Origin of the sequence: Sphingomonas hankookensis (genome assembly GCF_001619955.1) — a bacterium.
GTDB classification, from domain to species: domain Bacteria; phylum Pseudomonadota; class Alphaproteobacteria; order Sphingomonadales; family Sphingomonadaceae; genus Sphingomonas; species Sphingomonas hankookensis_A.
Genome location: NZ_LQQO01000008.1, coordinates 55,778 through 111,904, shown reverse-complemented (window position 1 = coordinate 111,904; position 56,127 = coordinate 55,778). Strand labels below are relative to the sequence as shown.

Here is a 56,127-nt window from a genome sequence, read left to right as displayed (position 1 = left end):
TCGGCGATCGTCGACGACGTGCTGACCTTCTCCAAGCTGGAGGGCGGGCATGGCAGTCCGGAGGCGATCGCCTTCGAACCCCGTCAGCTGTTGCAGACCGTCGCCGAACTCTTCGCGGCCGAAGCGCGCCGACATGCCCTCTCGATCGAGCTGGACGCTGCCCCCGGCCGGGTGATCGGCGATCCGGCGCGATTGCAGCGGGTGTTGACCAATCTGGTCGGCAATGCCGTGAAGTTCACGCGCACCGGAACGATCGCCATTTCCGCCACGCGCGAGGGCGGGGACCGCTGGCGGTTCCAGGTCACCGATACCGGGGTCGGCATCCGCGGCGACCGCCTCGACGCGATCTTCGAACCGTTCGTACAGGCCGATGCGTCGACGACGCGCAGCTATGGCGGCACCGGGCTCGGCCTCAGCATCAGCCGGATGCTGGTCGAATCGATGCAGGGCGCGATTCAGGTCGCCAGCGCGCCGGGCGCCGGATCACGCTTCTGGTTCGACATTCCGCTGCCCCCGGCAACGGCGACGACGGACGATGCGGACCGCGCGTCGATCGACGGCGGCGCGTCGTCGGTGCCGGCGGCCACCAATGCGATGACGGTGCTGGTCGTCGAGGACAATGACATCAACCGCTATCTGCTGGCCGAAATCGTCCGGCGACTGGGGCACCATGTCGTCTCGGTCGAAAACGGCGCGCGCGCGGTCGAATATGTCACCGCGCCGGTCGGCAATCCGGTGGACCTGGTGCTGATGGACGTGCAGATGCCGGTAATGGACGGGCTGGCCGCGACGCGTGCGATCCGGGCATGGGGCGGGGCGGGGGCCACCGTCCCGATCCATGCGATCACCGCCGACCTGTCGACCGAACGCCGCGCCGACATTGCGCAGGCGGGCATGAACGGCGTGCTGACCAAGCCGGTCGACATGGCGCAGCTCAGCACCTTGCTCAATCACCGGGCCGCCGCGCCCGGCCGACCGTCGGCCGGGACACCCGATGCCCGCCCGATCGATCCGCAGCGTATCCGCGCGCTGACCGACGTGCTGGGCGCGGAACAGCGCAACACGTTGCTGTCGTTGCTGATCGAGGATGCCCGCCGCGTACCGGACCGGTTGCGCACGTTGCTCGCCCATGGCCGCAACAACCTTGCCCGGCGGGAGGCGCATGCCTTTCAGGGGGCAGCGGCCAGCATGGGGGCGGCGCCGCTGATCGCCGCGCTGGCGGAGATCGAGAAGATCGACGACGATGCTACGGTCGATCCGCGGCTGATGGAACGGATCGACGATTGCGCGCGCGACGTGATCAACGCCGCCCGCGCCGCCATGGAGGAGGCGGCCTGAACGGATCAGTTCTCCGCGTCGAACGCCTGTAGCGCCAGTACCGCCTGCGTCCGGTTGCTGACGCCCAGTTTGCGAAAGATCGCCGACAGGTGCGATTTCACCGTCGGTTCGGCCAGTTGCAGGTCATAGGCGATCTGCTTGTTCTGATGCCCGTTCACGATCGCGCGGAGCACGCGAAGCTGCGCGATCGAAAGGGTGCCGACACGTTCGGCCAGGTCGACGCGGTGGTCGCTGAGCGACGTCTCCGCAATGCCCTCCGGCAGCCAGCTCTGCCCGTCCAGCAACGCGCGGATCGCGCCGACCATCTGGTCGATCGACGAGGATTTCGGAATGAAACCCTTCGCACCCAGCGCCTGTGCCTGGGCGACGACGGCCGGCTCCTCGCGACCGGAAACGATGGCGATGGTCGCCGCCGGCCGGATCGCGCGCAACACCGCCAGACCGGCGAACCCCTGTACGTCGGGCAGCATCAGGTCGAGCAGGATCAGGTCGTAATCGGTCCGCCGAACCTGTTCCTCGGCTTCCGCCAGGGTCGTCACGCAGTCCTTGGTGATCCCCGGATCGACCGCCCGCGCCGCCATTCCCAACGCCGTCGCGCACATCGGATGATCGTCTGCGACCAGAATATGCGGCATTTACAATCCCTTGTCCGGGTGCTGGTCGACCAGCGATGGGCGTGACCCTACACTATTGCAACAGCCCCTAACAACGGCTTGCCGTAACGGCCGTACGCCGAATGCATTAGTTCGCAACCGGACGTCCTGCAAAATCTTCACGAAGTACCTGTTCGATCGGGCGATCGATGCCCCGCGTCAGTGCTGCCGGGACGGTCACCGCAAATCCCCGATCGACCAATCCGTCGATCGCCCAGCGCACGCAATAGTCCGCCGCAACGCCGACGACGATCGCCTGCCCGACGCCTTGGTCGCGCAGATCGGCGAAGAATGTGTCGCGCGGGACGGGAGGCAGTTCGTTCCTCGGATCGTGCAGCATCAGCCCGTCTTCGGCCCACATGTCGAACACGCCCTTTTCCAGCGTCCGGCAGGGGATCGTCGCCGGCACCGCCAGCGGGTCGAGCAGGTTGCGCCACCCCGGTGTGCCCTTGACGCAGTGGATCGGGAACAGCTTCGCTTCCGGACTGTCGGGATAGGTTTCCGCATAATGCGTGTCGAAGGTGAAGATGATCGCCGCCGTATCCGCTTCGGTTCGTTGCGCAAGCCATCGGGCCAGCGGTGCGACGATCGCCTCTGCGCCGGGGACGGGCAGGGCGCCATCGGGCAGCATGAAATCGGCCTGGGTATCGACCACGATGATCAGATCACGCATCGGAACGGTCCTCCTGCCGCTTTACATATTCGCTAATCGGATATATGTAAAGCGGATGGAAGACGCGGGGTTCCTCGATCGCTATGATCCGGCGGACTATGATCGGCCATCGGTAGCGGTCGACTGCGTTGCGCTCGGGATGATCGACGGCACGTTGGGCGTCCTGCTGGCCCGGCGGGATCGTCCGCCCTTCGCCGGCGACTGGGCGCTTCCCGGGGGTTTCGTCGGCATCGACGAATCGCTGGAGGCGGCGGCCGGGCGGGTGCTGCACGACAAGGCCGGCTTGTCCGGCGGTTCGCCCGAACAGGTCCATTGCTTCGGCGCGGTCGATCGCGATCCCCGGATGCGGATCATCAGCATCGCCTACCGTGTCCTGCTCGATCCCGCGCGGATGGCGGCAGTGCGGCTTCGCGACGATCAATGCTGGGCGCCGCTCGATCCGGCGGGGCGGCGGGACGTGCGGCTGGCGTTCGACCATGATCGCATCGTCGCGCTGACGCTGGATCGGTTGCGGGCCACGATCGACGACGCCGCCTTTGCCCTGCTGCCCGAACGCTTCACTCTGCGCGAGTTGCAGGCGGTCCACGAAGCGGTGCTCGGCCGCCCCCTCAACAAGCCCGCCTTCCGCCGCCGCATGCTGGAACGCGGCGTGCTCCACCCGACCGGAACGTTCGAAACGGGACGGGCCTTCCGCCCCGCCGAGTTGTATATCCACATCCCAAAAGGCCCCCCATGGTAATGACCGACATCGCGACCCGGGTATGGAACCATGGCTGGCGGCTCGACCCGGTCGTGCGCAGCCTGCTCGACACCGATTTCTACAAGCTGCTGATGGTGCAGATGATCCGCGAGGTGCATCCGGACGTCCGCGCGACCTTTGCCGTGATCAATCGCAGCAAGTCGGTGCGGTTGGCCGAGGTCATCGACGAAGGCGAACTCCGCGCGCAGCTGGACCATGCCCGTACGGTCGGTTTTTCCAAGCAGGAACTGATCTGGCTGGCGGGTAACAGCTTCTACGGCGTCGAGCGGATGTTCGCGCCGGGTTTCATCGACTGGCTCAGCCGGTTTCGGCTGCCCGACTATGAGCTGTCGGTGCGCGATGGCCAGTATGAACTGCATTTCGACGGTCCCTGGGCCGAAACGTCGCTGTGGGAGATTCCGGCGCTTGCCATCCTGAACGAACTCCGCGCGCGGGCGGCGCTGCGCGACCATGGCCGGTTCGCGCTGGACGTGACCTATGCCCGGGCGAAGGCGCGATTGTGGGACAAGGTCGAGCGGCTGCGCACGCTGCCCGATCTGGTCCTGTCGGACTTCGGCACCCGCCGGCGCCACGGCTTCCTGTGGCAGCGCTGGTGCGTCGAGGCGTTGCAGGAGGGGCTGGGCAGCCGGTTCGTCGGCACCTCCAACGTGCTGCTGGCGATGCAGGCGGGGGTCGAGGCGATCGGCACCAATGCGCACGAACTGCCGATGGTGGAGGCGGCGCTGTCCGACGACGATGCGGGGATCGCCGCCGCGCCCTACCGTGTGCTGGAGGAATGGCGACGGCATTATGGCGGCAACCTGCTGATCGCCTTGCCCGATGCGTTCGGGACGACCGCGTTCCTGCGCAACGCGCCACACTGGCTGGCGGACTGGACCGGCTTCCGCCCCGACAGCATGCCACCGATCGAGGGGGGCGAACAGATATTGCGCTGGTGGCAGGAACAGGGCGTCGATCCCCGGTCCAAGCTGCTGATCTTTTCCGACGGGATGGACGTCGACAGCATCCTGAAGACCTATCAACATTTTCACGGACGCGTGCGCATGAGCTTCGGCTGGGGCACCAACCTCACCAACGATTTCCGCGGCTGCGACCCGTTGGGGGGCGAGGGGCTGGAGCCGATCTCGCTGGTATGCAAGGTCATCAGCGCCAATGGGCGTCCGGCGGTCAAGCTGTCGGACAATCCGGCCAAGGCGACCGGCGATCCGTCAGATATCGCCCGTTACCTCCGCATCTTTGGCGAGGGCGGCCGGGTGGCGAGCCCCGTCGCGGTATAGCGGGGGGAACGTCCCGCGCGTCCCGGGCATTGAGGGAACGAGGAGAGCGACGATGCCCGATCCCAAGACCCCGACCGATGGCGATGCCAACCTGTCGGTCGATCACCAGCGCGACGGCGACGCCCGCCGCCCGAGCGACACGCTGGACCGCGAGCAACCGCACACGCCCGCCGAAGACGACCCGCCGCGCAAGTCGGCGCTGACCTGAGCGGCGTCAGACCCGGACGTAGCGGAAATACCAGACTTCGTGGCCCTGCCGCCGGGCTTTGCGTTCGTAGCGGGTTTCCGGCCAGTCGGCGGGGCGGGTCAGGAAGTCGGCGGCGGTTTGTGCCTGCCACACGAAGTCGCGGCGCTGGTCCATGATCATCATCGCCCAGCGGCAATAGGTCGGGTCGTCGGTGCCGAGGCGGAACTCGCCGCCCGGCCGCAGCTTGCGTGCGATCAGGTCCATGGGCCCATGGTTCATCATGCGGCGCTTGGCATGGCGCGCCTTGGGCCAGGGATCGGGGTGGAGCAGATAGACGCGCTCGAGGCTGCCATCCGGGAAGCGTTCGATCACCTCCAGCGCGTCGCCCATGTGCAGGCGGACATTGGCGAGTTCGTCGTCGCGGATATGGTTCAGCGCGCCGACCACTCCGTTCAGGAACGGTTCGCAGCCGACAAAGCCGTGATGCGGGCGGGCACCGGCCTGTCCGGCGAGATGTTCGCCCGCGCCGAAGCCGATCTCCACCTCGACCGGGCGGTCGTCGCCGAACAGCACATGCGAATCGAGCGGTCCGGTATCGGGGACGGAGACCTGCGGCAGCAGTTCCTCGACCAGCGCGGCCTGGCCCTGGCGCAGCTTGTGGCCCTGACGACGGCCATAGAGGCGGCGAATGGTGGTGGGATCGTTCATCGCGGCGCTCCTACCCGCCCGGGCGGCGTGTCGACAAGGAGCTTCCGCGCGGGCCGGGGGTTGGAGGGCCATGGGCAAGAAGAAGAAAGCCAAGCGCGGGGCGAAGCAACTGGTCGATGCCGATATCGACCTCGGCCATGGCGTGGCCGCCGAGCTGCGGCATCATCCGGTGGTCAAGGTCGCGGGCACGCTGAGCGAGGTGGCCGACCAGCCGCCGATGGTCGCGATCAACCTGTCCACCATCGCCGCCGGGCTGATCGCGCAGGACGCCCGGCTGACGCGGACGGGCATACGGATGCTGATGGCGCATGGGCTCGCGACGCTGGCCAAATCGGCGATCAAGCATAATGTCGACCGGGCGCGACCCAAGCTGTTCGCCAGTCGCGAGGCGCATCGGCCGAAGCCCGGCGACCATGACGAAGGCCCGCACAATTCCTTTCCGTCCGGCCATACCGCCGGGGCGGTCGCGGTGGCGCGGGCGGTGGCGCGGGAATATCCGCAGGCGGCGGTGCCGGTCCATGCCGCCGCTGCAACCATCGCCGCGATCCAGGTGCCGCGAGGCACGCATTTCCCGATCGACGTGGTGGCCGGGGCGGTCATCGGCTGGGCGGCGGAGGCGATCGTCGCAAGGGTGATGCCGGAGGCTGGAAGTTGACAAAGGTTGCGGGGCGTCGAATTTTTGTCAGCCTATATTTTGTTTTCTTACAGTGGGTTGGGCGTAACTTTCTGCGCCGAAGTTGACACTTCGCTCGCGGGGTGACGCGAGAAGCGGGACCCCGGATCAAGTCCGGGGTGACGTAGGGGAGCCGACGATGTCAAAGGGCATCGGCGAGCATGGCAGCGCCGTCCGGTGTAGGAAAGCGCTTCGCCCTATTTGAACACGTCGGGGTTCACCGCGACGTCGCGCTTCTTGCCCCAGGTCGTCGTCCTGGCGAGGACGGGCCGGTCGAGCACGCCGATCAGCGTTTCGGGCGAAGGCAGGCCGGTCATCGGCGTGTGGGTCGCAACCGATCCGGGTTCGTAGCCGGCGACCGACCATTGGCGGACCTGCTTGCCCTCCGCCTGTCCCAGTTCGCGCGCGATCACATCGGGTTGGACCGCGATGCCGCGTCCGCTGTCGCTGATCGCGAGCAGATAGCCCTCCGGTTCGGCATTTTCGCGATAGGCCGCGCCGAACGGGGCGGGGGCCGGATCGCGGCACCAGAGCGGCGCCGTGGCAGGCGGCGTGCCCTTGCCGTCCGCCGCCGCCGCGATCAGGCCGCCGGTGAGCGCGGCGGATTGAATCGCCTTGGGATCGGTCACCGTGGTTGCGGCGGCATCGAAGACGAGCGGGGTGGCGCACGCCGCGACGGGTGCGGCGGCGGGCGCGGCGGGGATCGTCCGCGGCCATGCGAGCGCGTCGAGGATCGCCGGGATGCGCGCCGCGACCGCCGCACCGTCCATCTTGCTGGAACTGTAGCGCACCTTCACCAGCCATTCGCCGACCGGCAGGATGGCAAGCGCGGTGCCGCGATAGGGCGGCTTGTTCAACGTCCAGCCGGCCATCAGGCCGCTGACGGTCGACTGTCCCGGCGGCGTGAAGGCGGTGGGCACGACCGGCGCGACGTTGCCGAACAATTCGCGGCGCTGTTCGACCGAGGCGCGGGCGCGGTCGAACCACACCGGCACGCTGCCGGTGAGCGAGCGATAGACATAGACGGTAATCATGTCCTCGCCATTTTCGTATTTGGCGAAGACGTCGAGTTCCTGATCGCCGAATTGCCGGACGCCGACGCGGGCGATGCCGTCCAGCTGGGCGGGGGTCGTGATGCCGCTATGCTTGAAGCGATAGGGCTTGCCCGGCTTCGCGTTGATCGCCGTGCCGCTTTGCTGCGCGGCGACCGGTGTCGCGACAATCATCCCCGCTGCCAGTGCAGCCATCCATATCCGCATGTCATCCCCCCCTGGGCGGCCGTTCGTCGGGCCGTCTGTCGTGGGCGAACCTTTCCTACTTTTGGGTGGGATGTCGAGGCGGTTGTGGCGCTGGGGCGGCTTTTGCGCGGGTGCGCGCGGTACGCCGGCCGGGGATGAAGAAGCGGGACCCCGGGTCAAGCCCGGGGTGACGGGTAGGTGGTTGCGAACTAGGCGGCGGGCTTCGGTGCTCATCTTGCTTTGGTGGCGGGTGAGGGGATGAGCACGGCCGGAGCGCCGGGCTTAAGCGCAAACATGCGATTACCGCTGAGCGGCGTGATGACGAACAGCCGCCGTTGATACGCCTCCACGACGAAGCTGTGCGCTTCGTTGGGGAGCGGCCCGGTGAGGGTGGATACGACGCCGCCGACGACGCGCTGCTTCGCGGAGGGCGGGGGCAGCGTCATGCAGCCCTTTGAGAAGGCATGGGGCGCGGTGGCACGGCCGTCGGGCGCGACATCGACGCGGTAATGGCCGCCGATCGGCATGTCGTCGGCCTTGGTCTGGGCGGACAGGAAATAGACTGCGGTCACGTCGCTGGCGGTGGCGGGTGGAACGACCACGGTGTTGAAGGCCGGGCCGCAGGGGCGCAGGGCGGCGGCGCCCATCGCCTTGGCCGCGCTGTCGCGGGCGGCGATCAGGCTGAGCTGCGACGGGGACAGGGCCGCCGCGTCGGCCGGGACGAGCTTCGCATCGGCGAGCTTTCCGCCGACCAGGCGCGCGGTGTAGAGCGCGCGGGGCGGTTGCGACCGGTCGTGGAAGGTCAGGATCGGTGCGGTCGCCGGCCCCTCGACGATCCAGCCGCCGAGCTTCTGCCGCCAGTCGGGCAGGCGCCGTTGCACATCGTCGGTGCCGAGCCATGCGACCCGATCATAGGCGGCGAGCAGGCGGCCGCGTTCGGTAGTGCGGTCCAGCGCCGCGCGTTCCTCCGCCGACAGGGTTTGGGCGGGCGCGGTCTGCGCCACGGCCGGCGCGGCCAGGATCATCGCCAAGAGTGCCGTCGCGGTTCGCATCCTGTCCTCCCATGCGGCGGTCATGAAAAAGGGAGGCCCGCCGTCGCCGGCGAACCTCCCCCTTTTTTCGAACGGTGTCGACCGGAAATCAGGCGGCGAGCGCGGCCTTCAGGTCGTCGACCAGATCGGTTTTTTCCCACGGGAACAGGTCGCCTTCGGGCTTGCGGCCGAAATGGCCGTAAGCGGCGGTCGGGCGATAGATCGGCTTGTTGAGGCCGAGATGCGTGCGGATGCCGCGCGGGGTCAGGCCGCCCAGCTTCTCGATGCCGGCGATCGCGGTTTCGATCGCGTCGTCGGCGACGGTGCCGGTGCCGTGCGTGTCGACATAGAGCGACAGCGGCTTCGACACGCCGATCGCATAGGCGAGCTGGATCGTGCAGCGCTTGGCGAGGCCGGCGGCGACGATGTTCTTCGCGAGGTAGCGGGTGATGTAGGCCGCCGAACGGTCGACCTTGGTCGGGTCCTTGCCGCTGAACGCGCCGCCGCCGTGCGGGGCGGCGCCGCCATAGGTGTCGACGATGATCTTGCGGCCGGTCAGGCCCGCATCACCGTCCGGGCCGCCGATTTCGAAGCTGCCGGTCGGGTTGATGTGGTATTCGGTCGCGTCCGACAGCAGGTCGGCGGGCAGCACGTCGGCGACGACCGACTTCACGTAATTGTGCAGCTCGGCTTCCTTGTCGCCATTGTCGTAGCCGGCGGCATGCTGGGTCGAGACGACGATCGCGGTCGCGGCGACCGGCTTGCCGTTTTCGAAGCGCAGCGTGACCTGGCTCTTGGCATCGGGTTCGAGGAACGGCGCGGCGCCCGAATGGCGGTCGGCGGCCATCTTGGCGAGGATCTTGTGGCTGTAGTCGAGCGTGGCCGGCATCAGGTCCGGCGTTTCGTCGCAGGCGAAGCCGAACATGATGCCCTGATCGCCGGCGCCTTCGTCCTTGTTCCCCGATGCGTCGACGCCCTGCGCGATATGCGCCGACTGCGCATGCAGGTTGTTTTCGAAGCGGAAGGTTTCCCAGTGGAAGCCCGACTGTTCATAGCCGATCTTCTTCACGGTTTCGCGCACGGTGCGTTCGATCTCGGCCTCGGCGCCCTCGGCCCACTGGTCGTTTTCGAACACGCCCTTGCAGCGGATTTCACCGGCGAGGACGACGAGCTGGGTCGTGGTCAGCGTTTCGCAGGCGATGCGCGCTTCGGGGTCCTTCGACAGGAACAGGTCGACGATCGAATCGGAAATCTGGTCCGCGACCTTGTCGGGATGGCCTTCGGAAACCGATTCCGAGGTGAAGAGATAATTGGAACGCATGGACTTCCTCTAGGCTAGAGGGAAAGCACGCGGCCGTTGCCATGCCGCATATAAAGCTTTCCTTATGTCGGTGCCCTAGCGCGCGCGGCGGCGGATGGCAATCGCAAGGCCGCACAGCAAAACTATCGCCAGCAGCGCCATCCAGTTGCCGACCCGCGCGAACAGTGTGGGGGCGTGGGGGGCAGGCAGCGGCACCTCGATCGCGTCGGCGCGGCCCGCCGGGATGGTCGCGACCAGCGCACCGCTGGCGTCGATCACCGCCGAGATGCCGGTGGGGGTGGCGCGCAGGATCGGCAGCCCTTCCTCGGTCGCGCGGAGACGGGCTTGGGCGAGGTGCTGCGGCGGCCCCCAGGTGCCGAACCAGGCGTCGTTCGACGGATTGAACAGGAAGGCGGGACGATGGGCGCGGTCGACGACTTGGCCTGAAAAGATGATCTCGTAGCAGATCTGCATGCCGACCTGGCCGAAGCCGGGCAGGGTGAGGGTGGCGGGGCCGGGGCCGGGGGCGAAGTCGATGTCGCCCATGACGAGGCGTGACAGGCCGAGCGGCTGGAGGATCGATCGCAGCGGGAGGTATTCGCCGCCGGGGACCAGATGCGCCTTGTCATAGCGGCCGGCGATGCGGGTGTCGGGGGTGAGGGCGAACACCGAATTGCCCGCGCCGGTCAGCTGGCTGCGCGGGTCGAAGTTCAGTGCGGTACCGCCGACCAGCGCGACGTCGCGGGGGCCGAGGATGCTGGCGATGCGCGCGCGCAGCAGCGCGGGCGGCGCGTCATACCATTCGGGCGGGTAGCCGTCCTCGAGATAATAGTTCACCGTGCCTTCGGGCCAGACGATCAGGCGCGGGGCGCGGCCGGGGGTGCCGGAGAGCTCGATCTGCCTTTCGAGCAGGCGCTGGTCGTAGCCGGGGCTGCGGACCGCTTCCTGCGGGAAGTTCGGCTGGACGACGCGGACGCGCGGGGCATCGGGGGTGGCGGCGATCCGGGCGGGGGTATCGCCCCGCCACAGGAACCAGCCCATCAGCAGCGCGAATACCGCCAGCACGCCGGTACGTCGGACGCGTGTCGGGGCGAGCAGGATCGTACCGCTGAGCAACACGGTCAGGCCCGACAGGGTGTAGGTACCGGTGATCGTCGCCAGCCCCCGCAGCGGGGTCGGGACCCAGATCACGCCGATCGGGTTCCACGCATAGCCGGTGAAGACGATGGCGCGCGCATATTCGGTCGCGATCCATGCCGCTGCGGCGATGGCGACATAGGCGAGGTCGGGGCGCCCGCTGCGCCGGCCCAGCTTCCACGCGATGCCACCCGCCAGCATCGGGTAGATGGCGAGGTAGAGCGCGAGGCCGACGACCGCGACATAGCCGAGGGCCGGCGGCATCCGGTCCTGGAAGTCGAAGGCGTGCTGGATCCAGTTGTTGCCGATGGTGAAATGGGCGACGCCGAACAGCCAGGAGCGCCACAGCGCCGCCTTCAGCGTCGGCGCCTGATGGACGACCCACAGCCACAGCGCCAGCGCGGCGAGCGTGACCGGCCACCATTGGAGCGGCGCGAAACCAAGGGCCGAGGTCAGGCCGGCGAGCAGGGCGAGGAGAGCGGGCACGCGGGTGCATATCCGGCTTGCGGGGGGTGGGTGCAAGGGGGCGGTTCCATCGTGTTCCGTTTGGTTCGAGCCTGTCGAGAATGGGGTGCCCGGAACGCGGTGTTCTCGACGGACGCTTCTCGACAGGCTCGAAGCTGCTCGAACCGAACGGGATCGGGGTGGGGGCGGCAGAACTCAGCCTCGTTCGGTTCGAGCCTGTTGGGACCGGACTGCCCCGAACGGGGCGTTCTCGACAGACGCTTCTCGACAGGCTCGAAGCTGCTCGAACCGAACGGGATCGGGATGGGGGGCGCCAGAACTCAGCCTCGTTCAGTTCGAGCCTGTTGGGACCGGACTTCCCCGAGCGCGGCGTTCTCGATGGACGCTTCTCGACAGGCTCGAAGCTGCTCGAACCGAACGGGATCGGGGTGGGGGGGCGCCAGAACTCAGCCCCGTTCGGTTCGAGCTTGTCGAGAACCACGCGCCATCGGCGGGCTTAGCTGCTATCCCGAGCCCATGACTGCCTATGCCTGGCTCGCCATCGCGATCGTCGCCGAAGTGATCGCCACCTCGACCATGCGTGCGACGCAGGGGTTTACCCGGATCGGGCCGTCGCTGGTGACGGTCGCGGGCTATGCGGTGGCGTTCTACTGCCTGTCGCTGGCGCTCCGGACCATGCCGACGGGGATCGCCTATGCGATCTGGTCGGGGGTCGGGATCGTGCTGGTCGCGGGCATCGCCTGGGGCTGGCAGGGGCAGCGGCTGGACGTCCCGGCGATGCTCGGCATGGCGCTCATCATCGCGGGCGTGATCGTGATGAACCTGTTTTCCAAGAGCGTCGCGCACTAAATAAGGCGCGAAGAGGAGTTTCCATGAACCAACCGGTCGAAGTCGATATCCCCCACAAACTGGGTCGTGCGGGCGTGCGGCAGCGGATCGATGGCGGCATCGACAAGCTGGCGAACATGATCCCCGGCGGCGTGATGCACGACAAGCGCTGGGACGGCGACACGCTGCACTTCACGGTCAGCGGGATGGGGCAGACGGTCAAGGCACGTTGCGAGATGCACGACGCCCATGTCCATGCGGTGCTCGACCTGCCGCCGATGCTGGCCATGTTCGCGAACAAGATCAAGGAGAAGCTGGGCCGCGACGGGCCGGCGTTGTTGAAGTAGGTCCCTAACGCCACCGACGTCACCCCAGCCTGCGCTGGGGTGACGCCTGGGGAGAAGGGCGGCGTGCGGATCAGCGCGTCGCCAGCGGCTGGCTGACCCGCCAGATCACGTTGCCGACATCGTCGGCGACCAGCATCGCGCCGGTGCGGTCGGCGATGACGCCCACCGGGCGGCCGAACGCCTGCTTGCCATCGGCCGAGAGGAAGCCGGTGAGCAGATCGACCGGCTTCGCATCCTTCGCGGGGAAACCGCCATCGGCGGCGAAGGGCACGTACACGACCTTGTAGCCCGAGGGAGGCACGCGGTTCCACGATCCGTGCAGGCCGATCGCCGCGCCATTGGCGAAACGGTCGCCCAATCGCATGTCACCGGTAAAGGCGAGGCCGAGCGGCGCGACATGGGCGCCGAGCGCATAGTCGGGGCGGGCGACATACTGGCGCAGGTCGGGGCGCTGCGGCTGGACGCGGTCGTCGATATAACCGCCCCAATAATGCCACGGCCAACCATAGTTGCCGCCGAACTCCACCTTGGTCAGGTAATCGGGCGGCATGTCGGAGCCGAGCATGTCGCGTTCGTTGACGACCGCCCACAAATCCTTCGTCCGCGGTTCGAACGCCATGCCGTTCGCGTTGCGCAAGCCGGTGGCGTAGATGCGAAAGCTCTTCTTTTCCGGATCGACCTGCCAGATGGCGGCGCGGTTCTTTTCGATCTCCAGCCCGTTTTCGGCGATGTTGGAGGCCGAGCCGACGCTGACGTACAGCGACTCGCCATCGGGATCGGCGACGACGTTGCGCGCCCAGTGATTGCCGCCGCCGGGCAGGTCGACGATTTTTTCCGCATCCGCGGTGATCCGGGTCTGCCCGACGCGGAAGGGATAGCGGACCAGCGCGTCGGTGTTGGCGACGTACAGCCAGTCGCCGACCACCGCCATGCCGAAGGGCGAGTTCAGCCCGCTGAGCAATGTCGAGCGCCCCTCCGCCACGCCGTCGCCATTCGCGTCACGCAGCAGGGTGATGCGGTTGGCGGACGGGGCGCCGGCGCCGGCCTGTTTCATGAACAGGCGCATGAAGAAGCCGGTGATGCCGCCGCCCTCGCGCGGGGGGCTGTTGGTTTCGGCGACCAGCACATCGCCATTGGCGAGGCGGTAGAGCCAGCGCGGATGGTCGAGGCCCTTGGCGAACGCCTGGACCTGCAGGCCCGCCGGGGCGGTCGGGGTCTGGCCGTCCTGCCACCCGGTCGGTTCGGCGACGCGGACGGTGGGGATCGTCTGCTTGCGGACCTGCGACAGCTGCGGCACGCGGCCGGCGACGGCGTTTTCGCTCAGCTGTGCCCGGTCGGGGCGGGTGAGATAGAAGACCAGCCCGGCGACAAGGACCAGCAGGACGATTCCGAAACGGACGGCATGTTTGCGCATGGAGCGTGGATACAAGCGCGCCCCCGCGCGGCAAAGCGAAAAGGGCCGCCGATGCCAAGGGAGCAGCATCGGCGGCCCGTCGGATGCAGTAGGGAGGGCGCGACCATCGTCAGCGCCGCGTCCCGCGGCTCCATCCGATTCGTTATGCGGGGGATGTCCCCGCCTTAGGCCATGGTTTCAGCTGTAACCAGTGGCTTGTTACGTCAGGAACCGTACCCAAAGAATACGACCGTATCATGGCACCGGAACGCGTAGTTTCGCGCGATGTGATCGATTGCGGCGATCAGGCCGAAAGCGCCCGCGTCGTTGGCCCCGACGGCGAAAAAGCGGACCCCGGGTCAAGCCCGGGGTGACGGAAGGGGGGAAGGTCGGCGCAGGATGCGCGGCGGGCTATTCCTCGACCGCCGGCAACGGGGGGTGGAGGCGCAGGCGCAGGACGCGGCGGGTGTCGGCGGCGATGATCTCGATCCGCCATCCCGAGGGATGGTCGAGGCAGGTGCCCTGTTTCGGCACTTCGCCGGCGAGCACGAAGGCGAGGCCGCCCAGCGTCTCGACATCTTCCTCGACCTCGCCCAGGCGCGGGTCGATCAGTTCGGCGGCGTCTTCCAGCTCCGCCCGCGCATCGGCCTCCCACGCACCGCCGTCCAGCGGCACGAACAGGTCGGTCGGCGCCTCGTCATGCTCGTCCTCGATCGCGCCGACGATCTCCTCGACCAGATCCTCGATCGTGATGAGGCCGTCCGTGCCCGAATATTCGTCGAGCACGATGGCGAGATGGGTGCGGCTGGCCTGCATCTGCGCCAGCAGGTCGAGCGTGCCCATCGACTGCGGCACATAGAGCGGCTGCCGCAGCAGGCTGATCGCGGTCGGGGGAGGCTCCTCGCCCTTGGCAAGGATCGCGAACACGTCCTTTACGTGCACCATGCCGACGATGGTATCGAGCTTTTCGCGATAGACTGGCAGGCGGCTGTGTCCCGCTTCGGCGAACAGCTTCACGACATCGGCGAAGGGCGTGTTCTCCTCCAGCGCGACGATATCGGCGCGCGGCACGCCCATGTCGCCGGCATCGCGTTCGCCGAAATGCAGGATGTTGCGCAGCATCTTGCGCTCGATCGGCGACAGGTCGCCCGCGACCGGTGCATCGTTTTCGTCCTCATGCGCCGCGATCACTTCCTCGATCCGTTCGCGCAGCGTCTCGCTGGCGTCGGTGCCGAAGATCAGCGAGCGCAGCCCCCGCCATATGCCCCCTTCGGAGCTGCTACTGTCGCCGGGCGCGGTGCTGGTCGAAACGTCGGCCATGATGGTCGTGTCAGTCCTCTGTAACGGGATAGGGGTCGTGCAGGCCGAGTTCGGCGAGCGTGGAACGCTCGATCGCCTCCATGGCTTCCGCCTCGGCATCATTTTGATGGTCATGGCCTAGCAAATGCAGGCAGCCATGGACAATCAGATGCGTGGCATGATCGGCGACGGAAATGCCGCGTTCCTCCGCTTCGCCCACGCAGACGCCGTGGGCGAGCACGATATCGCCCAGCAGCACCTCGCCATCGTCGCTGTTCTGCGTGACGGTCGACAGCAGGTCGGGCTGGATCATCGGAAAGGACAGGACGTTGGTCGGCTTGTCCTTTTGCCGGTACTGCCGGTTGAGCGTGTGGACCTCGTCATCCGACGTCAGGCGGACCGCGATCTCGATCAACGCGGGATCGGTCAGCCATGCACCCTGCGGCGTCCGGCCAATGGCGGCGGTGGCGGCGCGGGTGGCGAGTGCCTCCCAGGCGATGTCCTGCGGCCAGTCGGCCTCTGCCTGCACGGCAATGTCGATCATCTCAGGTCGGTCCTTGCGAAATCGTCGCCCTTGTAGAGCAATTCGGCGTTGTTGGTACGGGCGCAGGCATAGGCGAAGCAATCGCCCATGTTGAGCTTCGCTTCGTGGCGACCCTTGCCGTAGCGATCATACGCGTCTAGCGCGGCCTTTGACTCTTCGGTGCCGATGTCAACTCGCCGTAATGCCGCCGCCGCGGCCGTGTCGCGTACCTCCTGACGCGCGCGCTCGATGGGGTAGCGATAGGACCGGCAGAGCGCCAGAACGGTTTCCCATTCGGTCATTGCGGACCAAATCGGATCGGCGTCATGCATTACCCGATCCATCATCGATCCGCCCTCCGGTTCGCCAGCGATCATCGCCACTAGTGCTGACGCATCAACGAACAGGGTCAACGACGTCTTCCTCTCCGGACAGCCAGTCGTAAAACGCCTTGTCCGCTTTCAGTCCGGTCGGAGGCGGAAGAGGATTTTTCTTGCGATATTCCCGCATCCATTCGTGCAGGTTCTGGCGGCGTGTCGCCTTGTCGAGATCATCCTCGACCCGGCGGATGGCATCGCGCACGGCCTGCGTTTTACTAGTACCAAGACGCTTGGCCACGCGCGCTACGGCTGCCGCGGTTTCAGGGTCCTTGATATACAGCGACGCCATGGCATCCTCCGAACGGTATATCCCGCAACCTAATGCGGGATATACTCCGCATCAAGCATCCTTGCCCTCATAGGCTTCGACGATGCGCCCGACGATCGGGTGGCGGACGACGTCGCCGGCGCCGAAGCGGGCGAAGGCGATGCCCTCGATCCCTTCCAGCCGGCGGGTGGCGTCGGCGAGGCCCGATGCCTGGACGCCGCCGGGCAGGTCGGTCTGGTTGGGATCGCCGCATACCACCATGCGGCTGTTCTGGCCGAAGCGGGTCAGGAACATCTTCATCTGCGCGGGCGTCGTATTCTGCGCTTCGTCGAGAATGACGAAGGCGTCGGCCAGCGTCCGGCCGCGCATGAAGGCGATCGGCGCGATTTCGATCTCGCCCGACAGGATGCGGCGTTCGACCTGTTCGGCGGGCAGGCAGTCGTTCAGCGCGTCGTAGAGCGGGCGGAGATAGGGGTCGACCTTTTCCTTCATGTCGCCCGGCAGGAAGCCCAGTTTCTCGCCCGCCTCGACCGCCGGGCGCGACAGGATCAGGCGCTGGACGCTGCCGGTGATGAGCTGGGCCACGGCCTGCGCGACGGCGATATAGGTCTTGCCGGTGCCCGCCGGCCCGAGAGCAAAGATGATGTCGTTGGACAGCAGCTGGTGCATGTAGCTGGCCTGCGCGACGGTGCGCGGCACGATCGTCTTCTTGCGCGTGCGGATCATGATCGACGGTGCGCCCTGGCCGCTTTCGGCGCGGAAGATGCCGTCGAGCGCGGGCTGCGACGACATGGCGATCACCGCATCGATCAGGCCGGGATCGACCTCTTCGCCGCGCAGGATGCGGCGGTGGAGTTCGTTCAGTACCTCACGCGCATGGGCCACGGCCTCGGCCGATCCCTCGATCCCGACCCGATCGCCGCGCGCGGTGATATAGACGCCCAGCCGTTCCTCCAGCGCCAGCAAATTGGCGTCGAATTCGCCGAACAGGCGGGAGAGGAGCTGCGGCTTGTCGAAGCTGATTTCGGCGCGGGCGCGCTGACCGGCTTGGGCGGGGACGGGCTTGCGGCTCATGCGATCCTTTCGCGAAAAGGCCGGCACGCAGGATGCGCCCGGCCAGGGAGAGCAGGAAGGTGGCGGAACTCGCGCATCGAGCCATCAACGCGCGAAGGCGGATCATTGGCCCAGAGACGGCGCGGTGCGACTGCATCGGCGCCAATGTGGCAGAGCGCGCGGCGGCGGGACAGCGATAAATGACGGGGGGAGCGCGGTTCGCCGCACATCCCCCCGACGGGCGTCAACCCAGCGTCGCCATGTCGATGACGAAGCGATATTTGACGTCGCTCTTCGCCATGCGGTCGAAGCCGGTTTCGATCTCCGCCATGTCGATGATCTCGATATCGGCGGTCAGGCCATGCTTGTTGCAGAAATCGAGCATCTCCTGCGTCTCGGCGATGCCGCCGATCAGCGAACCGGCGAGCGAGCGACGACCGAAGACGAGGTTGCCGACCGAGGGCGAGGGGTGCGGCGTTTCCGGTACGCCGACCAGGGTCATCGTGCCGTCGCGCTTGAGCAGGGCGAGGAACTGGTCGAGGTCGTGGGATGCGGCGACGGTGTTCAGGATGAAGTCGAAGCTGCCGGCATGCGCGCCCATCGCATCGGCGTCCTTCGACACGATCAGGTCCTTGGCACCCAGTCGGATCGCATCGTCGCGCTTGTTGGGCGAGGTGGAGAAGACATAGACCTCGGCGCCCATCGCCGCCGCGATCTTGACGCCCATATGGCCGAGACCGCCCAGGCCGACGATGCCGACCTTCTGCCCCGGACCGACGCCCCAATGCTTGAGCGGCGAATAGGTGGTGATGCCGGCGCACAGCAGTGGCGCGACGGCGGCGAGGTCGGCCTCGTCATGACGGATCTTCAGCACGAAGTCCTGGTCGACGACGATATGGTCGGAATAGCCGCCGAAGGTGTGGCCGCCCATGACCGGATCGGGACCGTTATAGGTTCCGACGAAGCCGGTGCCGGTGCAATATTGCTCCTCGCCGTCATGGCAGGACGGGCATTCGCCGCAACTGTCGACCATGCAGCCGACGCCGACCGTGTCGCCGACGACGAACCTGGTCACGTCGCTGCCGACGGCGGTCACCGTGCCGACGATCTCATGCCCCGGAACGCAGGGGTAGAGCGTGCCGGGCCATTCGCTGCGCGCGGTATGGAGGTCGCTGTGGCAGACGCCGCAATAGCGGATGTCGATCGCGACGTCGTTCGGCTGCGGATCGCGGCGTTCGAACGAGAAGGGGGCGAGCTTGCTGTCGGCCGACTGGGCGGCATAGCCCTTGGCAGGGGTCGTCATGATGCTGGTGTTTCCGTGAATGAGAGCATTCCGCCGCGTGCAATGCCGGCCCGGCGAATTGGTTGCCGATATAGTATATCAAGTTGCTGATTTAAGTGGCGAAGCGTTCAGCCGACGCGACGTTCGCCATGTTCGAGCATCGCGGGGATCACCAGATCCTCTTCATCCGCCAGATGGCGCAGCAGCAGCCGGGTCAAGAGCGCGGCATGGTCGGCATGGGTGTCGACCACGCGAGCGTCGCGGTTCGGTTCGCTCAGGCTGGCGAGCAGGCCGCGCGCGCTGCCGAGCGTGGTTTCGAGCGCGTCGTGGATCGCGTGGTGATCGGCCTCCAGCAGGTCGAAACCGCGTTGCATGCGCGGGTCGAGCGCGCGGAACTTCGGGAAATAGACCGCATCCTCGATCCGGTGATGCCCGTCGAGGTGCCCCAGAAACTGGTTGAGCGCGGGCACGAAGCGGTGCGGAAACGCCTGGGCGTCGAGGCGGCCTTCGCGGAAATCGGCGATGATCCCCTCGACTGCGCCGCCTTCGGTCCGCAGCGACTGATGCACGTGCAGCCAGAAGTCGCACAGCTGCCCGAAATTGACGTGTTTCGCCCAGTCGCCGCGGGGATAGGCGGCGCGGAGATAGGCGATGTCGTCGGTGATGCCGTCGCGCGTCGCCAGCGCGTGGGCGTCGCTCACGCCGCCGCCCGCATCCGTTCGACGGCGGACAGCGACACCGGACCGGCGGCGACGATCTCCACCTCGACCATATCGCCGATGCGGGCGTCGGTGTCGAAATGGACCGATTGCAGCCAGGGCGACTTGCCGAGCATCTGTCCGGCGTGGCGGCCGGCGCGTTCGACCAGCACGGTGCAGGTGCGGCCGACCGCCGCGTCGTTGAACGCCTTCTGGTCGCGCAGCAGCGACGCCTGCAAGCGCTGCAGACGGTCGTCCATCACCTCCATCGGAACCTCGCCCGCCATGTCGGCGGCGGGGGTGCCGGGGCGGGGCGAGTATTTGAAACTGTACGCCTGCGCATAGCCGACCGCATCGACGAGGCGCAGCGTTTCCTGAAACTCCGCTTCGGTTTCGCCGGGGAAACCGACGATGAAGTCGCCCGATAGCGCGATGTCGGGCCGGGCGGCGCGGACACGGTCGAGCAGGCGCAGATAGCTGTCGGCGGTGTGGCTGCGGTTCATCGCCTTGAGCACCCGGTCGCTGCCCGCCTGTACCGGCAGGTGCAGGAACGGCATCAGTTTCTCGACGTCGCGGTGCGCGTCGATCAGGCCCTGCGTCATGTCGTTGGGATGGCTGGTGGTGTAGCGAATCCGCTCCAGCGCGGGCAGGCGGTCCAGCTCGCGGATCAGCGCGTCGAGGCCGCGACCATCGGTATCGGTCCAGGCGTTGACGTTCTGCCCCAGCAGCGTGATCTCGCGTGCGCCGCCATCGACCAGCGCCTTCGCCTCATCGATGATCCGGGCGAAGGAGCGGCTGATTTCTGCCCCCCGTGTGTAAGGCACGACGCAATAGGTGCAGAATTTGTCGCAGCCTTCCTGCACCGTCAGGAACGCCGACGGGCCGCTGCGGCGGCGGGCAGGCAAATGGCCGAATTTAGATTCGGCCGGCATGTCGGTGTCGAGCGCGGGCTTGCCCGCCGCCGCGTCCGCCACCAGCTTCGGCAGGTTGTGATAGGCCTGCGGGCCGACCACCACATCGACCTTCGCGCGGCGGACGATCTCCGCCCCTTCTGCCTGCGCGACGCAGCCGGCGATGGCGATCATCGGGTCGGACCCGTGTTTGCGCAGGCGACCAATGTCCGAATAGACCTTTTCGGTCGCCTTTTCGCGGATGTGGCAGGTGTTGAGCACGACCAGATCGGCGGCATTGGCTTCGTCGGTCGCGGTCATGCCCTCAGCCGCCATCAGCTCGGCCATGCGTTCGCCGTCATAGACGTTCATCTGGCAGCCGAACGATTTGACGTGGAAGGTTTTCGGGGTGGTCATCGGCGGGCCTTTACCGGATTTGGCGCGCGGTCGGAAGGGTTGCGCGTTTTGGTCGGTCGAAGAAGATTGGTTCACGCGAAGGCGCGAAGGCGCGAAGGCGCGAAGGCGCGAAGAGAAGAAGGAGTTAGATTTCGCGCAGAGGCGCGGAGGCGCAGAGAGGTTGCGCTTGCCGCGACAGCGGCACTCTATCTCCTGCGAGGCAGGAACGAGGCTTCGCCAGACAGACTGCAAGCGTCCGCTCCACAACCCCTCCGCGCCTCCGCGCGAACCAATTCTTCTTTGTGCCTTCGCGCCGTCGCGTGAAAACGGAAGAAGCGGGACCCCGGATCAAGTCCGGGGTGACGGGTGGATCAGGCGCGCTCCGCCATCACCTCGGCGATCAGGTCCTTGCGGCTGAGCTTGCCGATCATCGTCTTGGGCAGGGTCAGGCGGACGACGACTTCGTCCACCCGCTCATGCTTGCCGAGCTGCGGGTTGAGCCATGCCTTCAGCGCCTCGCCGGTCACCTCGGCATCCTCGGCCAACGTTACATAGGCGTGGGGGCTTTCGCCGCGATAGTCGTTGGGCAGGCCGACGACCAACGCCTCGCGGATCGCGGGGTGGTGGTAGAGGACGCGTTCGATCTCGCTCGGGAACACCTTGAACCCGCCGACCGCGATCATGTCCTTCAGCCGGTCGACGATGCGGATGAAGCCGTCTTCGTCGATCGTCCCGACATCGCCGGTGCGCAGCCATTTGGTGCCGTCGGCGTCGATGCAGAAGGTCGTGTCGTCGGCATCGGGGCGGTGCCAGTAGCCGCACATGATCTGCGGCCCCGCGACGACGATTTCACCCGGTTCACCATCCGGCGCAGCGCGCGTCGCGTCTTCCTTGTCGACCAGCCGCACGCGGGTATGGGCGATCGGCTGTCCGATGCTGCCCGCCTGTTGCGGCCCGGCATAGGGGTTGCAGGACACCACGCCCGAACTTTCGGACAAGCCATAACCTTCGACGAGCGTCGCCCTGGTCGCGGCTTCGAAGCGTTCCTTGAGTTCCGGTGGCATCGGCGCGCCGCCGGAAATACAGAAGCGCAGCGAGGAGAAATTGGTCTGCGGCAGGCGCGGATGGTCGAGCAGCGCGCGGTACATGGTCGGCACGCCCGGCAACGCGGTGGCGCGGGTGCGGGCGATCGCCGCCAGGACCTGGCCGGCGTCGAAGCGGGGGAGCATGACGATCTCGCCTCCGGTAACAACTGTCCGGTTGAGCACACAGGTGTTGGCGAAGACGTGGAACATCGGGAGCGCGCCGATGATGCGTTCGCCGGGCGTCGGGCCGTCGGGGTCGAGCCATGCGACCTGCCGCGCATTGGCCGACAGATTGGCATGGCTGAGCATCGCGCCCTTGGGACTGCCGGTCGTGCCGCCGGTGTACTGGATGAGCGCGAGATCGCGTTCCGGGTCGATGGTCGGCGTACCGCAGCCGCCGTCATTGGCGATCAGCGCGGAAAAGGCGGTAACTCGGCGGTCGTCGGGGCGCGGCGTCACTTCCTGCGACCGGAACCAGCGGTAGAAGAGCGACTTCGCCGGCGGCAGGGCGCCCGCGACCGACCCGACGATCAGCCGTTCGAGCGAGCTGGTCTCCAGCACCTTCAGCGCGGTCGGCAGCAGCGCGGACGCCGACAGGGTGAATAGCAGCTTCGTGCCCGAATCCTCGACCTGCGCCGCCAGCTCCTGCGCGGTGTAGAGCGGCGAGAAGTTCACGACGGTCGCGCCGAGTTTCAGGATGCCGTAATAGGCCGCGACATAATGCGGTACGTTGGGCAGGAACAGGCCGATGCGGTCGCCCGGACCATAGCCCATCGCCGCCAGACCGCAGGCGACGCGGTCGGCGCCGTTCTTCGTTTCGGCATAGCTGTAATGGCGGCCGAGAAAGTCGATCAGCGGAGCATCGCCGCGCTTTGCCGCCGATTCCTCGAACAGGGTCACCATCGACATGGGCGGGAGCGGCGTGTCCCAGGCGACGGGGTGGGCATAGCGGTCGAGGACGGGTGCGGCGCTGCTCATTTACATAGGTGTAAGCAAGCGTTGCGGAGGGTGCAAGCCAAGTTGCGTTACAAGTAATTGCTGTCAGGCAGCCAATGCCCGCCCGGCGCGGTCGCGGCCGGCAGCCTTGGCCTGGAACAATGCCTTGTCGGCCATGCGGTAGAGCCGCTTCCAGTCGTTTTCGTCGCCCAGCGGCCCGTGGCAGATGCCGATGCTGCTGGTGATGCGCAGGTCGAACGGCAGGCGTACCGCGCGCACGCTGGCGAGAATCACGTCGACATCGGGCAGCATCGATTCCTCGCCCAGCAGCGCGAATTCCTCGCCGCCCATGCGCGCGACCAGTACGCCGGGCAGGGCATGATAGCGCAGGGTACGGGCGAACAGGCGCAGCACCTCGTCGCCGCCGTCATGGCCGATCGTGTCGTTGACCTGTTTGAAATGGTCGATGTCGAACAGCATCAGCGTGCGGGGTCCATCGGACGGCACGGCGCGGGCGAGGAAGGCGCGGCGGTTGAGCAGCCCGGTCAGCGGATCGGTATCGGCCAGCTCGCGGCTGATCGCTTCCTGGCGGATCGCCTCGTCGCGTTCGTGGCTGAGCATCCGCATGCGGTATGCGATGGCGACGCTCGCCAGCAGCGTTTCGGCGGTCATCGCGACGATGGTCGAATTGTCGATCCAGAAGTTCCACGGCAGCGCGCCCAGATTGTAGAGGGCACGCATGACCAGCATCGCCAGCGGCGCGACCCAGCTGAGCGCGAACAGCGACAGATAGGCGCTGCGCCGCCGCCCCGCGCGGACCATGGCGAGCAGCACCACCACCGGTGACGCCAGCATCATCACCGAGAATATGCGGTCGAGGATCGGCATCAGCGGGGCGCCGATCGCCATCAGCACGACCGCCAGGCCGCAAAAGGCGAGTATGACGATCCGCATCGCGCGCAGCGGCCAGCCATCGAGCACCCGCGCTTCGAAGAAACAGGCGCAGAAGGTCAGCGCGGCGGCCATGCCGCCACACAGCATGACATAGCTGAACAGGATGCGCCGGTTGTTCGACATGTCCGGCAACAGCCACGCCATCGCCCCCGACGAACTGAGTGCATAGAGCAGGAGACAGGCGAGCAGGCCGCAATAGGCGAGCTGAAAATCGTGGCGCAGCACGCGCCAGAGCGCGAAATTGTAGACCAGCAGCCCCAATGCCAGCCCGGCAAAGGCCGAATAGAGCGCGGCGAGCAGCGTGTCGGAGCGGATGCTCTGCGCATCGGTCGCCAGCCGCGGGCCGAGCACGATGCCGCGCATGTTGGAGGCGCCGTCGATCCGCCACAACAGGCGGGTGAACGGTGCGCCGGCAGGTACGAAGCGATGCTCGACCACCGCGCCCAGCCGCAGCCGCTGGCCGATGCCGAATTCGTCGGCGAACTGCCCGACGATCCGGCCATCGGCGGCCTGGGCATAGAGCGTCATCTGGCGCTGCCACATACTGACCTGCCGCACGCGGATCGGCGCATCGGCGTCGGCAGGACGCGGCAGCGGTGCCGACAATATCCAGAAATCGCCCGCGCCAAGCGACAGTTGCGGCGTGGTGCAGTCGAACCGTCCCGCTTGCGCGAACATCGCCTGTGGCGTGTCGCCGGGCTGTACCCGGCGGACGCAAACGGGGATGGTATGGCCGATATTGCCGATCGTGCCGGCCTGCGCGTGGGCGTCACCGGCGCAGGCGAATCCGATCGCCAACAGCAGCGCAATCCACAGCGGGCGAACCGACCAGAACATTGTTTCGGCTATGCATTCGCCGCGCCAACAAATGGTTAACCCGGCCTTCGGTTCGTCGCGTCGGCCGCCCCGGACCATCGATCAGCGATGGGCGACGACCGCTATCGCCAGGCCGGCGGTCGCGGCCTGCTGAACGACCGACTGCGTGGTCGCCACCCCGGCACCGGGGGGCAGCATCACCCGTGCACTCGCCTTGCCGTTGCCGACCGGTTGCGGAAAGGTGGTAGCCCGGCTGGGGATCTGGGCACCCTGTTGCCGGACAAAGGCCGCCACCGCCTCGCTGGGGCCGGTCACCTGCAGTTCGGCGCCGCCCTTGGCCGGGCCGAAGCCGCAGCCCGCCAGCAGCATCGTCGCCGCGATCGTCGCGTAAAGTCGCATCCTACCCCCATGTCGCTCCGCCGCGTGGTCGCGGTCGTCTACGGGGGGCAAGCTGACATGGGACGGCGCGCGGCGCAATGGCCGCGCGTCAAGGGGATCAGCCGAGCGCTTCGTCGAGCAGGCGGGCGAGGCGCAGGCCGCCCTTCTTCACCTGATCCTGCGCGATCGGCACCAGCCGGGCGATAGTGGCATCGTCCAGTTTCACCCGCGCGTCGCTCTTGGGCGCGCAGGCGTCGCCGCCGAACGCGGGGGCATACGCATAGTCGCGGCTGACTTCCCAGCTGTCGCGGCTCCAGTCCTCGACGGTGCCGGCCTGGATGGGGGCACGTTCGGCAGCGGTGTAGCTGCGCAGGATCGAGGGCGGCGTGGAGATGGCGCGTTCGGCCAGCGGCCCGTCCCAGATCGAATGGAGGTTGAAGCGTTCCGGACCATAGACGCCGTAATCCGCCTTCACCCGGTTCCCGCCCAGGTCGCCGCGATCGCCGGCGTGGAGCGGCATGTGGAGATCGCCGACGAAATGGACGAGGAAGGCGAGCGCCATCACCTTTTCGCGCATCGGGACCTTTGCGTCCTTCAGCAGCTTCACGTTGCGTTCGATCTGCGCCGACACGCAATTGCCGTCCTTGCACGCCGATTTCAGGTCGAACGGCTTGCACACATCGATATTCTGGTAATGCCACGAATAGGCATAGCTGAAGCGTTCGCCGAGCGGCTTGACGCAATCGGCCCAGACGCTCGCTTCCTCGATGGTGCGCGCCGGACAGGTCGGTGTCTCCAGCAGCGCCTGATGCCGCAGGATGCGTTCGATCGCGGCGCGGGTTCCCGGGCGAACGTTCAGCCGCGCGATCGTCGCCACGCTCTCATGCCCGAATTCCCAATAGGCATAGGCCGGCGAGGTGGCGAACAGGCAGGCGAGCGCGAGGAGCAGGCGGCGAATCATGCCGCCCGGATTACTCGCTTCGCCCGCCGCCGCAAGCGCGCAGGATTATGCGCGACATGTTTCATAGAGTTCGAGCGGCAGGCCGTCGGGATCGGCGAAGAAGGTGAAACGCTGTCCGGTATGCTCGTCGACGCGGACGGGTTCGCAGGCGATGCCGTGGCGTGCGAGGCGCGCGACCTCCGCCTCGATATCGGCGACGGTGAAGGCGAGGTGGCGAAGGCCCATCGCTTCCGGAAATGATGGGCGCGGCGGGGCGGCGGGGAAGGTGAACAGTTCGATCTGGACGGTGCCGAGAGTCAGGTCGCATTTCCACGAACGGCGCTCGGCACGCCACACTTCGCGGACGATCGTGAAGCCCAGCGCCTCGACGTAAAAGGCCTTCGACCGGTCATAGTCCGAGGCGATGATCGCGACATGGTGCAGGCCGGTAAGGCCGCTCATCCTTCGTCGCCATAGACGGCGACCGTGCGCGCGCCGCCCTGGGTCACGCGGCCGCGGAACATGCCGGGGGTGGTCAGGCTCCACGTCGCATCGCCGGCCGGGCCGACGACGATGACGCCGCCGGTGCCGCCCATCGCCTTCGTCTCGGCCAGCACCGTGTCGGCCGCTTGGCCGATCGATTCGCCGGCGAAGCGGATGCGCGCGGCGATCTCGTGGCCGACGCCGACGCGAATGAAGAACTCGCCGGAGCCGGTGGCGGACATGGCGCAGGCGCGGTCGTCGGCATAGGTGCCAGCGCCAATCAGCGGGGAATCGCCGATCCGGCCCCAGCGCTTGCCGGTCACACCGCCGGTCGAGGTCGCGGCGGCGACATGGCCCTCCGCATCCACCGCGACCGCGCCGACCGTGCCGTATTTCATGTCGACATCGAACCAGCCGTCGGGATTGGCCTTCATCGCGTCCAGTTGCGCGCGGCGTTCCGGCGTCATGAACCAGTCGGGATCGGCGGGTTCGACGCCCTGTTCGGCGGCGAAGGTGTCGGCGCCCTTGCCGGCCAGCAGGACGTGCGGGCTGTGGTCCTTCACCGCGCGGGCGAGGGTGACGGGGTGGCGGCTTCGGGTCACGCCGGCGACGGCGCCGGCCGACCGGTCGCGGCCGTCCATGATCGCCGCGTCCAGCTCGATCGTGCCGTCGAAGGTGAAGACCGCGCCGCGGCCGGAATTGAAGGTCGGATCATCCTCCAGCACGCGCACCGCGGCCTCGACGGCGTCGAGCGCGGTGCCGCCGGCGGCGAGCACCGCTTCGCCCGCGGCGAGTGCGGCGTTGAGACCGGCGCGTGCGGCGGCGTCGGTTGCGGCGCTCACCGTCTCGCGCGTCAGAATGCCGGCGCCACCATGGACCAGCAGCGTCCAGGGGCGGGGGGTGTCGTTCGGTGTCGTCATGTCCTGCATGGCGCGCGGCCTAGCAGATCGCGGGGCGCCTGCCACCCTTTGCGACCGGTGCCGGAACGCCCAGCAACATGCCCAACCCGGGCCAGGCGCGGGCGGCGCCATAGGCGGCGGCACAGGCCAACAGCGTGGCGGCGAGCAGCAGGGCCGCCTCCCGCCAGGGATCGAGCGCCAGCGGCAGGGTGAACCAGGTCACCAGTACGATCACTGGATGGTGGACGATATAGGCCGGGAATACTGCACGACTAAGGGGTCTGCGCCAGCGATGGTCGCTGTTGAACGCGCGGTCGGCGAGGTGAAACAGCGCGACGACCATCGCCCATGCCATGACCGATCGGGCGGCGCGGTTGGCCGCCATGGCGAGATGCGGCGGCACGACGTCGCCGGGATATTGCAGTTCGACCGACACGACGACCGCGCCCGCAACCAGTGCCAGCAGGATGGCGCCGGCGGCATGGCGGTGCAGCGCGCGCCACAATGCCGGCCGCCGCGCGACGAGATATCCGAGCGCGAACAGCGGCAAATATTGCGAGTGGCCCGCGATGTCGTGGAGCAGGCCCTGACCCTCCGGCACCACGAACAGCGCCGCCAGCCGGATCGTCGCCATCAGCGCGATCGGCGCCCACAGCAGCCGATTGCCGCGCGACAGCCACGCCGCCAGCCGATCCATCCGCCGCGCCGCGCCCGCCGTCGCGACGAACGCGGCGAGCAGCATCGAATAGGTCCAGAGATAGACCAGGAACCAAAGATGTTCCCAGCTGGGAAATTCGACGCCGTAGAAGGTGCCGACCCGCCAGCCGTCGAGCAGCCAGAAGCGGAGATAGCCGTGCGGATAGCCGCCCTCCAGCACCCGCACCCACATTTCGAGCGGCACGATGGCCAGCATGCCGAAGGCGAGCGGGACGAGCAGGCGGCGCGACCGTTCGGCGGCGAAGGCGTGCGGCGTCGCGGCGCGCGCGACCAGCGTCGCGCTGGCATAGCCCGATACCGCGAACAGCAGGCCCAGCCGCCACGGCGTCACCGCCGCCATCGGCGCGATCAGCGCGGTATAGGCGTGGCCGGTGGTCACGACCCAGTGCCACGGGCTGAACGCCATCGCGATATGATAGAGGATCAGCACGCCGAACGCACCGATGCGGAGCCAGTCCAGCCCGTAATGACGCGACGACAATGACTTGGGCCCGATTGGCACGATGGATTCCCGGCGCGACTTTCGCGTGAAGCAATGCGGGGCTATATCGGATCGCAAGTAACCCAATTGTTAGCGAGACTGTTCATGTCGATCCGCCCGTGGCGCGATATCCACCGCCGCCAGAGCCGCAAGATCATGGTCGGCAACGTGCCCGTGGGTGGCGACGCGCCGGTCACGGTGCAGACGATGACCAATACCGATACGTCGGACGCGGTGGCGACGATCGACCAGATCCGCCGCTGCGAAGAAGCGGGTGCCGACATCATCCGCGTGTCGTGCCCCGACGTCGAAAGCACCGCCGCCCTCAAGCTGATCACCCGCGCCGCGCGTGTGCCGATCGTCGCCGACATCCATTTCCATTACAAGCGCGCACTGGAAGCCGCCGATGCGGGGGCCGCGTGCCTGCGGATCAATCCGGGCAATATCGGGTCGAACGAGCGCGTTGCCGAAGTCGTCCGCGCGGCGAAGGCCAATGGCTGCGCGATCCGCATCGGCGTGAATGGCGGCAGCCTCGAAAAGCATCTGCTCGAAAAATATGGCGAGCCGTGCCCCGACGCGCTGGTCGAATCGGCGATGGACCACATCAAGCTGTTGCAGGACCACGACTTCCACGAGTTCAAGGTCGCGGTGAAGGCATCCGACCTGTTCCTGGCGGTCGCGGCGTATCAGCAGCTGGCCGAGATGGTCGACTGCCCGCTGCACCTGGGCATTACCGAGGCGGGCGGCTTCGTCGGCGGCACGGTCAAGTCGTCGATCGGCATCGGGTCGCTGCTGTGGTTCGGGATCGGCGACACGATCCGCGTCTCGCTGTCGGCCGAGCCGGAAGAGGAAGTACGCGTCGGGTTCGAAATCCTGAAGGCGCTGGGCATCCGCAATCGCGGGGTGCGCGTCGTGTCGTGCCCATCGTGCGCGCGACAGGGCTTCGACGTGATCCGCACCGTGCAGGCGCTGGAGGAACGGTTGCAGCATATCCGCACGCCGATGTCGCTGTCGGTGCTCGGCTGCGTCGTCAACGGCCCCGGCGAGGCGCGCGAGACCGATATCGGCATCACCGGCGGCGGCAACGGCAAGCACATGGTCTATCTGTCGGGGGTCACCGACCATCATGTGCAGGATGCCGACATGATCGACCATATCGTCAAGCTGGTCGAGGCGAAGGCGGCGGAGATCGACGCGGCGAGCGCGGCGGTGCCGCAGGCGGCGGAGTAACGCTGCTTGCCGTAATCCGTTTGGTTCGAGCAGCTTCGAGCCTGTCGAGAAGCGTCCGTCGAGACCCCCCCGTTTTGGCCGGGGCTTCTCGACAAGCTCGAAGTAAACGGGGTGGGGGTTCGGAAAGTTCTTACGACCCGCCGAGAACGTTCACGCTGAACGCCACCACGCCCAGGTTGAAGACGAACGCCATCAGGCAGTGCCCGGTCGCGGTCCGGCGCATCGTGCGCGAGGTGATCGACACGTCCGACGTCTGGAACGTCATGCCCAGCGTGAAGGCGAAATAGAGGAAATCCCAGTAATCCGGCTCGTCCGTGCCGGGTATGTCGATCCCGCCGCTGTCCTTGCCCGCGTCGTCGGCAGTGTAGAACAGATGGGCATAGTGCAGCGCGTAGATCGTGTTGGCGAAGGTCCAGGCGATCAGCAGCGTTGCGACGACCAGCACGACCACGCCGGTCGACGGGCTGCCGCGCTGCATCAGTTCGGCGGCGATCGCGGTCAGCAGCACGACCGCGATCGCGGCGGACAGGACGAGCAGCAGCGGTCGGTTGGCATCGTTGCGCACCGCGGCCTGTCGCATGCGGTCGGCCGAGGCGCCGAGCAGCGAGATGCACGACAGGAGGAACACGACCGCACCGATGTCGAACGCCAGCGGGCCGCCGATCCGCCAGCCGAGTGCCGGCACCGACCAGCATCCCGCGGCGAGCGTGACGGCGACGAACGCGACGAAACGGGCAGGGGCGAGGCGCTGGCCGAGGTGGAGGGGCATGGGGGTGGTGTATCGTGCCAACTGCGACGCGACAATTCCTCCCCGGCACGGGGAGGGGAACCGTCGCCGGAGGCGATGGTGGAGGGGGATCGCCGCGCAACGCTACGGTTCCGTTTGCCGACACCCCCCTCCACCATGCTGCGCATGGTCCCCCTCCCCGCGTGCGGGGAGGATCGGGTTGCATCCGGCTTCGGGCCGCGCGACAGGGACGCCATCATCCGCAGCCCGAAAGGTCCCCATGTCCGCCGCGTCGTCCAGCCTGCGCGCCTTCCTCGTCGCCGGGGCGGGGATCATGGTCTATACGATCATGGACGCAATGATGAAGCGGCTGTCGATCGATAGCGGCGCCTATAATGCGGTGCTGTGGCGGTCGCTGACCGGTGCGGCGCTTTGTGCCGTGGTGTTCGTCGCGGGCGGTCGGCGCTGGCCGGCATGGGCCGTGCTCAAGCTGCATATCGGACGCGGGGTCGCGGGCGGGGCGTCGGTCGTGCTGTTCTTCTGGGGCCTCGCACGCGTGCCGATGGCGCAGGGGGTGGCGCTCACCTTCCTCGCGCCGCTGATCGCACTGTATCTGGCGGCGTTCTTCCTCGGCGAGACGATCCGGCGCAGCGCGATCGTCGGGTCGCTGGTCGCCTCGCTCGGCGTGCTGGTGATCGCGGCGGGCGAGGTGCAGGCGGATGCGTCGACGCAGGCGGTGCTCGGCAGCCTCGCCTGCGTCGCGGCGTCGATCCTCTATGCCGTCAGCCTGATCCTGTTGCGGCGACAGGCGCAGGCGGCGGACCCCTTGGAGGTCGCGCTGTTTTCCAGCCTGGTCATGGGGCTGATGCTGCTGCCGGCGGCACCGTGGCTGGGCGCGATGCCGGCGCCGTCGCAATATGCGACGCTGCTGGGCGCGGTGGTGCTGGGCACCGCATCGATGATGGCGCTGGCCTGGGCCTATGCGCGGGCGGAGGCGCAGGTGCTGGCCCCGGTCGAATATAGCGCGTTCCTGTGGGCGGCGGTCAGCGGCTGGGTCGCGTTCGGCGAGACGGTGTCGCTCTATACGGTGGTCGGTGCGCTGCTGATCGTGGCAGGATGCATCGTTGCAGTCCGGCGGCGGGTGCCGGCGGTGCAGAGCGAGGCGGGGGCATGAGCGCGGACGAAGGATTGCTGGCGTGGATCGAGGAGTCGCTCGCGCCGCTCGGGCAGGTGACATGGCGGCGGATGATGGGCGGCGCGACGCTGTATCTGGACGGGACCGTGTTCGCGATCGTCGGCGACGATACGTTGTGGTTCAAGGCCGATGCGGAGAGCGATGCCGCCTGGGATGCGGCCGGTGCCGAGCGGTTTTCGATGGCGCGCAAGGACGGCAGCATCGCGACGATGAACTATCGCCGTGCGTCGGACGATGTGCTCGACGATGCCGATGCGCTGCGCGAATGGGCGGTGCTGGCGGTCGAGGCCGGGCGGCGCGCGCCGGTGAAGAAGCGCAAGCAGCGCGATCAGGCGTCACCCCGGACCTGATCCGGGGTCCCGCTTTCCCTTCCGTCGAGAATAAGCGGGACCCCGGGTCAAGCCCGGGGTGACGAAGAATGGGGGATCGTCAAGTGTATCCCCCAGAGGTCAAATCAGCGACCCGGAACTTCGTAGTCGTGCGGTTCCTCGCCCTGCGCCTTGGCTTCGTTGTAACGCTCGATCGCTTCGAGGGTGATGCGCTTGGCTTCCTCGGCGCCGCCCCACGTACCGATACGGACCCACTTCTTCTTTTCGAGGTCCTTATAGTGGGTGAAGAAATGTTCGATCTGTTCGAACACGATCTCCGGCAGATCGGCCTTTTCGCCGACATTGCTGTAATAGGGGAAGGTCGAGTCGACCGGCACGCAGACCAGCTTTTCGTCGCCGCCGGCTTCGTCCTCGAGGTTCAGCACCGCGATCGGGCGCGCGCGGACGACGCAGCCGGGGATGAAGGGCGAACGCGACACGACCAGCGCGTCGAGCGGATCGCCATCGGGCGACAGGGTGTGCGGCACGAAGCCGTAATTCGCCGGATAGCGCATCGGCGTGTGCAGGATGCGATCGACGAAGAGCGCGCCCGAAGCCTTGTCGAATTCATACTTGACCGGTTCGCCGCCGGTCGGAACTTCGATGATGACGTTCAGGCTGTTGGGCGGGTTGTCGCCGACCGGCACCATGTCGATGCGCATTGATAATACTCCCTCGTCTCACGCGTATGCGCGGTAGACGCGCCCTTTACCGGTTATTTACGAACGGAGAAGGGGCTTTTCCTTGGAATCGTTGCGGACGCGTCCATCCGGTCCCGATGTGGGACCGGATGGCGCGTGCGGCTTATCTGGCGGTCAGCAGGCGGTCGAGGCCGCTGTCGCCGTCGCCGACCTTTTCGAGGCGCGGATAGCGATGGCCGTCGAAATAGGGGATGGCGACCTCGCGCACGCTCTCGTCCATGCGGACGGTCAGGCGGATCGGGTCCTTGGTGCCCTTCGCCGCGCCAACCGCGTCGCGCAGCCGGTCGGGGGTATAGGCGGTGCCGTTCACCGCGACGATGGTCGTGCCGGTTTCGAACCCGGCCTTGAACGCCGGGCTGCCCCAGATCACCGAGCCGACCTTGCCGTCCTTGTTCACGGTCAGGCCGAGCGAATAGGGGACGGACACGCCGCCGGCGCTCTTTTCGCGCCCCTTCAGATACGGCGTTGGCGTGTCGGTATAGACGATCCGGTAGCCATTGGCGGCAAAGCCGTCGATCGGCGCGCGGTCGGTGCGGGCGTTCAGGCGCTTGTCGAGGAAGCCGGCCCAGTCATAGGGCTGGATGGCGTTCAGCGTCTTGACGATATCGGCCTGGGTATAGGGCAGCACTCCCCAGTCGCCGTCGCGCACGCCGAAGAAGGCGCGGGCGAAATCGTCCATCGACTTGGTGCCGCCCGACTGCTTGCGCAGGATCGAATCGACCTCCATCCACACCAGCAGGCCTTCGTTGTAATAATCCTCCGACCGCTGCCAGCTGACCCAGCCCTTGGGACGACGGGCGGTGATGACCGGATCGTTGGTGGTGTCGATCAGCGGACGCCACTGACGCCCCTCGCGCGCGTCCAGCGCCGCGGCGATGTCGGCATAGGCGTCGAGCGTATCCTGCTTCGACACCAGGCCCGAGCGTGCCTGCAGCACATAGCCCCAGAATTGCGTCTGCCCTTCATAGACCCACAGCATCGAGTTGCGCATCGGTGTGCGGAAATCGGGGGTGAACAGGTCCGCCCCGCGGCGGAACTTGCCGTCCCAGCTATGGGTGAATTCGTGCGGCAGCAGGTTGCGTTCGCCAGGGCCCGCATTCCAGTCGGTGAAATAGCCCGGATCGACGCCATTCTCCGAAGAGCGGTGATGTTCGAGGCCGATCGACCCCATCTTGTCGGTGATCGACAGCAGGAATTCGTACTTGTCGTAATGCTGCGCGCCGAACAGCTTCACCGCCTGTTCGACCAGCCGGGTATGTGCCGCGATCTGCTCGGGCGTAGCGGCCAGTTCCGACGGCTTGTCGGCGACGACGTTCAGCCCGACGCGGTCGGTCAGCGGGAAGCGCTTGAAATATTTGCCGGCGAACACCGGCGAATCGATCAGCGTTTCGTAGCTGGTGCGGTCGTAGCGATAGACGCCGTTCTGCACCTTCGACGGCAGGCCCGATGCGGCGGTCCAGCCGGCGGGGTAGCGCACCGTCGCCTCGATCGGGATACGGCGGGTGAAATAGCCCGCCGGATAGAGGCTGACCGATTCGAACTGGAGGTTCAGCATTTCCGGAGTCACGACGATGCGGCCCTGATCGCCCTGCTGCGCGGTCAGGAACTGGAACTGTACGTCGAGATTCTTCGCACCCGCCGGCACGTCGATATGGAAGGCGAACATGTCGAGCACGTCGCGGGTCCAAGGCAGCTCGCGCCCGTTGGCGCGTACGACCAGGCCGGCCAGCTTCTCGATCTCGCCGCGCGGGCCGTGCTTGCCGGGCAGCCATTTCGGCATCAGCAGCACCATGTGCCCGCTGCGCGCGACCGGAATGGTTTCCTTCACGCGGAAGATGCCCTGCACGGTGTCGGTCGCATCGACGTCGAGCTTGATGGTGCCGGGATAGTCCACTTCGCGCGCTACGGGCACGGTATCCACGATCGGCGTCGGCTGGGGCAGGGTGTTGCCGGGCGGGTTGATCTGCTGCGCGGCGGCGGGAAGGACGGTGGTGGTCAGCAACAGGGCGGCAAAGGCGATACGCAAGGGCAGGGACTTCCTTTTGAAAAGGATATGCTTCACCGGATGCTTACCATCGCGGGTGTAGCGGATAGCGCATGTATCAGCCCAACTCCTTGTCCTTGCAAGCCGAACCCGACCGGCGTCCGGCATCCGCGGTATCGTCGGGCGTGGGGTTGGCCGGGCTGGCCGGATTGTTCGCCTGGGTCGCGGTCGCGTGGCATTACGGGATGGACGGGCCCTATGCGGCGCTGACCAACGTCGCCGCCTGTGCGCTGCCGATGGTGCTCTGGTCGCTGCTGGTCGACAAGGTGCATCGCAACCCGTCGACAGGGATCGACTGGAACAACGTGCGGCCGTGGCGCGAAACGGTCGAGATCAGCCTGACCAAGCTGGCGGGCCTATGGATCACCTGGGCCGGAATCGCGGGGATCTATGCCACCGGGCGGTTCTATTGGGAGGGCGGGTTCGCCTTTTCGATGTGGGTGTTCGGGGCGGCGGCGGTGCCGCTGTTCGTGCTGTCGATCCCGTACATGCTGTGGATCGACCGGCGGCTGGTCGAGCCGAAGGACGGTTGCTGGGCGCTGGGCGCGTGGGCGATGCATCTTGACGAGCCGATCGACGCGCAAGCGATCTGGAACCATCTGCGCGGCTGGGCGGTGAAGGCGTTCTTCCTCGCCTTCATGCTCGCCATCGTGCCGCCGGGGTTCGGCGAGTTCATCCGCACGCAGCGCTCCGCCGTGCTGACCGGGCCGGTGCCTTTGGCCAATTGGCTCATCACCTTCATGTTCGTGATCGACGTGGCGTTCGCGACGGCGGGCTATATCCTTGCGATGCGGCCGCTCGATACGCATATCCGCAGCGCTACGCCCTATGCGGCGGGGTGGTCGGCGGCGCTGATCTGCTATCCGCCGTTCATCCTGATGGCCAATGGCGGACCGCTGGATTACCATCCGGGAACGGCGGACTGGACCTATTGGCTGGCCGATTATCCGGTGCTGTTGTGGATCGTGGGCGCGGTGCTGGTAGGGCTGACCGCGATCTATGCGTGGGCGACGATGGCGTTCGGGTTGCGGTTTTCGAACCTGACGCATCGCGGCATCCTGACGCATGGACCCTATGCGTTCAGCCGGCACCCGGCCTATCTGTCGAAGAACCTGTTCTGGTGGATTTCGACGATTCCGGTGCTGACCACCGCGGACAGCTGGACATCGGCGGCGCGGAGTACCGCGATCCTGGCCGTCGTCAGCGGGGTCTATTACTGGCGGGCGAAGACCGAGGAATGGCATCTGGGCGCTGACCCGGTGTACCGGGCGTATAGCGACTGGATGGTTCGGCGGGGGTTGGTGACACGGCTGTTCAGCTCCTCCCCGCCCCGCGGGGAGGGGGACCATGCGCAGCATGGTCGAGGGACTTAGCCACGGGCGGAGCGTTTGCGGCGTCGCCCATCCACCATCCGCTGCGCGGACGGTCCCCCCTCCCCGCGAAGCGGGGAGGATCTGCTTAGAAACTATATTCGCCGTACACCTTCGACAGGTCGCCACCCCATTCGCCGGCGAACTTGTCGAGCAGGACCTGCGCCGGGACCTTGCCCGAACGGACGACTTCGCGCAGCGGTTCGAGGAAGCCGCTTTCGTCGTCGCCCGAGGCGCTGAGGCGGCGGCGGGCGCTGAGGCCCCGGCTGGCGATGTCGAGAACGTCACCCGCGACATCGCGCAGGGTGCCGCCGCCGGGCAGCGGGGCGTCGAGGCCGAGCGCAGGGACCGTGTCGCGGAGGCGCTGGCGGTCCTCGATCGACCAGCCCTTCACCAGATCCCATGCGGCGTCGAGTGCGCCCTGGTCGTAGAGTAACCCGACCCACAGGGCGGGGAGGGCGCAGATGCGGCCCCACGGCCCCCCATCGGCACCACGCATTTCGAGGAAGGTCTTGAGGCGCACTTCGGGGAAAGCGGTGGAGAGATGGTCGGCCCAATCCTCCATCGTCGGCTTTTCGCCCGGCAGGACCGACAGCTCACCCTTCAGGAAGTCGCGGAACGACAGGCCGGCGGCGTCGATATAGCGGCCGTCGCGATAGACGAAGTACATCGGGACATCGAGGGCGTAGTCGGCATAGCGTTCGTAGCCGAAGCCGTCCTCGAATACGAAGGGCAGCATGCCGGTGCGCGCGGGATCGGTGTCGGACCAGATGTGCGAGCGATAGGAAAGCTGGCCGTTGGGCAGGCCGTCGGTGAAGGGCGAATTGGCGAACAGCGCGGTCGCGAGCGGCTGCAGCGCGAGGCCGACGCGGAATTTCTGCACCATGTCCGCCTCGCTCGCATAGTCGAGGTTCACCTGGATCGTGCAGGTGCGCAGCATCATGTCGAGACCCATGCTGCCGACGCGCGGCATGTGGTTGAGCATGATGCCGTAGCGGCCCTTGGGCATGATCGGCAGTTCGTCGCGGCGCTTGTCGGGCCACATGCCCAGCCCGAGGAAGCCGAGGCCGAGTTCGTCGCCGACCGCCTTGACCTGATCGAGATGGCGGCCGGTTTCGGCGCAGGTCTGGTGCAGGTTTTCGAGCGGCGCGCCCGACAGTTCGAACTGACCGGCGGGTTCGAGGCTGACCGATCCGTCCTTGCCGGTCAGCGCGATGACCTTGCCGCCCTCTTCGACCGGGCGCCAGCCGAAGCGTTCGAGGCCGGCGAGCAGGTCGCGGATGCCGCCGGGTTCGTCATAGGACGGGGCGGCATGGTCGCTGGTGCGATAGACGAACTTCTCATGTTCGGTGCCGATGCGCCAGCGTTCGGCGGGCTTCTCGCCCCCGGCGAAATAGGCGATCAGTTGCGAGCGGTCCTCGATGACCGCTGCGTTGCTGTCCGAAACGGTCTTCGTGCTCATGATCGCGCCCATACGCCGCACGGACGGGCCGCGCTAGGGGGCTGTCATTGATACAGGCAAAGCCCGGCTACCAGTCGCCGGCCGCAGCCATCCACAACGCGGTCGCCGCCGCCGCCGCGGTTTCGGCGCGCAGGATGCGCGGGCCGAGCGCCATGCCGATGGCCTGGGGATGGGCGCGGACCTGTTCGCGCTCCTCCGGGTCGAAGCCGCCTTCCGGGCCGATCAGGATCGCTGCCGGGCCGGGGCGGGCGCGCATCGCGTCGAAGGCGGGGACGCCGCCGGTCTCGTCGGCGAAGAACAGCGCGCGCTCGGCCGGCCAGTCGCGTAGCAGCGCGGGCAGCTTCACCGGTTCGAGCAAGGCGGGGAGCGCCGTGCGGCCGCATTGCTCGGCCGCTTCGATGGCATGGGCGCGCAGGCGGTCGAGGTTGAGGCGGTCGACCACCGTCCGCCGGGTGAGCACCGGCACGATCCGGTCGACGCCCAGCTCGCACGCCTTTTCGATCACCCAGTCGATGCGGCCCTTCTTGGTAGGCGCAATGCACAGCCACAGGTCGGGGACGATTTCGCGCGGGCGCATCTGGTGCTCGACGGCGAGGATCAGGTCGCGCTTGCGCACCTCCGTGGCGCGGGCAAGCCATTCGCCGGCCGTGTCGTCGAACAGGCGGACGACGTCGCCGTCCTTCAGGCGCATCACCGACAGCAGATAATGTGCCTGTGCCCCGTCGAGGCGGATGCGGGCGCTTTCTGCGAGGGGCTGTTCGACGAACAGGCGGGGCGACGAATCGGGCGGCCAGGCGGGGGTAGCGGGCATGGAGACGGGGGTTAGAGATGATCGGGTTCGGGTTCAAACGTCCGTATCCCCGCGCAGGCGGGGATCCAGAGCCACAGACGTCCCGCTCCGTTACCCTGGATCCCCGCCTGCGCGGGGATACGGGGGCGGTCAGGACGCGAGCTTCATCAGCACCAGCCCGCCGAGCAGCATCGCCGCCGCGACCAAGCGCAGCGGGGTGACCGCTTCGCCGAGGATCACGATGCCGACCACGAAGGCGCCCAGGGCGCCGATGCCGGTCCAGACCATATAGCTGGTGCCGAGCGGCAGCTGCTTCATCGCCAGCGACAACAGGCCGAAGCTGGCGAACATCGCGACGAAGGTCGCAAGCGTCGGCCAGGGTTTCGAGAAGCCGTCGGACAGCTTCATATAATAGGCCCAGACGATCTCCAGCAGGCCGGCGATGGTCAGCAGCACCCATGGCATCAGTCGGGCGTCCCGTCGCGCTCGACCCGCCAGGCGGCGTCGAGATAGCGCTCGGCCGCCGCACGCAGTTCTGGCGCCTTCTCGAACGCTTGCGCCGGCGGCGGGGCGAAGCCGAAGGCGTCCATCAGCGTCCACAAGGCGAACCGGCGCGAGGGATCGCGTTCGACGCCGAAATCGATGCTCATCCGCTCGCGGGCGGCGTCCTGTTCGGCAGCGATCAGCGTGTCGGGATCGGCGGTGCCGAAATAATGGTGAAGCAGCTGGTCGAGGTCCATGGCTCCTCCCGTAGCGGGCCCGGCGACATGACGAAAGTTTAACGCAACCCAGGCTTGGGTCGGGCCGTAGATACCGTCTCGATAGAAGGAGACGGGACATGCGGTTCGTTGCTCTGTTCGCCCTGCCGGTCGCGTTGATCGCAGGCCAGCCGGCCTTCGCCAAGGGGTGCATCCGTGGCGCGGTCGTGGGTGGCGTTGCCGGACACATGGTCGGCAAGGGGCATGGCAAGCTGGGCGCGGTCGCCGGCTGCATCGCGGCGCATCATCATTATGGCAGGCAGGCCAAGGCGGCGGCCAAGCGTTGACGTTCGCCCTGTGCAAGCCGGCCGGTCCGTGGCAGCAGGGGCGGCATGTCGTCCCCTGCTCCTGCCACCCAAGTCGCCGATACCGAACATCGCGGGCTGATCGCCGTCCTGCCCGCCGCGGCGCGACCCTTTGCCTTGCTGGCGCGGTTCGACCGGCCGATCGGATGGTGGCTGCTCTATTGGCCCGGCGCGTGGGCGATCGCGCTGTCGGGTCGCGCGGTCGAGCGATGGGACATGCTGCTATGGTTCCTGCTCGGCAGCATCGCGATGCGCGGGGCGGGGTGCGTCTATAACGATATCGTCGACCGCGATCTCGACCGGCAGGTGGCACGGACCGCCAATCGGCCGCTGGCGAGCGGGGCGGTGTCGCTGAAGGCGGCTTGGGTGTGGCTGGTGTTCCTCAGCCTGATCGGCTTCGTCGTCCTGCTGCAACTGAACTTCACCGCCGCGATCGTGGCGCTCGGCAGTCTGGTGCTGGTCGCCGCCTACCCCTTCATGAAGCGGATCACCTGGTGGCCGCAGGCGTGGCTGGGCATGGTGTTCAGCTGGGCCGCGCCGGTCGCGTGGGCGCAGATGGCGGTGGCGGACTGGACGCCGCTGCTGTTCCTCTATGCCGGGGCGATCGCGTGGGTCATCGGCTATGACACCATCTATGCCTGCCAGGATATCGAGGATGACGCGATGGTCGGGGTCCGGTCGTCGGCGCGGGCGATGGGCGCGCGGGTGCGGCCGGGCGTCGGGCTGCTCTATGTCGTCGCCATTGCCTGCTGGGCGGGGGCGGTGTGGCGGGTGTTCCCGACGCCGCTGGCGCTGGTTGCGCTGCTGCCCGCCGCGCTGCATCTGTTGTGGCAGGTCGCGACGCTCCGGCCCGACGACGGGGCGAACACGCTGCGCCGGTTCCGGTCGAACCGCGATGCCGGACTGCTGCTGTTCCTCGGCCTGTTGACCGTGGGGCAGGCGGCATGAGCGTTGCCGTGAGGGGAGCGGCTTCCCATCTGGCTCCCATGCTCGATCCCCAGACCGCCGCCGACCGCGCCCAATCCGCCATCGCCCGCGCCCGTGCCCATGGCGCCGATGCCGCCGACGCGATCCTCGTCGCCGATACCGCGCTGTCGGTGTCGGTCCGGCTGGGGCAGTTGGAGGATGTCGGCCGGTCGGAGGGTGCGGAGCTGGGGCTGCGCGTGTTCGTCGGGCAGCGGTCGGCCAGCGTTTCTACGTCGGACCTGTCCGAGACCGGCCTCGCGGCCCTTGCCGAGCGGGTGGTGGCGATGGCGCGTGCGGCGCCGGAGGATCGTTGGGCGGGCCTCGCGCCGGCCGAACGGCTGCTGCACGGCGCGCCGCCGCTGCTCGATCTGGACGATGGTGGCGAGGTGCCGCCGCAGGTGCTGCGCGAGGCGGCGCTGGCGGTGGAGGATGCGGCGCGTTCGGTCGCGGGGGTGAGCAATTCCGAGGGCGGATCGGCCGGCTATAACCGCGCGATCGTCGCGCTGGCGACCAGCCATGGCTTTGCGCAGGGCTATGCCGTCACCAGCCACGGCATTTCGGCGAGCGTGCTGGCGGGCGAGGGTGCCGCCATGCAGCGCGACCATGCCCATCATTCGGCGCGGCACCGCACGATGCTGGAGTCGCCGGAGACGGTCGGCCGTCGCGCCGGCGAGCGCGCCGTCGCGCGGCTGAACCCGGTGAAGATTGATGGCGGGGCGATGCCGGTCGTGTTCGACCCGCGCGTCGGCGGCAGCCTGATCGGCCATGTGCTGGGCGCTATTTCTGGCCCGTCGATCGCGCGCGGGACCAGCTTCCTGCGCGAACATCTCGGCCATGCGATCCTGCCCGAGGGGCTGTCGATCATCGACGATCCGCACCGTCCGCATGGACTGCGCGCACGGCCGTTCGATGGCGAGGGGCTGGCGGTATCGCCGATGGCGCTGGTCGAGCGGGGCGTGCTTCAGACCTGGCTGCTCGACAGCGCGTCGGCGCGGCAGCTGGGGCTGGAGCCGACCGGCCATGCCTCGCGGGGCTTGAGCGGTCCGCCGGGTGTGACGACGGGCAACGTCCATCTGGCCGGGGGCAGCGGCAGCGTCGCGGCGTTGATCGAGGATGTCGAGCGCGGCGTCCTGCTGACCGAATTGATCGGGCAGGGGGTGAACGGCGTCACCGGCGATTACAGCCGCGGGGCGTCGGGCTTCCTGATCGAAAAGGGTGAGATCACGCGGCCGGTGTCGGGCATCACCATCGCCGGCAATCTGCGCCCGATGCTGCTGTCGATGCGTGCGGCGGGTGATCTGGAGCATCGGCAGGGTGTCAATGTGCCGACGATCCGGGTCGATGGCATGACGGTGGCGGGTGGCTGAGGCGGCGCTGCTAGACGAGGTAACCGCGATTGCGGGGGAGGCGGCGGCGCTGGCGCTGGCCAGCTGGCTTGGTGATTTCCAGACATGGGAAAAGGCGCCGGGTAATCCGGTATGCGAGATCGACCTGACCGTCGACCGGCTGCTGCGCGAGCGGCTGTCCGCGCTGCTGCCCGAGGCGGGCTGGCTGTCGGAGGAGACGGCCGATGATGCGAGCCGGCTGGCGCGGCGGCAGGTGTGGATCGTCGATCCGATCGACGGCACCCGCGACTATATTCGCGGGCGCGACGGATGGGCGGTATCGGTCGCGCTGATCGAGGATTGCCAGCCGGTGCTGGGGGTGCTGGACGCGCCGGTCCGGCGGCAGCGCTGGACGGCGGCGGCGGGGCAGGGGGCGCGGATGAACGGCGAGCGGCTGGCGGTCAGCCCGCGCGTCGACTTCGCCGGCAGCCGGACCCCGGTCGACGCGCTGCCCAAGGCGGACCGCGACCTGTTGATGGTCGCCAAGCCCAATTCGATCGCGCTGCGCATGGCGATGGTGGCGAGCGGGGAGGCGGATTTCCTGGCGACGCTTCGCTGGGGAAACGAGTGGGACGTGGCGGCGAGCATCCTGATCGCGCGCGAGGCGGGGGCGACGGTGACCGATGCGATCGGGCGGAAGCTGCGCTTTAACCAGGCACGGCCACAGTTCTTCGGGGTGATGGCGGCGGCGCCGGGCATCCATGGTGCGGCGGTGGAGCGGTTGAGGGACCGGGCGATCGTGGCGTTGGGGAAAAGGTAGGCTCGGCCGTATCCCCGCGAAGGCGGGGATCCAGGATCAGGAACGCGACGGTAGCGCTTGCGGCTCTGGATCCCCGCCTTCGCGGGGATACGCCGACCGTGGGCGAGGAACGGATCAGCCGCCATTCATCGGCGTTGTGCCAGCATCATGGCGATGACCACGACCCTTCCCGACCGGAGCCGTATCGGCGCGATGGCCGTGACGGTCGGCCTGCACGTGCTGCTTGGCTGGGCGCTGATCGTCGGGCTGGGGGTGGACGTCACGCGGACGGCGCAGAGTGCGTTGGCGACGTTCGACATCCTGCCGCCGCCACCCGATCCGCCGCCCCCGCCACCGGTGCCGCAGGTCGTGCGGCAGGGGCGGCCGGAGGGACGTGCCGCGCCGCCCAATATCCGGTCCAAGGCGACCGAGATCGTCGCCACGCCGCCCGTCGTGCCGCTGCCGGTGCCGCCGCCGGTCGTCACCGCACCGGTCGCCGGGCCAGGGAATGACGCATCGTCAGGCGCGACCGATACGGTCGGGCCGGGGACCGGGGCCGGCGGGGTCGGCGATGGCTTGGGTAGCGGTGGCGAGGGCGATGGCGACGGGAGCGGCGGGGGCGATACGCCGCCCGAGCAGATCGGCGGGTCGTTGCAGGGCGCGCGGCTGCCGCGCGAGCTGGAGGAATATGGCTTCGAAGGCTCGGTCGAGGTGCGCTATATCGTCGAGGTCAACGGGCGGGCGAGCGAGTGCCAGATCATGCGCTCTAGCGGCAATCGCGCGATCGATGCCGCGACCTGCCGGCAGGTCGAGCGTGCCTTCCGGTTCCGACCCTCGCTCGACGGGCGGGGGCGGCCGGTGCCGTCGGTGATGGTGCAGCGCCATTATTGGGACGTGGAACGCGACCGCGAATAGCGCGGATTCGCGCCAAAGTTCACTAAGTTCACACTAGTGACGTGTTTGCGTTGTTGCGTAGCATTCGCATGTGGCGGAGGTGTTGGATCGACGGTGGGAAAGAGCCGCACGGAGGGTAGGGCGGTTCGGGCGGTGTAGGAAAATGGTTTCTGGGTATCTGGCGTCATTCCCGCGAAGGCGGGATCGATAGACGCTGCGGCCGTGGTTCCATCGCCGATGTCGGCGTGTATGGCTTCCCGCCTTCGCGGGAATGACGGGGCCGCGGCCGGGGTTGGTACTGGCCCGAGTAGGCGGCTGGAGCACTATGACCTGAGGTTGAAGCGTTCGTGCCTAGGGACCGCTTACCAAGTGCTTCGATACGGGCCTTCGACTTCGCTCAGTCCCTACTCAGCACAAACGGTGCCGTTTGAGGTCGGCCGGATTCAACCGCGTCGGACGACGGGGTCGATTTCGTCCGTTCTGACTGGATGCCGGTCCGCTTTTACCTGCGGTCGGACAAGAAGCGGGACCCCGGGTCAAGCCCGGGGTGACGATGGAGGTGGAGAGGACGTTCCGGCCTATTCCTCGCCCTGATACTTGATCTGCAGAAACCGCTCGCGCGTCGCGAGGCTGTCGAGGTCGCCTTGGGCCAGTTGTTGCGTCATCGCGGCGATTTCGCTGTCGATGATCTTCAACCCGTCGACCAGTTGCTGGTCCGGGGTGCGGCCGTTGCGTTCGACGCGGCGGAGCGGTTCGGGGACGCGCCGGTAGCCGCGGACCAGTTCGGGGAGTTGCTCGCCGACCAGCTTGCGGACTTCGGCCGCCGCCGGTTCGTCGTCGGGCAGGGTGGCGAGCTGCGCCGAGAGCGTGTCTAGCTTGACGCCGATCGCGTCGGCCAGTGTGATGGCGGGCGCGGGGAGGGCGGGGCGTTGGGTGGCGAGCCAGAGTTCGGTCTGGGCGGGGAGCGACTTGATCGGGGCCTGACCCAGTTGCTCGACGGCGACTTCGCGGGTGACCGGCATCAGCGCGAACAGCGCGGTCGCGGCGATCAGCAGCGCCATGACGATCATCGCGCCGCCCAGACCCAGCGGCACGAACCAGCCGATGACCAGGGCGGCGAGGATGATCGCGCCATCGGCCGCAGCGATGCGGCCGAGGCGGCGCAGGACCTCCGCCTCGCGCCTGCGCCGGGCGCGGGGGGCTACGGCGCCGTGGCGTTCGCGGGCGCGTTCGAGCGTCAAGCTGGCGCGTTCGAGGACCTCGTCGCTGCGCGACATCGCGTTACATCGCCTCCAGCTTGAAGGTTTCGCCGCCCTGCGCATTTTGCGACGCGCCCTCGGCCCGGGCGATATAGCCCTTCGACTTCTCGACCTCGTTGGACAGGGTGCCGATGGTGGTCTTCATCGAATCCAGCGCCTTCAGCTTGAAGGTGTCGATCGCGTCCATCGTGTCATAAACATTCTGGAAGGCACGCTGGAGCACTTCGACCGGAATGGTCGAGGCGGCGGCCTGTTCGTGGATCGTCGCGGTCTGCGACCGCAGCAGCTTGCCGGTGGAATCGATGATATTGGCGGTGGTGGTGTTGAGTGCGGTGATCTGTTCGAGCACCAGCTTCTGGTTGGTCAGCGCCTGCGCGACCGTCACCGCGGTGCGCAACGCGCCGACCGTCGTGGTGCTGGCGCGGTCGACGCCCTTCACCAGCTCGACATTGTTCTTCTTGACCAAGTCGAGTGCGAGATAGCCCTGTACCGTCACCGCCATCTGGGTCAGCAGGTCCTGCGACCGCTGGCGGACGTAGAAGAGCGCGGTTTCGCGGATCGCCTTGGCCTTGGCCGGGTCGGTGTGGTCCAGCTCGTTGGCCTTTTCCTCCAGCTTGCCGTCCATCTCCTGCGACAGATAGATCATCTGTTCGAGGCGGCCCATCGCGGTCCACAGGTTCGCGCGTTCGGTGTCGATGGCGGCATTGTCCATCAACAGCTCGTCCTTGCCGGACTGGAGCCGCTTGAGGATCGAGGCGATGTGGCTCTGCGCGGACTTGTACCCGTCGAAATAGTCGCGGACCTTGTTGCCGAACGGGATCATGCCGAACAGCTTTTTGGGTTCGAGCAGATTGCCCTGCCGGCCGGGATCGAGGTCCTCGATCGTGCGGCGCAGTTGCGCCAGATCGGCGCCGACGCCCGATTCCTGGTCCATCGCCTTTACGGGGCGGTCGAGGAAGCGGTTCGACTGGCCGGCGGCCTCGCGGATTTCGCGTGCGCCCAGGTTGCTGATCGCATCGACCCGCTTGCCGAATTCGGGCGAGTTCGCGTCCTGGGCGACCAGCTGATCGATGAAGTCGTCGACGCGGCGCTGGAGTTCGGTGCGCTTGGTATCGTCGACCGGGACCAGCCCGGCGGCCTTGGCCGGGGCGACGGTCGGCACCGGATCTGGCGGGGTCAGCACCAGTGCTGGCTCTTCGGTCGTCTGCGTTGCCATATTTCCTCCACGTCGTCCGCCGGTTGATGCCATGCGAACACGGTATCGTTCAACTGTCCTATTTATGTAATACACGTTGGGGGTGCAAGGTCGGCAGGCAGGAAGAAGGTTGGTTCACGCGAAGGCGCGGAGGCGCGGAGGGGTTTCGTACCGGGAAAACGCCCGCGACCGGGAGACGCCTTCGCTCGCTGAACCGATGGAGACGAGGCCGCTGGCGCGGGTGAGCTTGGAGCCAGGCGCACCCCTCCGCGCCTCCGCGCCTTCGCGTGAACCATCTTCTTCTTGTCCCATGCCGCAACGCAACAAGCAGGGGTCTTCCGGTTTGGCGCGAAATACGCTAAGCGCGCGGCCAATTGCACTCCCGCAGTATCCAGGAAATACCATGAGCCTTCGCAACGTGGCGATCATCGCCCACGTCGATCACGGCAAAACCACGCTCGTCGATCAGTTGTTCCGTCAGTCCGGCACGTTCCGCGACAATCAGCGCGTCGAGGAACGCGCGATGGACTCGAACGACCTCGAAAAGGAACGCGGGATCACCATTCTCGCCAAGCCGACCTCGGTCGAATGGGTGCCGCCGGCGGGTGGCGAACCGGTGCGGATCAACATCGTCGACACCCCCGGCCACGCCGATTTCGGTGGCGAGGTCGAGCGCATCCTGTCGATGGTCGACGGCGTCGTGCTGCTGGTCGATTCGTCGGAAGGCGCGATGCCGCAGACGAAGTTCGTGACCGGCAAGGCGCTGGCGCTGGGCCTGAAGCCGATCGTCGTGGTCAACAAGGTCGACCGCAGCGACGCGCGCATCCAGGAAGTGCTGGACGAGGTGTTCGACCTGTTCGTGTCGCTTGACGCGAATGACGAACAGCTGGATTTCCCGGTGCTCTATGCGTCGGGCCGCAACGGCTATGCCTCGACCGACATGGATGCGCGCGAAGGCACGCTGCAGCCGATGTTCGAGACGATCGTCAGCCATGTCCCGCCGCCCGCGCTCGACGTCGATGCGCCGTTCACCTTCCTGGTGACGCTGCTCGACCGCGACAACTTCCTCGGCCGCATCCTGACCGGCCGCGTCAATTCGGGCACGGTGAAGCTGAACCAGCCGATCCACGCGCTCGACAATTACGGCAACGTGATCGAAACCGGCCGCGCGTCGAAGATCATGGCGTTCCGCGGGCTGGAGCGCGTGCCGGTCGACGAGGCGAAGGCGGGCGACATCATTTCGCTGGCGGGTCTCACCGTCGCGACCGTCGCCAACACCATCGCCGATACGTCGGTCAGCGTGCCGCTGAAGGCGCAGCCGATCGATCCGCCGACGCTGTCGATGCGTTTCGCGGTGAACGATTCGCCGATGGCGGGGCGTGAGGGCACCAAGGTCACCAGCCGCATGATCCGCGACCGCCTGATGCGCGAAGCGGAATCGAACGTGGCGGTGAAGGTCACCGAAGCCGACGACCGCGACAGCTTCGAAGTCGCCGGCCGCGGCGAATTGCAGCTGGGCGTGCTGATCGAAACGATGCGCCGCGAAGGGTTCGAACTGGGCATTTCGCGTCCGCGCGTGCTGTTCGGCACCGACGAGCAGGGCAACAAGACCGAGCCGTACGAAACCGTCGTGATCGACGTGGACGAGGAGTTCTCGGGCACGGTCGTCGACAAGATGAACCAGCGCAAGGCCGAGATGACCGACATGCGCCCGTCGGGTGGCGGCAAGACGCGCATCACCTTCTCGGCACCGTCGCGCGGCCTGATCGGCTATCACGGCGAGTTCCTGTCGGACACGCGCGGCACCGGCATCATGAACCGGCTGTTCGAGAAGTACGGTCCGCACAAGGGCCAGATCGAAGGCCGTAAGAACGGCGTGCTGATCTCGAACGGTGCCGGCGAAGCGCAGGGCTATGCGCTGGGTCCGCTCGAGGAACGCGGCATCCTGTTCGTCGGGCATGGCGAAGCGCTGTACGAGGGCATGATCATCGGCGAGAACGCCAAGACGGACGACCTCGAGGTCAATCCGATGAAGGCGAAGCAGCTGACGAACTTCCGCGCATCGGGCGGCAAGGACGACGCGATCCGCCTGACCCCGCCGAAGAAGATGACGCTGGAACAGGCGATCGCCTATATCGACGATGACGAGATGGTCGAGGTGACGCCGAAGAACATCCGTCTGCGCAAGCGGCACCTGGACCCGCACGAGCGGAAGAAGGCGAGCCGGGCCAAGGCCGCAGCGTAAGCTCGGCCGAGCCTCAAGGCTCGCCCGGCCGGCCTTGCGGAAGGCAAGGACCGACGACGTGGCTTTGCCACGTCGGGCCACCGGAAACGAAAGCCGCCCCGGAAGCGATTCCGGGGCGGTTTGTCGTTCGGCGACGGGCGGTTGCGGCGCTCTCGAGAAGAAGCGGGACCCCGGGTCAAGCCCGGGGTGACGATCGGGGTGAGCTATCGCCTTAAGCGGCGGGCCTCGACACCCACCGCCCCTCAGGCGTCCGGCACCGGCTCCCGCAGCAACGGGATCAGTTCGCGATTGAGGTCGTCCAGATCCATCGCGCCGGCCTTGGCGTAGCGGACGATCCCGCGGCGATCGATGATGTAGTTGGTCGGGACGGCGGGCCGGGCATGGGTGATGCCCTTGATCGCCTTGGCCGGGGTGATCGCCAGCGCGGCGAACAGCGCCTTCATCTTGTAGATCGGCACCGACCCTTCGGTGGTGACCGCGAAGACTCGGGCGCCATGTTTCTTGACCTGACGGTAATAGCCGTCGAGCAGCGGCAGCTCGACGCGGCACGGCACGCACCAGGTCGCCCAGAAATTGACGAGGATGACCTCGCCGCGATGCTCGGCGATGGTGGTCTTCGTCCCGTCGGCCAGCGTCAGTTCGATCGGCGGCGCAGGCTGTCCGACCTTCAGTTCCTTGGCGGCGGCCGGCGTCGCGACGATCAGCGCGGCGGCGAGCGGTAGAGTCCAGTTCGGCATGTTCGTGTCCCCCCTGCCGCCATCATCGCGCGAACGCGGCGGCGGTCAAGCGGCGGTCACAGGAACAGCCATCCGACCGTCGCGCCGACCGCGACGATCGTCGGCGTCACCCAGCCTCCCTTCAATCGCCACGCCATTGCCAGCGCTGCGGCGAACAGCGCCGCGCCGACCGGCGGATCGACCCGCCCGCCGGTCACCAGCGCCAGTTGCACGAAGGTCGCGGCGATGATTCCAACAACCGCCGCCGCCACGCCGGTCAGCGCATGGCGCAGCGAGGGGGCGTCGACGACGCGCTCGAGCCGTTCGAAGAAGATCAGCGAAAAGGCGAAGGCAGGGAGAAACATGCCGAGCGTGATCGCCAGCGCACCGGCCAGGCCGCCCGCAACGAAGCCGACGAAGGTCGCGAAGATGACCAGCGGCGCGGGAATGACATTGGCGAAGGCGACCCCGTCTAGGAACGCCGCATCGCCGATCCAGCCACGGCCGACCGTATCGGCACGGACATAGGGGATGGCGGTATAGGCCCCGCCAAAGGTCAGCAGGCCACCTTTCAACCCGGCGATGAAGAGCGCGACGACCGTGAGCGGCTGGACCGACGCTGCGGCAGGGGTGGGCGGGGCGATGGAGAGGCTGGCAACGGCGGCGGCGATGCCGGCAAGTCCGATCGCGAGCGCAAGCGGCGGGCGGTGCTTCATTGCATAGACGGCGCCGCCAGCCAGCAACGGGATCCAGAACGGCACCCGGCCCAGCGTCGCGGCGACCGCCGCCAGCGCGATCAGCGCCAGCAGCCGATCCTCCACGACATGCTGACCGATCCGCATGACGGCACGCAGGATGACGGCGAGGATCGCGACCTGGATGCCGAGCAGCAGGCCTCCGAGCGCCACGCTGCCCTGCACGACGGTGACGTACAGCCAGCCGACCAGCAGCATCAGGCAGAAGCCGGGCAGCATGAAACCGAGGCCGGCGAGCAGCCCGCCGATCCGCCCGCGCGCCAGCACGCCGAAATGGACGCAGAGTTCGTGGGCTTCGGGCCCGGGCAGGATTTGCAGCACGGCGAGCAGCCGATTGAACCGGCCCTTGTCGATCCAGCGTTCTTCCTCGACCAGCGCCTGCCGCAACATCGCGATCTGCGCGACCGGGCCGCCAAAGGCGAGACAGCCGAAGCGCAGGAATTTGCAGAATAGTGGTATCAAGCCGATCGACGGCGGACGGGACGGTGCGGCAATTTCCATGAACGAACGCTCCCAAGGCCGCGCGAACGCGGCCGGTGGAGCGGAACTTGGACGCAGGCGTCTGAACGGGCGTCCGCATTGCCCGTAGGCGGAATTGCACACCGACCGGGCAACGAAGTCAAGATCGCCCCCTCGCGCAGCCCCGCCCGCGCTGCTATCTCCCGCCCATGCCCCATCTCTATCTCGTCGACGGCTCCGGCTATATCTTTCGCGCCTATCACCGGCTGCCGCCGCTGACCAACCAGCATGGCGAGCCGGTGGGGGCGGTCTATGGCTATACCACCATGCTGTGGAAGCTGGCCGATGCGCTGCACAAGGCGGATGGGCCGACGCACATGGCGGTCATCCTTGACAAATCGTCGAAGACGTTCCGCAACGACCTGTACGATCAGTATAAAGCGCATCGGCCGCCGCCGCCCGAGGACCTGGTGCCCCAGTTCCCGATGATCCGCGATGCGACGCGGGCGTTCAGCCTGCCGTGCATTGAGGAAGAGGGGCTGGAGGCCGACGACATCATCGCCTGTTATACGCAGGCGGCGCTGGCGCAGGGCTGGGCGGTGACCATCGTCAGTTCCGACAAGGATCTGATGCAGCTGATGACCGACCCGTCGGTCGACATGCTCGACACGATGAACAACCGGACGCTGGGGCCGGACCATGTGGTCGAGAAGTTCGGCGTGACCCCGAACAAATTGGGCGACGTGCTGGCGCTGATGGGCGACAGCGTCGACAATGTGCCGGGCGTGCCGGGGGTCGGGCCGAAGACCGCCGCCAAGCTCATCAACGAGCATGGCGACCTTGAAGCCGTCCTCGCCGCGGCGCCCGAGATGAAGAAGGGCAAGCTGCGCGACAACCTGATCGACCATGCCGACAATGCGCGGCTGTCGAAGGTGCTGGTGACGCTGAAATGCGATGGCGGGCTGCCCGAACCGCTCGACGCGCTGGAATTGCAGGGGATTCCGGAGGCGCCGCTGCGCGCGTTCCTCGAACATCACGGGTTCCGCACGTTGCTGACCAAGCTCGGCCAGGTTGCCGATACGCCGGTTGAGACGCCCGCCGCGCCGGTGGCGCAGGACGACGAGCCGGCCTGCGATCATGACGCATACGAGACGGTGGTGACGCAGGAGGCGCTCGACCGCTGGGTGCAGGTCGCGCGGCATCAGGGCTGGGTGGCGATCGATACCGAGACGACGGGTCTGGACGCGACGCGGGCAGAGCTGGTCGGCGTGAGCATGGCGCTGCACCCGAACCTCGCCTGCTATATTCCGATCGGCCACGGCGGGACCGACATGTTCGCGGAGAAGCCGGAACAGCTGTCGCGCGAGGCGGTGCTGGCGACGTTGAAGCCGTTGTTCGAGGACGAGAGCGTCCTGAAAATCGGCCATAACCTGAAGTACGACATGATCGTGCTGGCGCGCGCCGGGCTGACCGTCGCGCCCTATGACGACACGATCGTCATGAGCTTTGCGCTCGACGCCGGGTTGCACGGGCATGGCATGGACGAACTGGCCGCGACGCATCTCCAGCATAGCTGCATCGCGTACAAGGACGTGGTGGGGACGGGGAAGAAGCAGATCGGCTTTGGCGAGATCGACCTGAAGACCGCCACCCGCTATGCCGCCGAGGATGCCGATGTGACGCTCCGGCTGTGGCGGCGGTTCAAGCCGCGGCTGCCTTATGAGTCGGCGACGCGGGTGTACGAGATGGTCGACCGGCCGCTGGTGCGGGTGATCGCCGACATGGAGCAGGCCGGGATCAAGGTCGATGCCGGCGTGCTGGCCAAGCTGTCGGAGGATTTCTCCGCCCGCATTGCGGCACTGGAAACCGAAATCCACGAGCTGGCGGGGACGAAGTTCACCATCGGGTCACCGAAGCAGTTGGGCGACGTGCTGTTCGTGACGCTGGGCATCAAGGGCGGGCGCAAGGGCAAGTCAGGGGTCTATTCCACCGACGTCAACGAACTGGAACGGATCGCCGCCGACAAGGATTCGCCCGGCGCGGCGATCGCGGCGAAGGTGCTCGACTGGCGGCAACTGTCCAAGCTGAAAAGCACCTATACCGATGCGTTGCAGGCGCAGATCAACCCGGCGACCGGGCGGGTGCATACGTCGTACAGCCTGACCGGTGCGCAGACGGGACGGCTGTCGTCGACCGATCCCAATCTGCAGAACATCCCGATCCGCACCGAGGTCGGCCGGCAGATCCGCGATGCGTTCGTGGCCGAGCCGGGCAATGTCATCCTGGCGGCCGACTATTCGCAGATCGAGCTGCGGCTGGCGGCGCATATCGCCGACGTACCGCAGCTGCGCGAGGCGTTCGAACGCGGCGACGACATCCACAGCATCACCGCGCAGGAGCTGTTCGGCGAGGTCAACCGCGACACGCGCGGGCGGGCCAAGACGATCAACTTCGCGATCCTCTACGGCATCAGCCGCTGGGGGCTGGCCGGGCGGCTGGACGTGAGCGCGGACGAGGCGCAGGCGATGATCGATCGCTATTTCGACCGCTTCCCCGGCATCAACCGCTATATCGCCGAGACGACGCAGAGCGTGCGCACGACCGGCTTCACCACGACCTTGTTCGGGCGCAAGACGCATTTCCCGCGCATCCAGTCGAAGGTGCAGCATGAGCGGCAGGGCGCCGAACGCGCCGCGATCAACGCGCCGATCCAGGGGACGAGCGCCGACATCATCAAGCGGGCGATGGCGCGGATGGGGCCTGCGCTGGCCGAGGCCGGCCTCACCGAAGTGCGGATGCTGTTGCAGGTGCACGACGAACTGGTGTTCGAACTGCCCGAGGGGCTGGTCGAGGCGGCGACGCTGGTGATCCGGCAGGTGATGGAGACGGCGGCGGAACCGGTGGTGCAGCTGTCGGTGCCGCTGGGCGTGGAGATCGGGACGGGCAAGAGCTGGGGCGCGGCGCACTAGAGCGGTTTCCGACCAGATTGAGCCATCGTCATCGCCGTGCGGGCGCCCGCTTCGCGGCGGGGTGATTTCCCGCCGGGGCCGCGTTGCTCGTCGGTTACGATGCGACTGCATCGCTCCCTCCTCGCGCCTTGCCCCAAACCGAAATCCCCTCCGTGCCGACGATCCAATCTGGTCGGAAACCGCTCTAGCGCCGGGTTCGCCCTATCGGCGTGGCTGGCACAGTAGCCGCTCGAGACCGGGCAGGGCGACGATACGCACGCCTGTCATGCCGATTTTGCGTGCCGCGACGTCTACCGGCGTGGCACCGGAAGCGGCGGTGGTAACGAAGCCCGCGCAATGCAGTGCGGCGTTCGACAGGTGCAGCATGTCGGTCGCTCCCGCCGCGTCCGGTACATGCCGGGGAACCGGCTGTCCAAGCGCTGGATCGTTGAGGCGGTATAGCACCGACGGCGACAGGCCGTGTCTGGCGTACAGCGCATCCTGCGCAGCGATCCATCCGTTCAGTCGGGCATCTTCGCGCGCGATCGTCGCCGCCACCTCGTCCGGCGTCGCGCCGGCGCCGGTCATCGCCGTGCGTAGCTGCGCATGCATGTCGCTTCGCGACGCCGCGTCGGGCGCACCGTGCCACAGCACGAGCGCCCCGGGTAATATGGTTCGGTGCGCGGCGGCGGCGAACAGATAATTGGCGCACGACGATGCGCAGACGCCGTCGACGACGATGCTCAGACGGCGCGCCTCGACCATTCCGGCCATCGCCAGCGCGGTTTCCGCTTCGCCGCCCGCCGAATTGATGACGACTCGTTGCACTTTGTCCGTCAGATGCCGTTCGAGCGCAGCGGCATCCCCCGGACGGATCAGCCCGCTGATCCGCACGGTGGCGGCATCGACCGGGGTGATGCGAAAGGAACCCGTCGCCTCGCCCCATGGCGACCCGGTCGCCGCGATCAGCAGCGCCAGCGATGCGGCGATCGACATGCCGTGTTCCTTCCCGATACTGGCATAGACTGCCCGACGCAGGGCAGGATGCGCGCTACGCCGTCGTGTCGCAACCGCCGGCGATTGCGAAGGCCAGTCCGGTTATCGACCCTTCGCCTCCAACCACCGGTCGATCTGCTCGATCTCCTCCTGCTGCGTGTCGATCACCGCCTGCGCCAGCGTGCGGGCCTCAGGGTCCTTGCCATGCGCCAGTTCGGTGCGGGCCATCGCCACCGCCGCCGCGTGGTGAACGCGCATCTGCTGCATGAAATCGACATCGGCGTCGCCGGTATAGGGCGGGGCCTTGGTCATCATGGCGGCCATCGATTGCTTGTAGCCGCGTGTCGCTGCGGAGTCCGTCGCCCCTGGCGCCATCGCGTCATGCGCCATGGCGTCGTGAGGTTGCGCGCCGTTGCCGGGGGCGGGCTGTTGCGAACAGGCCGCCAGCAGGGTGAGGCCGAGGATCGTCGCGGCTGGCTTCATCGATCGTCTCCATCGTTGCGGTAGTCCAAAGGCCGGGGCGTCCGATCGTTCCGACCGTTGCCCGCAAGCCGCACCCCGCGGGCAAAGCGCATACGGGGGCTATGGGGAGCGGACGCCCTGGCGTAAGAGGCCGCGATGATCGATCCTTCGCGCGTCGCGTGACCGACGCGCCGACCCAACCCGCCGACGACATCGCCGCCCTGGCCAAGGGCGGGCGGACGAACGTGTTCGGTTTCGTCCTGCGGCTCGTCGCGCGCCTGCCGTTCCTGTTCATCGCCGGACGCATCTATGGCCCGGAAATCGTCGGGCGGTTCGCGCTGGCGGTGCTGGTGGTCGAACTGGCGGCGCTGGTCGCCACGCTGGGGTTGAAGCGGGGGCTGGCGCAGGCGCTGTCGTCGACCGACCGGCCGCATGCCCATGTCGTGTGGGACGCACTGGCGGTCGCGTTCATCATGTCCGTCGCGGCCAGCGCCGTGCTGTTCGTATTCCCGCAGGTGATGTATCCGAACAGCGAGGTGATCGGGTTCGAGCGCCTGCTGCCGCTGATCGTGTTCGCCATCGCCTGGTCGGACGTCAGCTTGGCGGCGCTTGCCTATCGGTTGAACGTCAAGGCGGCGGTGACGGCGCGCGCGGTGGTGGAGCCGTGGACGATCTCGATCGCGGCTTGGGCGCTCAGCTATTATTCGACGCGCGACGGGCTGATCATGAGCTACGTCCTGTCGATGGCGGCGGCGCTGGTCGCGTCGATCGTGCCGTTCATCCGCAGCTATGGCCTGCCCTATGGCTGGTCGCCGCATCTGCGGCCGATGCTGGCGCTGGTGAAGCGCAACATGCCGCTGGCCGGGGCCGATGCGATCGAATGGGGCACGCGCAACGTCGATCGCTTCATTCTGGGGCTGCTTTTCGGGCCGGCGATTGTCGGCATCTACTATATGGCGCAGCAGGTCGCGTCGCTGCCGCAGAAGCTGAAGACCAGTTTCGACCCCGTGCTGGGCCCGGTCATCACCCAGAGCCTGGCGGCGGACGACAAGAGCGCAGTCGCGCGGCAGGTGCGGCAGGTCGGTTTCTGGATCATCACCGCGCAGGCGGCGCTGGCGCTGGCCGGGAGCATCCCGGCGTCCGGCGTGATGGGCGTGGTCGGGCGCGAGTTCGTGAGTGGCGCGGGGGCACTGTCGTTCCTGCTGATCGCGGAGGTGCTGGCAGCGAAAGGCGCGGTGTCGGAAGCGGCATTGGTCTATATCGCGCGGCATCGCAACCTGATGATCTCGATCGGGCTGCTGACGTTCCAGGTCGTGCTGAGCTTCGCGTTGGTATTCCTGATGCGATCGTTCGGCCTGCCGCAAAATTATGCGGCGGTGGGGCCGGCGATGGCCTTGTGCATCTCGGTCGCGCTGGGATCGGTCATCAAGTCGGGGCTGCTGTCGAAGCTGCTCGGCCATAGCGTGCGCGATTTCCGCCCCGCCTTGCTATGGGCGGTGCTGGCCGCGGCGCTGATCGGATCGGCGATCATGCAGCTGCCCAAGCGGTTCGAATGGGCCGAGATGCTGTTCGGCATACCCGTGATCCTCGCGACCTATTTCGCGATCCTGTGGCGCTGGGCGTTCCGGCCGGAGGACAAGGCGCTGTTCCACAAGAGCGCGGCGGCGAGCGA

At 67.3% G+C, this 56,127-nt stretch carries 55 protein-coding genes (2 of these 55 only partly in view); 19 read left to right on the top strand and 36 right to left on the bottom strand.

What is annotated here, in order from left to right:
- On the top strand, positions 1-1,338 hold the 3' end of the coding sequence (locus AVT10_RS06485; RefSeq protein WP_198158511.1) for an ATP-binding protein. 1,812 nt of this gene lie to the left of the window's left edge; 1,338 of the gene's 3,150 nt are visible here — the last part of the coding sequence; its start codon lies beyond the left edge, outside the window; its stop codon occupies positions 1,336-1,338.
- A gap of 5 nt (positions 1,339-1,343) precedes the next feature.
- Here the strand turns inward: AVT10_RS06485 and AVT10_RS06480 are convergent, their stop codons facing one another.
- A complete protein-coding gene (locus AVT10_RS06480; protein ID WP_066689474.1) occupies positions 1,344-1,973 on the bottom strand; it encodes a response regulator transcription factor in 630 nt (209 codons plus the stop codon).
- Between the two features lie 106 nt (positions 1,974-2,079).
- Positions 2,080-2,664: a cysteine hydrolase family protein gene (locus AVT10_RS06475; protein ID WP_066689473.1), complete on the bottom strand. Its 585-nt coding sequence runs from the start codon at positions 2,662-2,664 to the stop codon at positions 2,080-2,082.
- A gap of 55 nt (positions 2,665-2,719) precedes the next feature.
- On the opposite strand from AVT10_RS06475, the gene AVT10_RS06470 reads away from it, so the two are divergent.
- From AVT10_RS06470 to AVT10_RS18510, 3 genes are read left to right on the top strand one after another with little or no spacing between them, the layout of a single operon-like run.
- Positions 2,720-3,403: an NUDIX hydrolase gene (locus AVT10_RS06470; RefSeq protein WP_066689472.1), complete on the top strand. Its 684-nt coding sequence runs from the start codon at positions 2,720-2,722 to the stop codon at positions 3,401-3,403.
- On the top strand, positions 3,397-4,701 hold the full coding sequence (pncB, locus tag AVT10_RS06465; protein ID WP_066689471.1) for a nicotinate phosphoribosyltransferase: 1,305 nt from the start codon (positions 3,397-3,399) through the stop codon (positions 4,699-4,701). The genes AVT10_RS06470 and pncB overlap by 7 nt, the downstream gene beginning before the upstream one ends.
- A gap of 52 nt (positions 4,702-4,753) precedes the next feature.
- Entirely contained in the window at positions 4,754-4,909 is a 156-nt protein-coding gene (locus AVT10_RS18510) for a hypothetical protein (RefSeq protein ID WP_164523833.1), read from the top strand.
- Between the two features lie 6 nt (positions 4,910-4,915).
- Here AVT10_RS18510 and trmB read toward each other — a convergent pair whose 3' ends face one another.
- Positions 4,916-5,596 carry a tRNA (guanosine(46)-N7)-methyltransferase TrmB gene (gene trmB / locus AVT10_RS06460; protein ID WP_066689470.1) on the bottom strand — a complete coding sequence of 227 codons (681 nt, stop codon included), beginning with the start codon at positions 5,594-5,596 and terminating at the stop codon, positions 4,916-4,918.
- Between the two features lie 70 nt (positions 5,597-5,666).
- On the opposite strand from trmB, the gene AVT10_RS06455 reads away from it, so the two are divergent.
- The gene (locus AVT10_RS06455) at positions 5,667-6,251 is read left to right on the top strand and encodes a phosphatase PAP2 family protein (protein ID WP_066689469.1); all 585 of its coding nucleotides are present in this window, start codon (positions 5,667-5,669) and stop codon (positions 6,249-6,251) included.
- 215 nt (positions 6,252-6,466) lie between these two features.
- On the opposite strand, the gene AVT10_RS06450 is transcribed toward AVT10_RS06455, so the two are convergent.
- The 4 genes from AVT10_RS06450 to lnt all read right to left on the bottom strand — a co-directional run bounded on the left by AVT10_RS06450 (position 6,467) and on the right by lnt (position 11,461).
- Positions 6,467-7,528, bottom strand: coding sequence for a hypothetical protein (locus AVT10_RS06450; RefSeq protein WP_157092697.1), 1,062 nt, complete (start codon positions 7,526-7,528; stop codon positions 6,467-6,469).
- Positions 7,529-7,737: 209 nt separating this feature from the next.
- Positions 7,738-8,559, bottom strand: coding sequence for a hypothetical protein (locus tag AVT10_RS06445; RefSeq protein ID WP_157092696.1), 822 nt, complete (start codon positions 8,557-8,559; stop codon positions 7,738-7,740).
- A gap of 88 nt (positions 8,560-8,647) precedes the next feature.
- Complete coding sequence (metK, locus tag AVT10_RS06440) at positions 8,648-9,859, bottom strand: methionine adenosyltransferase (RefSeq protein ID WP_066689466.1); 1,212 nt, start codon at positions 9,857-9,859, stop codon at positions 8,648-8,650.
- A gap of 75 nt (positions 9,860-9,934) precedes the next feature.
- Entirely contained in the window at positions 9,935-11,461 is a 1,527-nt protein-coding gene (gene lnt / locus AVT10_RS06435; RefSeq protein WP_232307901.1) for an apolipoprotein N-acyltransferase, read from the bottom strand.
- A 495-nt stretch (positions 11,462-11,956) separates the two neighbouring features.
- Here lnt and AVT10_RS06430 point away from each other — a divergent pair, with 495 nt between their 5' ends.
- Together AVT10_RS06430 and AVT10_RS06425 are read left to right on the top strand one after the other, a co-directional pair.
- Positions 11,957-12,289 (top strand): SMR family transporter, encoded by a 333-nt coding sequence (locus AVT10_RS06430; RefSeq protein WP_066689464.1) that lies wholly within the window; start codon positions 11,957-11,959, stop codon positions 12,287-12,289.
- A gap of 23 nt (positions 12,290-12,312) precedes the next feature.
- Entirely contained in the window at positions 12,313-12,615 is a 303-nt protein-coding gene (locus tag AVT10_RS06425; protein WP_066689463.1) for a polyhydroxyalkanoic acid system family protein, read from the top strand.
- A 70-nt stretch (positions 12,616-12,685) separates the two neighbouring features.
- On the opposite strand, the gene AVT10_RS06420 is transcribed toward AVT10_RS06425, so the two are convergent.
- From AVT10_RS06420 to AVT10_RS06345, 16 genes are all read right to left on the bottom strand, one after another.
- Entirely contained in the window at positions 12,686-14,029 is a 1,344-nt protein-coding gene (locus AVT10_RS06420) for a PQQ-dependent sugar dehydrogenase (RefSeq protein ID WP_066689462.1), read from the bottom strand.
- Between the two features lie 390 nt (positions 14,030-14,419).
- Entirely contained in the window at positions 14,420-15,328 is a 909-nt protein-coding gene (locus AVT10_RS06415; protein ID WP_066689461.1) for a hemolysin family protein, read from the bottom strand.
- 10 nt (positions 15,329-15,338) lie between these two features.
- Positions 15,339-15,851 carry an rRNA maturation RNase YbeY gene (ybeY, locus tag AVT10_RS06410; RefSeq protein ID WP_066689460.1) on the bottom strand — a complete coding sequence of 171 codons (513 nt, stop codon included), beginning with the start codon at positions 15,849-15,851 and terminating at the stop codon, positions 15,339-15,341.
- Complete coding sequence (locus AVT10_RS06405) at positions 15,848-16,243, bottom strand: type II toxin-antitoxin system VapC family toxin (RefSeq protein WP_066689459.1); 396 nt, start codon at positions 16,241-16,243, stop codon at positions 15,848-15,850. Before AVT10_RS06405 ends, ybeY begins: the two co-directional genes overlap by 4 nt.
- On the bottom strand, positions 16,227-16,499 hold the full coding sequence (locus AVT10_RS06400; RefSeq protein ID WP_066689458.1) for a type II toxin-antitoxin system VapB family antitoxin: 273 nt from the start codon (positions 16,497-16,499) through the stop codon (positions 16,227-16,229). The genes AVT10_RS06405 and AVT10_RS06400 overlap by 17 nt, the downstream gene beginning before the upstream one ends.
- 51 nt (positions 16,500-16,550) lie before the next feature.
- Positions 16,551-17,552: a PhoH family protein gene (locus tag AVT10_RS06395; RefSeq protein WP_066689457.1), complete on the bottom strand. Its 1,002-nt coding sequence runs from the start codon at positions 17,550-17,552 to the stop codon at positions 16,551-16,553.
- Positions 17,553-17,775: 223 nt separating this feature from the next.
- Positions 17,776-18,834, bottom strand: a complete 1,059-nt coding sequence (locus AVT10_RS06390) for an NAD(P)-dependent alcohol dehydrogenase (protein WP_066689456.1) — start codon at positions 18,832-18,834, stop codon at positions 17,776-17,778.
- A 107-nt stretch (positions 18,835-18,941) separates the two neighbouring features.
- Positions 18,942-19,514: a hemerythrin domain-containing protein gene (locus AVT10_RS06385; RefSeq protein ID WP_066689455.1), complete on the bottom strand. Its 573-nt coding sequence runs from the start codon at positions 19,512-19,514 to the stop codon at positions 18,942-18,944.
- Positions 19,511-20,818, bottom strand: coding sequence for a tRNA (N6-isopentenyl adenosine(37)-C2)-methylthiotransferase MiaB (gene miaB / locus AVT10_RS06380; protein ID WP_084401419.1), 1,308 nt, complete (start codon positions 20,816-20,818; stop codon positions 19,511-19,513). Before miaB ends, AVT10_RS06385 begins: the two co-directional genes overlap by 4 nt.
- Positions 20,819-21,168: 350 nt before the next feature.
- Positions 21,169-22,860 (bottom strand): long-chain-fatty-acid--CoA ligase, encoded by a 1,692-nt coding sequence (locus AVT10_RS06375; RefSeq protein WP_066689454.1) that lies wholly within the window; start codon positions 22,858-22,860, stop codon positions 21,169-21,171.
- 63 nt (positions 22,861-22,923) lie between these two features.
- Positions 22,924-24,609 carry a GGDEF domain-containing protein gene (locus AVT10_RS06370; RefSeq protein WP_066689453.1) on the bottom strand — a complete coding sequence of 562 codons (1,686 nt, stop codon included), beginning with the start codon at positions 24,607-24,609 and terminating at the stop codon, positions 22,924-22,926.
- 81 nt (positions 24,610-24,690) lie between these two features.
- Positions 24,691-24,987, bottom strand: a complete 297-nt coding sequence (locus AVT10_RS06365) for a hypothetical protein (RefSeq protein ID WP_066689452.1) — start codon at positions 24,985-24,987, stop codon at positions 24,691-24,693.
- A 97-nt stretch (positions 24,988-25,084) separates the two neighbouring features.
- Positions 25,085-25,927, bottom strand: coding sequence for a S1/P1 nuclease (locus AVT10_RS06360; RefSeq protein WP_066689451.1), 843 nt, complete (start codon positions 25,925-25,927; stop codon positions 25,085-25,087).
- Between the two features lie 45 nt (positions 25,928-25,972).
- Positions 25,973-26,368, bottom strand: a complete 396-nt coding sequence (gloA2, locus tag AVT10_RS06355) for an SMU1112c/YaeR family gloxylase I-like metalloprotein (protein ID WP_066689450.1) — start codon at positions 26,366-26,368, stop codon at positions 25,973-25,975.
- Positions 26,365-27,309, bottom strand: coding sequence for an isoaspartyl peptidase/L-asparaginase family protein (locus tag AVT10_RS06350; RefSeq protein ID WP_066689509.1), 945 nt, complete (start codon positions 27,307-27,309; stop codon positions 26,365-26,367). The genes gloA2 and AVT10_RS06350 overlap by 4 nt, the downstream gene beginning before the upstream one ends.
- A 19-nt stretch (positions 27,310-27,328) precedes the next feature.
- Positions 27,329-28,507, bottom strand: coding sequence for an acyltransferase family protein (locus AVT10_RS06345; RefSeq protein ID WP_164523837.1), 1,179 nt, complete (start codon positions 28,505-28,507; stop codon positions 27,329-27,331).
- 84 nt (positions 28,508-28,591) lie between these two features.
- Between AVT10_RS06345 and ispG the strand changes: the two genes are divergently transcribed.
- Positions 28,592-29,716: a flavodoxin-dependent (E)-4-hydroxy-3-methylbut-2-enyl-diphosphate synthase gene (gene ispG, locus AVT10_RS06340; RefSeq protein WP_066689448.1), complete on the top strand. Its 1,125-nt coding sequence runs from the start codon at positions 28,592-28,594 to the stop codon at positions 29,714-29,716.
- A 130-nt stretch (positions 29,717-29,846) separates the two neighbouring features.
- Here the strand turns inward: ispG and AVT10_RS06335 are convergent, their stop codons facing one another.
- A complete protein-coding gene (locus AVT10_RS06335; RefSeq protein ID WP_066689447.1) occupies positions 29,847-30,485 on the bottom strand; it encodes a DUF1345 domain-containing protein in 639 nt (212 codons plus the stop codon).
- Between the two features lie 238 nt (positions 30,486-30,723).
- Here AVT10_RS06335 and AVT10_RS06330 point away from each other — a divergent pair, with 238 nt between their 5' ends.
- Together AVT10_RS06330 and AVT10_RS06325 are read left to right on the top strand one after the other, a co-directional pair.
- Positions 30,724-31,617: a DMT family transporter gene (locus tag AVT10_RS06330; protein ID WP_066689446.1), complete on the top strand. Its 894-nt coding sequence runs from the start codon at positions 30,724-30,726 to the stop codon at positions 31,615-31,617.
- Positions 31,614-31,988 carry a TfoX/Sxy family protein gene (locus tag AVT10_RS06325; protein ID WP_066689445.1) on the top strand — a complete coding sequence of 125 codons (375 nt, stop codon included), beginning with the start codon at positions 31,614-31,616 and terminating at the stop codon, positions 31,986-31,988. The genes AVT10_RS06330 and AVT10_RS06325 overlap by 4 nt, the downstream gene beginning before the upstream one ends.
- Before the next feature lie 104 nt (positions 31,989-32,092).
- On the opposite strand, the gene ppa is transcribed toward AVT10_RS06325, so the two are convergent.
- Together ppa and AVT10_RS06315 are read right to left on the bottom strand one after the other, a co-directional pair.
- A complete protein-coding gene (ppa, locus tag AVT10_RS06320; RefSeq protein ID WP_066689444.1) occupies positions 32,093-32,668 on the bottom strand; it encodes an inorganic diphosphatase in 576 nt (191 codons plus the stop codon).
- 142 nt (positions 32,669-32,810) lie between these two features.
- Positions 32,811-34,733 (bottom strand): M61 family metallopeptidase, encoded by a 1,923-nt coding sequence (locus AVT10_RS06315; RefSeq protein ID WP_066689443.1) that lies wholly within the window; start codon positions 34,731-34,733, stop codon positions 32,811-32,813.
- Between the two features lie 71 nt (positions 34,734-34,804).
- Here AVT10_RS06315 and AVT10_RS06310 point away from each other — a divergent pair, with 71 nt between their 5' ends.
- On the top strand, positions 34,805-36,124 hold the full coding sequence (locus AVT10_RS06310; RefSeq protein WP_066689442.1) for a methyltransferase family protein: 1,320 nt from the start codon (positions 34,805-34,807) through the stop codon (positions 36,122-36,124).
- 85 nt (positions 36,125-36,209) lie between these two features.
- On the opposite strand, the gene AVT10_RS06305 is transcribed toward AVT10_RS06310, so the two are convergent.
- From AVT10_RS06305 to AVT10_RS06290, 4 genes are all read right to left on the bottom strand, one after another.
- Positions 36,210-37,583 carry a glutamate--cysteine ligase gene (locus AVT10_RS06305; protein ID WP_066689508.1) on the bottom strand — a complete coding sequence of 458 codons (1,374 nt, stop codon included), beginning with the start codon at positions 37,581-37,583 and terminating at the stop codon, positions 36,210-36,212.
- 67 nt (positions 37,584-37,650) lie between these two features.
- A complete protein-coding gene (locus tag AVT10_RS06300) occupies positions 37,651-38,394 on the bottom strand; it encodes a 16S rRNA (uracil(1498)-N(3))-methyltransferase (RefSeq protein ID WP_066689441.1) in 744 nt (247 codons plus the stop codon).
- Between the two features lie 129 nt (positions 38,395-38,523).
- Positions 38,524-38,838 carry a DMT family transporter gene (locus AVT10_RS06295; protein WP_066689440.1) on the bottom strand — a complete coding sequence of 105 codons (315 nt, stop codon included), beginning with the start codon at positions 38,836-38,838 and terminating at the stop codon, positions 38,524-38,526.
- Entirely contained in the window at positions 38,838-39,113 is a 276-nt protein-coding gene (locus AVT10_RS06290) for a hypothetical protein (RefSeq protein ID WP_066689439.1), read from the bottom strand. Before AVT10_RS06290 ends, AVT10_RS06295 begins: the two co-directional genes overlap by 1 nt.
- Positions 39,114-39,211: 98 nt before the next feature.
- On the opposite strand from AVT10_RS06290, the gene AVT10_RS06285 reads away from it, so the two are divergent.
- The 5 genes from AVT10_RS06285 to AVT10_RS06265 all read left to right on the top strand — a co-directional run bounded on the left by AVT10_RS06285 (position 39,212) and on the right by AVT10_RS06265 (position 43,441).
- Positions 39,212-39,418 carry a hypothetical protein gene (locus tag AVT10_RS06285; RefSeq protein ID WP_066689438.1) on the top strand — a complete coding sequence of 69 codons (207 nt, stop codon included), beginning with the start codon at positions 39,212-39,214 and terminating at the stop codon, positions 39,416-39,418.
- Positions 39,419-39,463: 45 nt separating this feature from the next.
- Positions 39,464-40,384, top strand: a complete 921-nt coding sequence (ubiA, locus tag AVT10_RS06280) for a 4-hydroxybenzoate octaprenyltransferase (protein ID WP_066689437.1) — start codon at positions 39,464-39,466, stop codon at positions 40,382-40,384.
- A gap of 38 nt (positions 40,385-40,422) precedes the next feature.
- On the top strand, positions 40,423-41,769 hold the full coding sequence (locus AVT10_RS06275; protein WP_066689436.1) for a TldD/PmbA family protein: 1,347 nt from the start codon (positions 40,423-40,425) through the stop codon (positions 41,767-41,769).
- Positions 41,762-42,547: an inositol monophosphatase family protein gene (locus tag AVT10_RS06270; protein ID WP_066689435.1), complete on the top strand. Its 786-nt coding sequence runs from the start codon at positions 41,762-41,764 to the stop codon at positions 42,545-42,547. Before AVT10_RS06275 ends, AVT10_RS06270 begins: the two co-directional genes overlap by 8 nt.
- A 147-nt stretch (positions 42,548-42,694) precedes the next feature.
- Positions 42,695-43,441: an energy transducer TonB gene (locus AVT10_RS06265; RefSeq protein WP_232307900.1), complete on the top strand. Its 747-nt coding sequence runs from the start codon at positions 42,695-42,697 to the stop codon at positions 43,439-43,441.
- Positions 43,442-43,998: 557 nt separating this feature from the next.
- On the opposite strand, the gene AVT10_RS06260 is transcribed toward AVT10_RS06265, so the two are convergent.
- Together AVT10_RS06260 and AVT10_RS06255 are read right to left on the bottom strand one after the other, a co-directional pair.
- A complete protein-coding gene (locus tag AVT10_RS06260) occupies positions 43,999-44,697 on the bottom strand; it encodes a hypothetical protein (RefSeq protein WP_066689434.1) in 699 nt (232 codons plus the stop codon).
- Positions 44,698-44,701: 4 nt separating this feature from the next.
- Positions 44,702-45,895 (bottom strand): toxic anion resistance protein, encoded by a 1,194-nt coding sequence (locus tag AVT10_RS06255; protein ID WP_066689433.1) that lies wholly within the window; start codon positions 45,893-45,895, stop codon positions 44,702-44,704.
- 382 nt (positions 45,896-46,277) lie between these two features.
- Here AVT10_RS06255 and typA point away from each other — a divergent pair, with 382 nt between their 5' ends.
- Positions 46,278-48,119, top strand: a complete 1,842-nt coding sequence (typA, locus tag AVT10_RS06250; protein ID WP_066689432.1) for a translational GTPase TypA — start codon at positions 46,278-46,280, stop codon at positions 48,117-48,119.
- 242 nt (positions 48,120-48,361) lie between these two features.
- On the opposite strand, the gene AVT10_RS06245 is transcribed toward typA, so the two are convergent.
- Together AVT10_RS06245 and chrA are read right to left on the bottom strand one after the other, a co-directional pair.
- Entirely contained in the window at positions 48,362-48,856 is a 495-nt protein-coding gene (locus AVT10_RS06245) for a TlpA family protein disulfide reductase (protein WP_066689431.1), read from the bottom strand.
- A 56-nt stretch (positions 48,857-48,912) separates the two neighbouring features.
- Positions 48,913-50,091 carry a chromate efflux transporter gene (gene chrA / locus AVT10_RS06240; protein WP_066689430.1) on the bottom strand — a complete coding sequence of 393 codons (1,179 nt, stop codon included), beginning with the start codon at positions 50,089-50,091 and terminating at the stop codon, positions 48,913-48,915.
- Between the two features lie 167 nt (positions 50,092-50,258).
- On the opposite strand from chrA, the gene polA reads away from it, so the two are divergent.
- A complete protein-coding gene (gene polA / locus AVT10_RS06235) occupies positions 50,259-53,018 on the top strand; it encodes a DNA polymerase I (protein WP_066689429.1) in 2,760 nt (919 codons plus the stop codon).
- A gap of 201 nt (positions 53,019-53,219) precedes the next feature.
- Here the strand turns inward: polA and AVT10_RS06230 are convergent, their stop codons facing one another.
- A complete protein-coding gene (locus AVT10_RS06230) occupies positions 53,220-53,993 on the bottom strand; it encodes an ATP-dependent Clp protease proteolytic subunit (protein WP_066689428.1) in 774 nt (257 codons plus the stop codon).
- Between the two features lie 102 nt (positions 53,994-54,095).
- Positions 54,096-54,476, bottom strand: a complete 381-nt coding sequence (locus tag AVT10_RS06225) for a DUF305 domain-containing protein (protein WP_066689427.1) — start codon at positions 54,474-54,476, stop codon at positions 54,096-54,098.
- Positions 54,477-54,577: 101 nt separating this feature from the next.
- On the opposite strand from AVT10_RS06225, the gene AVT10_RS06220 reads away from it, so the two are divergent.
- A protein-coding gene (locus AVT10_RS06220) for a lipopolysaccharide biosynthesis protein (protein ID WP_084401414.1) crosses the window boundary here: on the top strand, positions 54,578-56,127 show its 5' portion. 34 nt of this gene lie beyond the right edge of the window; 1,550 of the gene's 1,584 nt are visible here — the first part of the coding sequence; the start codon lies at positions 54,578-54,580; the stop codon falls past the right edge of the window.

Coding starts and splice junctions, on each gene's coding strand:
- AVT10_RS06480 (WP_066689474.1), bottom strand. CDS start 1,973: ATGCCGCATATTCTGGTCGCAGACGATCATCCGATGTGCGCGACGGCG.
- AVT10_RS06475 (WP_066689473.1), bottom strand. CDS start 2,664: ATGCGTGATCTGATCATCGTGGTCGATACCCAGGCCGATTTCATGCTG.
- AVT10_RS06470 (WP_066689472.1), top strand. CDS start 2,720: ATGGAAGACGCGGGGTTCCTCGATCGCTATGATCCGGCGGACTATGAT.
- pncB (WP_066689471.1), top strand. CDS start 3,397: ATGGTAATGACCGACATCGCGACCCGGGTATGGAACCATGGCTGGCGG.
- AVT10_RS18510 (WP_164523833.1), top strand. CDS start 4,754: ATGCCCGATCCCAAGACCCCGACCGATGGCGATGCCAACCTGTCGGTC.
- trmB (WP_066689470.1), bottom strand. CDS start 5,596: ATGAACGATCCCACCACCATTCGCCGCCTCTATGGCCGTCGTCAGGGC.
- AVT10_RS06455 (WP_066689469.1), top strand. CDS start 5,667: ATGGGCAAGAAGAAGAAAGCCAAGCGCGGGGCGAAGCAACTGGTCGAT.
- AVT10_RS06450 (WP_157092697.1), bottom strand. CDS start 7,528: ATGCGGATATGGATGGCTGCACTGGCAGCGGGGATGATTGTCGCGACA.
- AVT10_RS06445 (WP_157092696.1), bottom strand. CDS start 8,559: ATGCGAACCGCGACGGCACTCTTGGCGATGATCCTGGCCGCGCCGGCC.
- metK (WP_066689466.1), bottom strand. CDS start 9,859: ATGCGTTCCAATTATCTCTTCACCTCGGAATCGGTTTCCGAAGGCCAT.
- AVT10_RS06430 (WP_066689464.1), top strand. CDS start 11,957: ATGACTGCCTATGCCTGGCTCGCCATCGCGATCGTCGCCGAAGTGATC.
- AVT10_RS06425 (WP_066689463.1), top strand. CDS start 12,313: ATGAACCAACCGGTCGAAGTCGATATCCCCCACAAACTGGGTCGTGCG.
- AVT10_RS06420 (WP_066689462.1), bottom strand. CDS start 14,029: ATGCGCAAACATGCCGTCCGTTTCGGAATCGTCCTGCTGGTCCTTGTC.
- AVT10_RS06415 (WP_066689461.1), bottom strand. CDS start 15,328: ATGGCCGACGTTTCGACCAGCACCGCGCCCGGCGACAGTAGCAGCTCC.
- ybeY (WP_066689460.1), bottom strand. CDS start 15,851: ATGATCGACATTGCCGTGCAGGCAGAGGCCGACTGGCCGCAGGACATC.
- AVT10_RS06400 (WP_066689458.1), bottom strand. CDS start 16,499: ATGGCGTCGCTGTATATCAAGGACCCTGAAACCGCGGCAGCCGTAGCG.
- AVT10_RS06395 (WP_066689457.1), bottom strand. CDS start 17,552: ATGAGCCGCAAGCCCGTCCCCGCCCAAGCCGGTCAGCGCGCCCGCGCC.
- AVT10_RS06390 (WP_066689456.1), bottom strand. CDS start 18,834: ATGACGACCCCTGCCAAGGGCTATGCCGCCCAGTCGGCCGACAGCAAG.
- miaB (WP_084401419.1), bottom strand. CDS start 20,818: ATGACCACCCCGAAAACCTTCCACGTCAAATCGTTCGGCTGCCAGATG.
- AVT10_RS06375 (WP_066689454.1), bottom strand. CDS start 22,860: ATGAGCAGCGCCGCACCCGTCCTCGACCGCTATGCCCACCCCGTCGCC.
- AVT10_RS06370 (WP_066689453.1), bottom strand. CDS start 24,609: ATGTTCTGGTCGGTTCGCCCGCTGTGGATTGCGCTGCTGTTGGCGATC.
- AVT10_RS06365 (WP_066689452.1), bottom strand. CDS start 24,987: ATGCGACTTTACGCGACGATCGCGGCGACGATGCTGCTGGCGGGCTGC.
- AVT10_RS06360 (WP_066689451.1), bottom strand. CDS start 25,927: ATGATTCGCCGCCTGCTCCTCGCGCTCGCCTGCCTGTTCGCCACCTCG.
- gloA2 (WP_066689450.1), bottom strand. CDS start 26,368: ATGAGCGGCCTTACCGGCCTGCACCATGTCGCGATCATCGCCTCGGAC.
- AVT10_RS06350 (WP_066689509.1), bottom strand. CDS start 27,309: ATGACGACACCGAACGACACCCCCCGCCCCTGGACGCTGCTGGTCCAT.
- ispG (WP_066689448.1), top strand. CDS start 28,592: ATGTCGATCCGCCCGTGGCGCGATATCCACCGCCGCCAGAGCCGCAAG.
- AVT10_RS06335 (WP_066689447.1), bottom strand. CDS start 30,485: ATGCCCCTCCACCTCGGCCAGCGCCTCGCCCCTGCCCGTTTCGTCGCG.
- AVT10_RS06330 (WP_066689446.1), top strand. CDS start 30,724: ATGTCCGCCGCGTCGTCCAGCCTGCGCGCCTTCCTCGTCGCCGGGGCG.
- AVT10_RS06325 (WP_066689445.1), top strand. CDS start 31,614: ATGAGCGCGGACGAAGGATTGCTGGCGTGGATCGAGGAGTCGCTCGCG.
- ppa (WP_066689444.1), bottom strand. CDS start 32,668: ATGCGCATCGACATGGTGCCGGTCGGCGACAACCCGCCCAACAGCCTG.
- AVT10_RS06310 (WP_066689442.1), top strand. CDS start 34,805: ATGTATCAGCCCAACTCCTTGTCCTTGCAAGCCGAACCCGACCGGCGT.
- AVT10_RS06305 (WP_066689508.1), bottom strand. CDS start 37,583: ATGAGCACGAAGACCGTTTCGGACAGCAACGCAGCGGTCATCGAGGAC.
- AVT10_RS06300 (WP_066689441.1), bottom strand. CDS start 38,394: ATGCCCGCTACCCCCGCCTGGCCGCCCGATTCGTCGCCCCGCCTGTTC.
- AVT10_RS06295 (WP_066689440.1), bottom strand. CDS start 38,838: ATGCCATGGGTGCTGCTGACCATCGCCGGCCTGCTGGAGATCGTCTGG.
- AVT10_RS06290 (WP_066689439.1), bottom strand. CDS start 39,113: ATGGACCTCGACCAGCTGCTTCACCATTATTTCGGCACCGCCGATCCC.
- AVT10_RS06285 (WP_066689438.1), top strand. CDS start 39,212: ATGCGGTTCGTTGCTCTGTTCGCCCTGCCGGTCGCGTTGATCGCAGGC.
- ubiA (WP_066689437.1), top strand. CDS start 39,464: ATGTCGTCCCCTGCTCCTGCCACCCAAGTCGCCGATACCGAACATCGC.
- AVT10_RS06275 (WP_066689436.1), top strand. CDS start 40,423: ATGCTCGATCCCCAGACCGCCGCCGACCGCGCCCAATCCGCCATCGCC.
- AVT10_RS06265 (WP_232307900.1), top strand. CDS start 42,695: ATGGCGATGACCACGACCCTTCCCGACCGGAGCCGTATCGGCGCGATG.
- AVT10_RS06260 (WP_066689434.1), bottom strand. CDS start 44,697: ATGTCGCGCAGCGACGAGGTCCTCGAACGCGCCAGCTTGACGCTCGAA.
- AVT10_RS06255 (WP_066689433.1), bottom strand. CDS start 45,895: ATGGCAACGCAGACGACCGAAGAGCCAGCACTGGTGCTGACCCCGCCA.
- typA (WP_066689432.1), top strand. CDS start 46,278: ATGAGCCTTCGCAACGTGGCGATCATCGCCCACGTCGATCACGGCAAA.
- AVT10_RS06245 (WP_066689431.1), bottom strand. CDS start 48,856: ATGCCGAACTGGACTCTACCGCTCGCCGCCGCGCTGATCGTCGCGACG.
- chrA (WP_066689430.1), bottom strand. CDS start 50,091: ATGGAAATTGCCGCACCGTCCCGTCCGCCGTCGATCGGCTTGATACCA.
- polA (WP_066689429.1), top strand. CDS start 50,259: ATGCCCCATCTCTATCTCGTCGACGGCTCCGGCTATATCTTTCGCGCC.
- AVT10_RS06230 (WP_066689428.1), bottom strand. CDS start 53,993: ATGTCGATCGCCGCATCGCTGGCGCTGCTGATCGCGGCGACCGGGTCG.
- AVT10_RS06225 (WP_066689427.1), bottom strand. CDS start 54,476: ATGAAGCCAGCCGCGACGATCCTCGGCCTCACCCTGCTGGCGGCCTGT.